The 57671-nt window shown below is 41.5% G+C and carries 25 protein-coding genes and 3 pseudogenes (2 of these 28 cut by a window edge); 8 read left to right on the forward strand and 20 right to left on the reverse strand.

Annotation, left to right across the window (positions count from 1 at the left end):
- The 4 genes in view from DXA54_RS07550 to murQ are tightly spaced (at most 40 nt apart) and all read left to right on the forward strand, a layout consistent with a single transcriptional unit that may run on beyond the window.
- Positions 1–647, forward strand: partial view of a SpoIID/LytB domain-containing protein gene (locus DXA54_RS07550; protein WP_008649523.1) — the end only. The gene continues 703 nt to the left of window position 1, outside the view; only the last 647 of its 1350 coding nucleotides appear in the window; the start codon falls outside the window, past its left edge; its stop codon occupies positions 645–647.
- Between the two features lie 14 nt (positions 648–661).
- Complete coding sequence (locus tag DXA54_RS07555) at positions 662–1945, forward strand: AmpG family muropeptide MFS transporter (RefSeq protein ID WP_165863231.1); 1284 nt, start codon at positions 662–664, stop codon at positions 1943–1945.
- Between the two features lie 13 nt (positions 1946–1958).
- Positions 1959–2795 carry an ATPase gene (locus tag DXA54_RS07560; protein ID WP_120079148.1) on the forward strand — a complete coding sequence of 279 codons (837 nt, stop codon included), beginning with the start codon at positions 1959–1961 and terminating at the stop codon, positions 2793–2795.
- 40 nt (positions 2796–2835) lie between these two features.
- Positions 2836–3642 (forward strand): N-acetylmuramic acid 6-phosphate etherase, encoded by an 807-nt coding sequence (murQ, locus tag DXA54_RS07565; protein WP_120079149.1) that lies wholly within the window; start codon positions 2836–2838, stop codon positions 3640–3642.
- 101 nt (positions 3643–3743) lie between these two features.
- On the opposite strand, the gene DXA54_RS07570 is transcribed toward murQ, so the two are convergent.
- From DXA54_RS07570 to DXA54_RS07595, 6 genes are all read right to left on the reverse strand, one after another.
- Entirely contained in the window at positions 3744–5084 is a 1341-nt protein-coding gene (locus DXA54_RS07570; RefSeq protein ID WP_120079150.1) for a hypothetical protein, read from the reverse strand.
- A gap of 34 nt (positions 5085–5118) precedes the next feature.
- Positions 5119–7113: a hypothetical protein gene (locus tag DXA54_RS07575; RefSeq protein WP_120079151.1), complete on the reverse strand. Its 1995-nt coding sequence runs from the start codon at positions 7111–7113 to the stop codon at positions 5119–5121.
- A gap of 10 nt (positions 7114–7123) precedes the next feature.
- Positions 7124–8416, reverse strand: coding sequence for a glycan-binding surface protein (locus DXA54_RS07580; protein WP_120079152.1), 1293 nt, complete (start codon positions 8414–8416; stop codon positions 7124–7126).
- Positions 8417–8434: 18 nt separating this feature from the next.
- Complete coding sequence (locus tag DXA54_RS07585; protein WP_008649506.1) at positions 8435–10057, reverse strand: RagB/SusD family nutrient uptake outer membrane protein; 1623 nt, start codon at positions 10055–10057, stop codon at positions 8435–8437.
- Positions 10058–10069: 12 nt separating this feature from the next.
- Positions 10070–13348: a SusC/RagA family TonB-linked outer membrane protein gene (locus DXA54_RS07590; protein WP_083792345.1), complete on the reverse strand. Its 3279-nt coding sequence runs from the start codon at positions 13346–13348 to the stop codon at positions 10070–10072.
- A 213-nt stretch (positions 13349–13561) separates the two neighbouring features.
- On the reverse strand, positions 13562–17536 hold the full coding sequence (locus DXA54_RS07595) for a two-component regulator propeller domain-containing protein (RefSeq protein WP_008649504.1): 3975 nt from the start codon (positions 17534–17536) through the stop codon (positions 13562–13564).
- Positions 17537–17816: 280 nt separating this feature from the next.
- Between DXA54_RS07595 and DXA54_RS07600 the strand changes: the two genes are divergently transcribed.
- From DXA54_RS07600 to DXA54_RS07615, 4 genes are all read left to right on the forward strand, one after another.
- Positions 17817–20168 (forward strand): glycoside hydrolase family 2 TIM barrel-domain containing protein, encoded by a 2352-nt coding sequence (locus DXA54_RS07600; RefSeq protein WP_008649503.1) that lies wholly within the window; start codon positions 17817–17819, stop codon positions 20166–20168.
- A 52-nt stretch (positions 20169–20220) separates the two neighbouring features.
- The gene (locus tag DXA54_RS07605) at positions 20221–22761 is read left to right on the forward strand and encodes a glycosyl hydrolase 115 family protein (RefSeq protein ID WP_008649502.1); all 2541 of its coding nucleotides are present in this window, start codon (positions 20221–20223) and stop codon (positions 22759–22761) included.
- Between the two features lie 710 nt (positions 22762–23471).
- Positions 23472–25907 carry a glycosyl hydrolase family 95 catalytic domain-containing protein gene (locus tag DXA54_RS07610; RefSeq protein WP_055235222.1) on the forward strand — a complete coding sequence of 812 codons (2436 nt, stop codon included), beginning with the start codon at positions 23472–23474 and terminating at the stop codon, positions 25905–25907.
- A 158-nt stretch (positions 25908–26065) separates the two neighbouring features.
- Positions 26066–30085 (forward strand): two-component regulator propeller domain-containing protein, encoded by a 4020-nt coding sequence (locus DXA54_RS07615; RefSeq protein ID WP_120079154.1) that lies wholly within the window; start codon positions 26066–26068, stop codon positions 30083–30085.
- Between the two features lie 21 nt (positions 30086–30106).
- On the opposite strand, the gene DXA54_RS07620 is transcribed toward DXA54_RS07615, so the two are convergent.
- From DXA54_RS07620 to DXA54_RS07685, 14 genes and pseudogenes are all read right to left on the reverse strand, one after another.
- A complete protein-coding gene (locus DXA54_RS07620) occupies positions 30107–31495 on the reverse strand; it encodes a glycoside hydrolase family 43 protein (protein ID WP_004299674.1) in 1389 nt (462 codons plus the stop codon).
- Between the two features lie 7 nt (positions 31496–31502).
- Positions 31503–33419, reverse strand: a complete 1917-nt coding sequence (locus tag DXA54_RS07625; protein WP_120079155.1) for a sialate O-acetylesterase — start codon at positions 33417–33419, stop codon at positions 31503–31505.
- Positions 33420–33452: 33 nt separating this feature from the next.
- A pseudogene (locus DXA54_RS07630) lies at positions 33453–34766 on the reverse strand (glycoside hydrolase family 5 protein); the annotation flags it as partial.
- A gap of 127 nt (positions 34767–34893) precedes the next feature.
- Positions 34894–37092: an endo-1,4-beta-xylanase gene (locus DXA54_RS07635; RefSeq protein ID WP_004324537.1), complete on the reverse strand. Its 2199-nt coding sequence runs from the start codon at positions 37090–37092 to the stop codon at positions 34894–34896.
- Between the two features lie 19 nt (positions 37093–37111).
- Positions 37112–38170 (reverse strand): DUF5627 domain-containing protein, encoded by a 1059-nt coding sequence (locus DXA54_RS07640; protein ID WP_008024360.1) that lies wholly within the window; start codon positions 38168–38170, stop codon positions 37112–37114.
- A 26-nt stretch (positions 38171–38196) separates the two neighbouring features.
- A complete protein-coding gene (locus tag DXA54_RS07645) occupies positions 38197–39984 on the reverse strand; it encodes a RagB/SusD family nutrient uptake outer membrane protein (protein ID WP_004305123.1) in 1788 nt (595 codons plus the stop codon).
- A gap of 33 nt (positions 39985–40017) precedes the next feature.
- Positions 40018–42852, reverse strand: a complete 2835-nt coding sequence (locus tag DXA54_RS07650; RefSeq protein WP_004305124.1) for a SusC/RagA family TonB-linked outer membrane protein — start codon at positions 42850–42852, stop codon at positions 40018–40020.
- 42 nt (positions 42853–42894) lie between these two features.
- Positions 42895–44895: a RagB/SusD family nutrient uptake outer membrane protein gene (locus DXA54_RS07655; protein WP_032846732.1), complete on the reverse strand. Its 2001-nt coding sequence runs from the start codon at positions 44893–44895 to the stop codon at positions 42895–42897.
- Positions 44896–44905: 10 nt separating this feature from the next.
- Complete coding sequence (locus DXA54_RS07660; protein WP_008649495.1) at positions 44906–48055, reverse strand: SusC/RagA family TonB-linked outer membrane protein; 3150 nt, start codon at positions 48053–48055, stop codon at positions 44906–44908.
- A 120-nt stretch (positions 48056–48175) separates the two neighbouring features.
- Positions 48176–49909 carry a glycoside hydrolase family 43 protein gene (locus DXA54_RS07665; protein WP_032852769.1) on the reverse strand — a complete coding sequence of 578 codons (1734 nt, stop codon included), beginning with the start codon at positions 49907–49909 and terminating at the stop codon, positions 48176–48178.
- Between the two features lie 217 nt (positions 49910–50126).
- A pseudogene (locus tag DXA54_RS07670) lies at positions 50127–51456 on the reverse strand (glycoside hydrolase family 43 protein).
- A gap of 36 nt (positions 51457–51492) precedes the next feature.
- Positions 51493–53964: a TIM-barrel domain-containing protein gene (locus DXA54_RS07675; RefSeq protein WP_008649493.1), complete on the reverse strand. Its 2472-nt coding sequence runs from the start codon at positions 53962–53964 to the stop codon at positions 51493–51495.
- A gap of 134 nt (positions 53965–54098) precedes the next feature.
- Positions 54099–56075 carry a glycoside hydrolase family 97 protein gene (locus DXA54_RS07680; protein ID WP_032852768.1) on the reverse strand — a complete coding sequence of 659 codons (1977 nt, stop codon included), beginning with the start codon at positions 56073–56075 and terminating at the stop codon, positions 54099–54101.
- A gap of 20 nt (positions 56076–56095) precedes the next feature.
- Positions 56096–57671 (reverse strand): annotated as a pseudogene (locus DXA54_RS07685) (TIM-barrel domain-containing protein); it runs 868 nt beyond the window's last position.

Consider the following 57671-nt stretch of genomic DNA (forward strand, 5'->3'; position numbering starts at 1 on the left):
GCGGAGCTTTTGAAGAGTTCCAAAATTGTTGGGAAAACGTAAAGCATCCTTATCTAATCAGACAACGGGATAGCAAGACTGAAAAACAACTTCCCGATTTGGCCATAGAGGCGGAAGCTGATAAATGGATACGTACCTCACCTGTTGCTTTTTGTAATACGCAGGATAAGAAAATTCTAAGCCAAGTACTAAACAACTACGATCAGGAAACAGCAGACTTCTATCGTTGGAAAGTCAGTTATACCCAACAGGAACTTTCAACACTGATTCATCAACGTTCGGGAATTGACTTCGGACAAATTCTGGATTTAATTCCTATAGAACGTGGAACGTCGGGACGTCTTGTCCGATTGAAAATTATAGGAACCTTGCGAACGCTTATTATCGGGAAAGAACTGGAAATACGCCGTACCTTATCTACTTCCCATCTGTATAGTTCCGCTTTTGTAGTAGACAAGGAATATGAGGAAAAAGGACATAAAGAGGATAAAATCCCTTCACGATTCATCCTTACCGGAGCCGGATGGGGGCATGGAGTAGGACTTTGCCAGATTGGTGCTGCCGTAATGGGAGAGCAAGGTTACAAATATGAAGAAATACTGTCTCACTATTACCCCGGCAGTACGCTCGAGAAACAATATCAATAAAAAAGAATAATACCATGACAACATCCACTACAAAAAGAAATCCCTGGAGCTGGATACCCACCCTCTACTTCGCAGAAGGGCTGCCATACGTAGCGGTAATGACGATTGCTGTTATCATGTACAAGCGTTTGGGATTATCCAATACGGAAATAGCCTTATACACTTCCTGGCTCTACCTTCCCTGGACTATCAAACCGCTATGGAGTCCTTTCGTCGACTTGGTGAAAACGAAACGCGCCTGGATTATTGCCATGCAAGGTTTCATCGCTGCCGGATTTGCGGGGATAGCCTTCTTTATTCCGACTGCTCATTATGTACAGTTGACTCTCGCCTTTTTCTGGCTGTTGGCGTTCAGTTCCGCTACGCATGACATCGCAGCAGACGGTTTCTATATGCTCGGACTCAATAATAAGGAACAATCTTTCTTTGTCGGTATCCGGAATACTTTCTATCGGCTTGCCAATATTTTCGGGCAGGGAATTCTAGTCATGCTGGCAGGATGGCTGGAAACATCACAGAACAATATTTCCTTGGCATGGAGTATTACATTCTACCTCCTTGCCGGATTATTTCTGGCTCTTACTATCTATCATCGACTTATCCTCCCCCATCCTGATTCGGACATTAAACGTCCCGGCCTCACACCGGGTAAGTTGTTAGGAGATTTCCTTTTGACCTTTGTCACATTCTTTCAGAAAAAGAACCTCGGTCTCATGTTCTTTTTCCTCCTCACCTATCGGTTGGGAGAATCACAGTTAGCCAAAATAGCTTCTCCTTTCCTGCTCGACACCACCGATAAAGGTGGGCTAGGCTTATCCACAGCAACTGTCGGAATGATCTACGGTACGATAGGTGTCATAGCTTTATTGCTCGGTGGAATCATTAGTGGTTTCCTCGTTTCCCGTGACGGATTCAAGAAATGGATATTACCCATGGCATTAGCCATCAACATTCCCGATCTATTATATGTATGGATGGCTGCCGCCACCCCGGACAATCCTATATTTATAGCCATTTGTGTAGCGATCGAACAGTTGGGGTATGGTTTCGGCTTTACCGCTTATATGCTATATCTGATTTATATAGCAGAAGGTGAACATAAAACGGCACACTATGCTATCGGAACCGGATTTATGGCACTGGGCATGATGATTCCCGGTATGCCTGCCGGATGGATACAGGAACATCTCGGATACACAAACTTCTTTATCTGGGTTTGTATTTGTACCCTGCCCGGTATCGTCGCCTCATTAATGATTCGCAACCGACTGGAAGATTCTTTCGGAAAGAAACAATAAAAAGCTCAAAGATATGATACTCATTGCAGATAGTGGTTCTACCAAAACCGACTGGTGCATCGTTTTCAACGGCACCCCAATCAAACGAATGGGAACGAAGGGAATTAATCCCTTCTTCCAATCAGAAGAAGAAATTCAACAAGAGCTGACACATTCCCTCCTGCCACAACTACCGGAAGGAACGATCAACTCCATCTTTTTTTATGGTGCAGGATGCACTCCCGAAAAAGCTCCCGTCCTCCGGCGGGCTATTGCCGACAGCCTGCCCGTCATCGGGAACATCAAAGCCTACTCGGATATGCTTGCCGCTGCCCGCGGACTATGCGGACATGAAGCAGGGATTGCCTGCATCCTCGGCACAGGTTCCAATTCCTGTTTCTACAACGGTGAAGAGATTGTCAACAACATCTCCCCTCTTGGATTCATCCTGGGAGATGAAGGAAGCGGCGCAGTCCTAGGAAAACTATTGGTAGGCGATGTACTGAAAAACCAGCTTCCACCCACCATCAAAGAAGCTTTCTTAAAACAGTTCGACCTGACGGCCCCCGAAATCATCGACCGTGTTTATCGCCAGCCTTTCCCGAACCGTTTTCTGGCTAGTCTCTCTCCCTTCCTTGCACAGCACTTGGAAGAACCGGCTATCCGTTCACTAGTACTCAACAGCTTTATCGCTTTTCTCCGCAGAAACGTGATGCAATATGATTATAAGCAATATCCGGTACATTTTATTGGTTCCGTAGCTCACTGTTACAAGGAGATTTTGCAGGAGGCTGCGCAAACAACAGGTATTCAGATCGGTAAGATTCTTCAAAGTCCGATGGAAGGACTGATTCAATACCATCAACAATAATTCTTTTACCTATTGTAATTTATAACCAGTAATTATAAAAATGCAGATAACCGAACAACCGTCACTTTACGATCATCTGGAAAAGAAATCTGTGCGAGAGATATTAGAAGATATCAACCAGGAAGATCAGAAAGTAGCATTAGCCGTACAAAAGGCTATTCCACAAATTGAAGAACTTGTCAATCAGATTGTACCCCGCATGAGGCAAGGCGGACGCATCTTTTATATGGGGGCCGGCACAAGCGGTCGCCTGGGAGTATTGGATGCTTCCGAAATTCCTCCTACTTTCGGTATGTCTCCCAACTGGATTATCGGACTGATTGCAGGAGGCGATACAGCCCTGCGCAATCCGGTAGAAGGAGCCGAAGATGATGAAAATCGCGGCTGGGAAGAACTCGTCGAACACCAGATCAACGAAAAAGACACCGTTATCGGCATTGCCGCTTCCGGCACTACCCCGTACGTAATCGGTGCTTTGCGGGAAGCCCGTAAACACGGTGTCCTGACAGGTTGTATCACCAGTAATCCCGATTCTCCAATGGCAGCAGAAGCGGATGTAGCCATCGAAATGATTGTAGGACCGGAATATGTGACAGGCAGTTCCCGGATGAAATCAGGCACCGGACAGAAAATGATTCTGAATATGATTAGCACCTCCGTCATGATTCAACTCGGACGGGTGAAAGGGAATAGGATGGTGAATATGCAGTTGACCAATCATAAACTTATAGAAAGAGGGACGCAGATGATTATGGATGAATTAGGATTGGACCATGACCGTGCGCAAAAACTCCTTTTACTTCATGGTTCTGTAAAAAAGGCTATTGATGCATATCAGAAACAATAACAAGTGTCTTTGATTCAAGCTAGAAGAAACCTACAGGTCCCCAATTAAGACAGGATTCTTTTTCTGCTTTAATTGGGGGCCTTATAAATAAAACAGTACAGCTATCTCTTTATATTCACAGTCACAATACTATATGCCTTTATATCCAGCCCATTCTCTAAAGAAGAAATAGCAGATTCTACTAACATACCTTTATTTGTTTCAGGAAAAGATTCTGTAGGTACTGTCGACACAGTCATTTTTACTTCCGCAGGAATGAAAGGAAGAGCCAGATTCAAACCTTTTATATCCGAAGAAGTCCTATTGACAAACATCAAAGTAAGATTTCCCTGACTATCTTTATATGCCGTACAATCTACAGAGGCAGATACATTTTTGGAAGCAACGACCTTGACACGCGTTTTTCCCGTCAGATTTTTTGCAAACTGTGCATACATATACCCTCGGGGAGTAATAGCACTCATAGTAGAGTTAGCCAGACCATCACCCAACATTCCATAATAGCGACGACCATACCAATAAATATAAGCATTGAATCCCGAAGCCATTGCAGTATTAATCTCCGCTGCCAACTGTAATGTTTCCGCACGGACATCACCAATCAACAGGTAAGGAGCTTTCTTTTCCCATGCTTCATTCAGCAAATGTTCAGTCATCCAATATTCTTTACCTTTAGCTTTTGCCAGATCATACGGAGTATTTCCACCTCCATAGATGTGTCCTCCCACAACATCAATTACAGCGCAGGCTTGTTCATCTTCAAGAATGGGATCTGTACTCTCATGCCTGTACTGGAATGACTCTCCAGTCATTAGTTTCACATCGGGATGAGCAGCTTTAATACTCGCACCATACTGTTTAAAGAACTTAGCCTGCTGCAAACCTGTCCATCTACAACTTTCATAAGTCACTTCAAAATCCGGTTCATTCTGAATAGATACTACATCAACCGCAGCGCTCTGTTGTTTCATATAAGTAAGGAACTCTTTCAAATATTCAGCATATCCAGCATAATCAGCCAGTTCACCATCCACAATATTATCAATTGTTTTCAAAGACACAGGTGGCGTCCAAGGAGTTGCCAGAATCGTGGTTCCCAGATCCTTTGCCACTTTCGCAACCCGAGCAACAGTTCCCCATCGACTATCCGCAGTCTGATTCTTATCTTTAGGGGCAATGCGGATCCGCAAAATATTACATCCTAGCTGATCAGCTCCCGTACCAAACAAGGTATTCATCTCCTCCTCTGTCAGTGCAGTTTGCTGCCAAGATGTTTCCATCACTCCAAAACCCTGCACTTTCTGATATTCGATATCCGGTTGAATAGTCAATGTAGCCGGAATCTGTTCGGGTACAGTATAGCCTGTTGTATCTTCATCACTGCATGAGGCTAACAAGAGTAATAGAGAGTATAAAGTATACATATATTTAATCGTATTCATAATTCTTCTTTAAGTCTAAATTATTATTCCAAGATTACTGCTTCTCCGGCTTAGTATAAGGCACCAGGCGGAAGTTTCCAAAACCTAGTTGATAACCAATCATGTCGGTTCCCTTTGAATACTTGCCATCTGTTCCCATATAGCTACCCGCTTTCAAAGACAGATAAGTATTCAGAGAAGCCGGAAAGCTCGTCTTTGCATCGTTTACTGTCAAGCCACTAAAACAGGACAACTGTGACAAAGGAATGACCATCGTACGCCATCCGCCATAAAACTCAAAAGGTACAATCTTACCATTTTGGTTCCAGGAGATCAACGTGATTCTGCCATCTCCGTCAGAGGAATTCTTCCCTGTCTCCCAACGCCAAGCTCCTAAAGTCCAATTACAAGTCATATAGAAGTCAAACTCTATAGCTAAGTCGGAACACAAGGTAGCATCCGTAATTAAACCACCCGAGTTTGCAACGACTACTGACCATACTTTTCCGTAATCAAATCTAAATTTCAGTAAATCGTCTCCATTCGAACTGATCTTATCCACAGTCACATCAATCGGATTTCCAGTGGGGATAATGCGATACAGATCGGGAGCTGTCGGAGCTTTATCCGGATTAAGAATAGGGAACGGATTGGCTGATGCTGTATTATTGGATGACATAGCGAGATTAATTCCATCAAACCTAGCCTGATTACTACCAGCATAGGCATCCCCTCCATTCGCAAAACGGTTAATGAATAAACATCCCTTACAATTTATATCTTTATAAGAATATCCCTCACCTGAAGCAGATACTACTGTAATATATCCGGGCGTCTGATCACCTCCGGTTGGAACGACCACTTTTATGTTCTTATTATCAACCGTTTCAAAATCCGTTGCTTCCACATCTCCCGGGAATATGATCTTCTGAATGCTCTCGAAGTTCATACCATAAATGTAAATAAACTCCCCAGCCTTAGCCATCGTATGAGATACACTAGTAATAAATGGAGCGCCCGCATTACCTGCAAACTTGATTTCAATCAGCTTCTCCGAGTAATCAGAAACCAGTTTAATGGTATTCATATCCTCCACATTCGTCACATTGCCCTCTCCGACAGGAAGATCTGACGGAACAGAAATTGTAAGAGCCGTTTCCGTGGCAACAAAACTAGTAACCAAAGTTCCGTTACAGTAAACCTCTTTCACCAGATTCAAATTTGTTCCGTTCAATACAACATCACTTCCCAAAATAATTAGAGTGACAGGTTGTCCGTCCGTGCCAACCACTGTCTCATCAACGGTTATCGTAGGCCCTGATATTGTAAATGAATAGTTATAGGTTTCCCCTAACTCTGTTTCAAGTTTAATCACATTCTCATCGTTTACATTCTGAATCTGTTCCCCCAAAGGCGTTTCTTCAGGAATGACAATGCGAAGAGCAGTAGAAGCAAGATGATTTTCAGAAGTCATATTTACAGCATAACCGTTAAAATACACTTTACTCACATAATTCAAACCGGCACCTTCCAATTGAATCTCTTCACCAATTGATGCAGTTGTTGTCAATGTACCTACCAGATCATTCACATCTGCAAAAACCCGTACTCCATTCACTGCCAATTTCCAACTGATAATACTCAGAGAAAAGATAAATTCATTTCTATCACTTTTCACCTTCACCGTATTCTTTAATGACTCTTCGACAACCTGATAACCCAATGGGGTATTTTGAGGAATGACTACCTCAATATATGTATTTCCTTGTTTCAGAAAATCCTTAGCAGCCACTTCCAATCCATTAAAATATGCCGCAGAAACAGCGGATAAGTTGTTACCCTCCATACGTATTTTCGTTCCCACCTTCACTTGAGTCGCCTCTTTCCAATCATTCCCACTCTGTACATTCACACTTTGAATGACAGCATTTGTCAAGCTTCCGCTTCCAAGATCCTGGTCGTCATCATCACAAGACAAGAAGCCCACCATCACAGCCGTCAACAACATAATAGTTATGCTTTTATTCAAATATTTATATAGTTTCATCATTCATTCCTGTTTAATCATTCTTATAAGAACTTTTCACATAAGGCACAATACGGAAATTACCAAAAGACATTTGTGCATTCTCCATAGGATTACCAGAGAACCAGTTGCCTGATTTATCTTGGAAACTTCCACATATCCAGAATATAGCCCCACTCATATTATTCAAAAGGGAACGTAAATCTCCAAGCGTCAGTGTTGCATAATTTGTTATCTCTGCAATAGGCCATGTCATGGTCTTCCAGCCGTTTGTAAAAGTAACCGGAACGACAGCACCATTATTGATCCATGGTACCGGAGTACAGCGTTCACTCGCAAGCGTCAGTCGAAGAGCTCCGGATTGCCAAGGGACATTCACATAGTAATCACATTGGAAGGCCAATTCATTGCATGGTGTATCTTCTGTGATCACCTTACTTTCAGCACACGCATCCAACACTATTTGAATTGCTTTATCCGGATAGAAATTGAAACCTCCGATTTCCCCTTGTGTCGGAGTATCCGCCGGTTCTCCAGGAACAGAGCGATACACTTCCGGACTTTTCGGTCCCTCAACTCCAGACGGAATCACAGCAGTTGTATTAGTGGAAATACTTCCTCTCCCATAGTTATACGCTTTCTTATCTGCAGGATCTTCACTGAACTTCACAATAAACAAGCCCGGTTTGAAATTGAAGTTATTATAAGTATAAGCTCCTCCATTAGCCCCTTCAATAATCAATCTACCGTAGTTGTATTCCACACCGTCCGGCACCTGTACTGAAAGCACCGTATAATTGTTATTTACCTTAAGATTAGTAGAAGCTATACCACCCGGAAACGTTACTTTTTCAATATCCTTCAGATTTGTACCATAAATGTCAATCCACTCACCTACTCTTGGCATCGTATGGGAAACATCCGTCACAGACGGAGCAGCTGCCAGAATTGAGAACGGGAATACAAAATCATCGTGTTTCGTAACAATACGTATTGTATTACGCACCGTTTCATCTGTAACTTCCGTCCCGGTAGGAATTGTAGTTGGGATAGTGAAAATAATCGCATTATCAGTGATATAATTTGAATTAACGCCTGCAACTTCCACGCCATTACAATAGATGGCTTTGGTTGTAGTAAAACCACTGCCTTCAATACGGATTTTTTCACCCAGACGTACTTTCGTCAATACAGTCTCTGTGTCAGTAACTTTCTGGGCACACACACGAGTGACGGACACACTTTCGTCATCTGAACACGAGAAAGAAAGAACAGGCAATGCTACCAGCAGTCCGAACAACCAATTATTAATTATATATTTTTTCATCTTGGATAGTCTTTTATCTTATTTCACATCAAAATGTACAGGTTCTTCGCTCAACAAAGGATTTAGAGTTTCTTCATTCAACGGATAAACCAATTTTAAGCAACTAGCATCGGGAGTCTTCATTTCACGTCCGTCTGACGCTCCCCAGGAAAATGTAGGAGGAGCACCATAATCATAGCGAACACCACGTTTCTGATTCTTCATAAACTCGACGACCCAGTCTGTATCCCAATAACCACGACGAACAATATCATACCAGAACTGACCTTCCATTGCCAATTCACAACGTCGTTCATTCCAAATATCCTGCAAAGTGATTTCATCCATTCCATCCAACCCAGCACGTTTACGAACCAGATTAAAATAGTACAACGCATCCTCATCACTTGTATTAGATCCAGTCCCTAAAATAGCTTCCGCATAGAGTAGATATACCTCTGCCAAACGCAACATGGGAGTTGCCATCCCCGAATTCTGGCTTACACTCTGTATGCCTGTATCCTTACTGCTGCCTACAATATGTTTTTTCACCGGACAAAGCTTCACGTTAGGTACCACGAAGTATCCTTCTTTCGTATGTGTTCCAATATAATCATACTTTGCCCCGGTAAAAAACATCGTTCCCCGTTTTCTCGAACTTTCTCCACGATCTATCATCAATTCAACCAATTCTCCGGAAAGATATTCGTTCCCCCCCCAAGCCTGGTCGCCGTCCATCAACGCGGAATATTTATTCAAACGTGCCTGTATAGCATTACCTACTCCATAAGTAGTGCTGCCTCCAACCCACTGCAAAGCAAATAATGATTCACTATTATTGTTATTCTGCACACGGAACAGTTCTTCATAATTGTCCATCAATTTATTCGGACTCTGTTTACATACGATTCCAGCCGCTTCTTCAGCTTTCTCATAATATTGTGCGGCAGTCATCGGATACCTGTCTGCCGAGAACTTACCACCACGTGCATAACAGGCAGCCGTGATGTAGAAACGAGATAACATCCCCAACGCGCTGTAACGTGTCAACCGTCCGATTTCATCCGAAAGAGGAAGATTTTCTGCAGCAAACTCCATATCTTTTATTGCATATTGCAATACGTCTTCCTGGAAATTGGCATGTACCATATAATTCTGTGCCAATATCTCCGGATCTTCCACAATAGGAACATCCCCCCAGACGCTCATTAAATACCAGTAAGCAAGGCCTCTCATAAAACGGGCTTCTCCCTTGCAACCATTTACCACTGTCACATCCACTCCTTTCTCTACAGCACGATCTATATTTTTCAGAATAATATCCGCCTGTCCGATGACTGAATAGAAGCTATCCCATCCATCCTCCACTCCCAACGTACTGGAGTTGTCTACCAAGCGGTTCAAAATGGCTCCAGGATTAGTAACCTGATCCACATATTGATTATTCGCGCGGGCATCGCCTACAATAAAGTAAAAACGACTGTTAAAAGGATACCAAGGGCGGTTGTACAATGCACCAGTAGCGGCACGACATTCTTCTGCGGATTTATAGAAATCATCCAGCAACATTTGGTTCTCTGAAGTTACGTCCAGAAAGTCTTCACAAGAAACGACTGACAACCCCATGAGTCCTATAGCTAATATACCTAAAATTTTTCTCATTGTTTCATTAGATTAAAAACCAATATTAATACCGAAAGTAAACGTACGGGGAGAAGGATAGCGCCCTGCATCAAAGCCGTTCAATAGGGCACTTTGAGCATAATTGCTATATTGATCGCGTGCCATACCCACTTCTGGATCATAACCTGAATATCCACTGATTGTAAACAGGTTGGATACATTGCAATAAAGTTTCAGCATTTCCAATCCCAGCTTAGAAGTTAGTTTTCTCGGGAAAGTGTATGACAAATTAACTGTTTGCAAACGAATATAAGAACCGTCTTCTATCAGATTGGAAGATACACGGTTATTCTCATTCAAATCATTCGAACTGATACGGGAGATATTTTTCTTGCCACTGATCACTCTTACATTGTAGATATTATTGGCAGAGCCTTCCGGATCAATCACTCCATATTTCGCATAGTGCAGTGCCGCATCCTTTAGCAAGTTATTCGTATAATCACGTGGATTATTAATTGTCATATTCAACCAGTTCATTACATCATTGCCATAGCAGAATGTGAAATAAAGGTTCAAGTCAAATCCTTTATAACTGAAGGTATTACCGAAACCACCCGTAAATTTGGGCAAGGGATTACCAATCACCTGTTGGTCCTTTGCATTAATAAGCCCATCTTTATTGACGTCTTCAAACAGAAGGTCGCCTACCCAAATACCGTTCTTCTCATCAATCTTCTTCGGTTGTCCGGTCGCGCCCTCTTCCGGAAGAGCCACCTTCAATTTGCCACTCTCATCAAACAAATCTGCCGCAGAGTTTATACGTCCGATCACTTTGTACCCATAAAATTGACCTATTGCATATCCAGGTTGAGTCAAGGTGACTTGTTTGTCATTCCCCCCAAACTGATAGGTTTTGAAAACCTGCGCTGTAGCCGTATTCAAATCCAGCACTTTATTCCGGTTCAAAGAAAAAACCAGACTACTTCTCCACTGGAATTCCTTGCGCGATACATTCACCGTATTCAAGGTAAACTCAAATCCACGGTTTCTCAAGGACCCGACATTGCCCCATGGTGCCGACATTGCTCCAGTCCCATTCGTTCCGGTTATACCGGGCAAAGTAAGCACAATCAGCAAATCATCAGTACGCTTGTTATACCAATCAGCTATAAATTCAACACGATTATTGAAGAAAGAAAGATCTAAACCGATATTAAATGATTTTGTCGTTTCCCAAGTTAATCCTTCATTAGGAAGTCTTGAGAGAGCCTGCCCACTTCCCCAAATCGTTTCCGTATTATTTAAAATAGAAGTATAAGCAAAAGAAGCCACATTCGAATTACCTACCACACCATAACCAGCACGCAGTTTCAAGTTTGACAACCATTCTACTTCTTTCAGAAAATTCTCCTTATTTATGCGCCATGCCAATGCAGCCGACGGGAAAGCCCCCCAACGATTTCCTCTTGCAAAGTTGGAAGAACCATCATAACGCATAGTGGCGGTCAACATATAGCGATCCAACAATGAATAATGTGCCCGTCCGAAGAAAGATAAGAATGAACTTCTTCCCGTATATCCATCATTCTCGGCTGTACTTGCATCGCCGGCACCCAAATCTGTCAACGAGTTACTTCCCAAACGACGGCTCCCTTTCAGATAATTACTTCTGGTTTCAGTCATTTCATGCCCCAACATCAAGGTAAGATTCTGATTCTTTCCCGGCTTCAGGTTAAAATTCAACAGATTCCTCCATGCCCAATAATAATTGACCCGGATTGATTCTTGCCGATCCGCATAATCATTCTTCTGCCAAGAAGTGAAATAATAGCTCGGAGTAAAACTATGTACTTCTTCCGTTCCTACATTGCTCGAAAATTCAGTTTTGAAATTCATCCACTTAAATGGAGTGACAGTAGCATAAAGATTAGAACGCACCGACAACTTACGATTATTCTTATCAACCAGTTGCGCGATAGCCAGTGCATTCACCGGGCTACTATTATCATCGCTTTCAGAAGGACTACCATAACTCCCATCCAAATTATACACCGGTACATTCGGTTTCTGTTTCACTGCACTGTTGATAATATTCCAGTCGGCAATAGAGGTAGTCTGGGTAGTACGCGACAAATTAGCAGATCCTCCGATTTTAAGCCATTTGTTCACTTCCGAATCAATGGCCGCGCTCAATGTGATACGGTCGAAATCCGATCCTTCGGCAATACCATCCTGTCGCAGATAGCCAGCTCCCACTTTATAACTGGTTCCTTTCACACCTCCCGACATATTCAAGTTATAATTTTGCATGGAAGCCGGACGAAAGATAGCCGTCTGCCAGTTTGTACCCTCACCTAGCAAAGAAGGATTTGCAAACTCTGCAGTTTTACTACGCCCCATCATTTCAACAACCTCATTATTATGCTGGGCATATTCCCGCAAATTAGCCATATCCAGTTGCTTTGCCAAGTACTGAATACCATATTGAGCTTCCAGATTGACCCTGGGTTTTCCTTCCCTTCCACGCTTGGTTGTAATAATAATAACGCCATTCGCACCGTTGGCACCATAAATAGCTGTAGCCGAAGCATCTTTCAACACTTCCATTGATTCAATATCCGAAGGATTGATAGAGGACAAAGCATTATCTGTGTCTGTACCTGTATTACCACTGATTGTAACTCCATCAATAATATAAATAGGTTCATTTGTACCGTTGATGGAGTTCAGCCCACGAATCTGTACAGAAGCTCCACCACCCGGCATACCATTATTCTGTATCATCAATACACCGGCTGCACGTCCTTGAAGAACCTGATCGATAGAAGTAGGATTCATTTGTGAAATCATCTCCGAACTAACAGAAGTAACAGCTCCGGTCAAATCCGAACGCTTCATAGAAGCGTATCCGATAGCTACCACTTCATCAAGAGCCACTGCATTATCCTGCAAAGTTATATTCACCACTTTCTTATCAGCAATCTTTACCGCTATAGGCTTCATTCCTATAAAAGAGAATTCCAACGTTTGTCCTTTTGCGACAGTAATGGAATAATTGCCTTCAAGATTGGTTACAGTACCGGTAGAAGTGCCTTTCACCACCACACTTGCTCCAATGACCGGTTCTCCATTTTCATCGGTCACTTTTCCCGTTATACGCACAGCTTGCTGTTGCTGTTCTTCAATAGAGACTACCGCATCCGAAGCATACACCGGAAGCGGATAAGAAGAAGTTCCCCAGACACAGAACCCAATCAGAAGTCCGGCACAGCATCGGGTTAACACCGATTGTGTTTGTTGCTTCTTACAATCAAACTCATTTTTCATACTATAAAATTTAATGTTAGTAAAATACATCAAAGTCCTGATAAAGAAGCTGACATTTCTATCTCATTTATCAGTTGATGCAAATTTACAGCACTCCACTCTTAAGGACATTCTTATACGTTACAAAAGCTAAAGTACCCGTTTCCACGACTATTCAATCCGTTTCATTCAGGTTTCTCAAAGTAACGTTCTTCCTTCTATACATATACAGAATTAGGATTCATTCTCTAATCTGCCAATATAATCCGTAGGAGAAACTCCATAAAACTTTTTGAAAGCAGTAGAGAAATGAGTATGATTAGTGAAGCCGACAGCATAAGCAACTTGAGATATATTCATTTTTTTATCCTTCAACAATAAAGCAGCTTGTTTAAGACGGATATTGCGTATAAACTCACTGGCAGGAATTCCCGTCAGTTCTTTCAACTTCCGGTGAAGTTGCACACGACTCAATCCAACCTGTTCTGCCAACATCTCCACATTCAGTTCCGAGTTATCCAAATAGTCATTAACCACCTTCATTACACGCTCCATCAATATCTCGTCATTTGACTTCATTTCTACTGTTCTCACTTTATCTTCCTGATCCTGTGCACCGGAGAATTTTCCTTTCAACAACAAACGATTGGCTATCAGACTTGCAATCATAGTCGAAAGTTCTTCCACAATAAAAGGTTTCGTCAGATAAGCGTCCGCTCCCTTATCCAATCCTTGGATACGGTCCGGATGTTCGGCTTTTGATGTCAGCAGAATGACTGGAATATGGCTGGTATTTCCGTTTCCCTTCAACTTTTTCACTAGTGTAAAACCATCCATTTCGGGCATCACAACATCAGATACAATCAAATCGGGCAATTGCGCTAATGCCAGCCTCAACCCCTCGTTTCCATTTTTGGCTGTCATTACCCGGTAAATTCCGCCTAATTCCATCTGCAGAAACTCCCGGACTTCATCATCGTCATCCACCACCAACACTCTATAATTAGTTTTACTACGTCCAATTTTCTTTTTCTCCGGTTTCTCCAATTCATAAGGATGGCTCTGTAAAACCATCCTGTTTTCCAAGGAGTGTTCCACCATTTCTTCTTTTTTCAGATGATTATTGCCGAGTGGAATACGAATTGTAAAACAACTCCCTTTTACATCTTTCCGATTAGATGCAACCACTGTACCATGGTGTAAACCAACCAACAAGCGGCAAAGATTCAACCCGATTCCAAACCCTATAGGAGTAGAAGACAACTCGGCGGATGCCTGGTAAAAACGTTCGAATATTTTCTCCAGCTTACTTTCATCAATACCCGGTCCGGTATCCATAATCATTATCTCTGCATAATTACGAAGAACACCCGACTCTTTTTTATTTACTCCCGCAGATAAACATACGGTAATCTCCCCTCCATCCGGAGTATACTTAAAAGCATTTGAGAACAAATTAACTAGCACCTTATCAAAATTATTCCGGTCAATCCATACAGGAAGTTCTTTCAGAGTATGTTCGAAAGTAAACTGTATTCCCCGTTTTTCCGCCTGATAATCAAAAGCCTGGAACAAGTCATCAATAAAGCCCACAATATCTGTTTCCGAACAATGAATTTTCATCTGCCCCTTGTCGATTCTACGAATATCAAGCAACTGATTAATCAGTCCGACAATCCGATTCGCATTTTTATATATCGAGCGTAAAGCTTTCGTTGTAGGTTCATCATATTCACGCCTCAACAATGTCTCCAGAGGACTAATAATCAACGTCATTGGCGATCTTATCTCATGAGATATATTGATGAAGAATTTCAATTTCTCTTCGTTGATTTCTTCCCTCTGTTTACGCTTCAATAGATAATAAAACTGCATCCCAAAAACTACCAGAAGCAAGAGATAACAGATATATGCCACGGTAGTCTGATACCAAGGAGGAGAGATATGGATACCCACCTGCTTCACTGGGGTATAAGTCCCATTTTCACAGGCACGCACTTCCAGCGTATAGTTTCCGGGAGACAAATGGCTGTACGTAATACGATTCACCCCGGACAAAGTAATATTCCAAACAGTGCTCAATTCTTTCAGACGATATTCATAATGAATATTCTCCGGCTCGCGAAAATCCATCGTAGAGAATTCAAAAGTAAATGTATTGTCTTCATGCGAGAGCCGGAAGTTTTTCGCATCCATCAATATCCCTTCAATCACTTTTTTCCCTCCGGAAAAGGTTTCAGAAGTAATAGGCTGATTACCTAAATACATATTCATAATCATCACCTCCTGCAAAAACTTCTCCGGCATTATCAGTGCCGGAGAAAAACGGGTGATTCCATTACTTCCTCCAAAATAGATATTATCTTCCTTATCATAAAAATACACTCCACGGGAATACTCTTTATCAATCAGTCCATTACCCGTATAATAATTGATAATTCTCGATTCGGCAATTTTAATCTGGTTAATGCCTTTGAATGTACTACACCAGATATTTCCTTCCTTGTCTTCCGCCAATCCGCATATCACATTATTAGAAAGTCCATCATCGGTCGAATAAAGCATAAAGGAACGACTGCTACGGTTCCACATATACAAACCGTTATTCGTTCCGATCCAAATATTACCATTATGATCTTCCAACAAAGAATAGCAGACACGAGTATTCAAAATGGAATCCCCTTCAATCTCTACGAAACGATCGCTTCGGGCATCATAGCAACTGATACCTTTATAGTGTCCTATCCATATAATATCTTTTGAATCACATAAAAGCACATTGACCCATCGGTTTTTCATCATTTTTCTAGTTTCTGGTGCTTTCTCGCCCGGGTTCCATGTAGTTCCGGTAGGAAGATGATAACCTTTTAGCCCTTCACCGAATACTGAAATATACAAATTTTTCCGTGAATCTTCCGTGAGACTTTTTATGCGACATTTTCCGATCTGAGGGAGAAAATGACACTGTCCCGTACGAGTATCCAACTGTGCCAAACCATTATAATAAGTACCGATCCAGAAAGTATGATTACTATCTTCAAAAATAGAAATCACAGTTTGTGAGGTGGCAATATGATCTATAATCTCACCCTCGGCATTAAACTTAAAAAGCCCCCCATTTTCCAGTCCTGCCCAAACGAACCCCTGACTATCCTGATATATGGAAGTGATAATATCCCCCATATCATATCCCTTCTCCGAGAGATTCCAAAATCCGAATACCACCGGACGGTTAGGAATCATCACTATTCCTTTCTGAAAGCATCCCAACCAAAGATTCTGATTACGGTCTTCTGTTATCGCAACGACTTTGGCCGTATTCATATTCAAAAATGGAGTATGTATATTTTCTACAGGAGTCAATAACCGTTTTTCCTTATTAATAGAATAGACTCCCTTACCGTATGTACCTAAATAGATAACTCCATCTTTTGTTAAGGTCATTTCACGTATATCTATCCCTTGTCTGTCTTTAACTCTGAATGGAATAAAAGTACTGGATACTTCATCAAACATCAGGACCGTTCCGGCAACTGTTACAAACAAGGCTCCCTCCTTATCTTCAAGAACTATACCTGCCAAATTTCCCGGCAAATCCGGTGTCTTATAAACAGCTTTTTTCCTACCAGAAGCATCCAGGCATACCAGTCCTTGTCTATCTGTACTAATCCAGATACGATTAAAACGGTCTTCATAAATGTGATTGATTGATTGTGTACCACATATTTTATTAATTTCCCCCAAAGCAACGACTTTATTATTCTCCCGATCAACCTTGAAAAGCCCGCGTCCAGTAGCAACTAACCATATTTCACCATTCTGCAACTGAACAATTTCCGCCACACTGGGAGTCAGGTTTTCTTCAAAAGGGACTGTGCAGAATACATCTTTCTCCGGAAGATAATATTGTAATCCATTGCTACATCCCACCCACAATCGTTGATCCCTATCTACAAACAATTCACGTACAATGTTTCCCAACAAAGAAGTAGCATCGTTCTCCTTATTCAAATATTGGGTAAACTGTACCCCATCAAATTTGTTCAAACCATATTCGGTTCCTATCCATACAAATCCGCGCGCATCCTGACAAATCGTAGTCATCAGGTTACAGGTTAACTGACCCGAGTCATAAAAACGACTATTCTCCGAATAACCATATCGGCAAAAAAATAAAAGAAAGATAAAAAGAAAAAATAACTTTCTCATAGCATTTCCAATTAGATTCAATGCTGCAAAATAGGAAAGTTTCTCCGGATTATACAAATAGAAAAGGAAGTTTTTTCCAGGTTTCACAGGCCTTCCGGAAAGTATGTAACGAAAAGAATACAATATGAAACATGTAGAATAGTGTTGTAACACCAATCAATGGAATAGAAGCATATTCCCAAACGTTTCTCCCCCGGATCTCCTATCTTTGCCAATAAGAAAACACACTATCAGTGTTCCTTGTAAACTATAGAATTGAACCTTTAATAAATGCTCAACCATGAAACAAAAAATTTTAGTCACTCTTGTATTAATCATTTGTGTTACGAACCTATCAGCACAAAATAATATACGAATCAAAGAGAATTTCGATTTTGACTGGAGATTTACACTTAGTGACCGGCCCGAATATGCCACAGTAGATTATAATGACAAAACATGGGATACGGTTCAGTTGCCACACGACTGGAATATCCAACAAGAGTTTGACATCAAGTGCGGAGGGTCTGCAGCCTATTTGCCCGAAGGGATCGGCTGGTATCGTAAAACATTTAAAATTCCCTCACATTACAATGGGAAGAAAATTTCTATTCTTTTCGATGGTATCTTCCAACAAAGTGACGTATACGTCAATGGGAAGCACCTTGGGTTCCGTCCGTATGGGTTTTGTAGCATCGAATACGATTTGACTCCTTATCTAAATGCAGATAAAGAGAATGTGATTGCCGTCCGTGTAAATACTACTGGAGGACGTCCGCGCTGGTATGCTGGTGCGGGTATCTACCGACATGTTTGGTTGCAAGCGTTCAATCCGGTACATATTACCACTTATGGTACCTATATTACAACTCCTTCCGTCAGTACGGATAAAGCAGAAGTGCACATTGTAACCACTATGAAAAACAGTACTGACAAAACACAGACTCTCACTATCTCCCAACAAGTACTCGACGCCAGAGGAAAGGCAGTTACCCAAAATGACAGCAAGAAACTCACACTGCCAAGCCAAGATACTTCCGATCTGAAACAGATACTTTCATTGAATCATCCACAATTATGGAACTTGGAGAATCCTCAGATGTACCAGATGGAGACCATCATCAGAGCCGGTTCTAAAATAATAGACATCTATCGGACACCTTTTGGAGTACGAACATTCAAGTTCGATCCGAAGCAGGGATTCTCCCTCAATGGGAAACAGATCAAGTTAAAAGGTATGTGTCTGCATCAAGATGCAGGAAGTATGGGAGTAGCAGTTCCCGATCGGTCATACGAACGGCGGCTGGAAATACTGAAAGAGTATGGATGCAACGCTATCCGCTGTGCCCACAACCAACCTTCTCCCGAATTTCTGGATATGTGTGACCGTATGGGATTCATTGTTATTGATGAAGCATTTGATAAATGGAAATCAGGATACTATGAGAAATACTTTGATGAATGGTGGCAGAAGGATCTGGAAAACATGTTGCTTAGAGATCGCAATCATCCGAGTATCGTACTTTGGAGTATCGGAAACGAAGTACAAGAAGCATGGGACAACAGCACTACGGGAGTTGAAAGAGCTACAATGCTGCAAGCATTTGTACATCAATACGAACCCAGCCGCCCGGTAACCCTCGCTGCACAAAACGGTCATCAAGCCAAATTTTCCGGTGTAACCGACGTAATCGGCTACAACTATCTGGAAGCCCGTATGCTTAATGACCATCAAAAGTATCCCGAACGTTGCTTCCTCGTATCGGAAGAACTACCCTATTTCAGTGGTGAGGAAGGAAATATACGTAGCTACACTCCCTATAATCCTTGGAATATAGTAGCTTCCCATGACTTTATTGCAGGAGGTTTCATTTGGTCAGGAGTAGATTACTTGGGTGAAGCCGGATGGCCCAGTAAAGGATGGCCGAATGGTTTGTTCGATATATGTATGTTTGAGAAGCCACGGGCCGCCTATCACCGGGCTATGTGGAATCCGGAACCAATGGTGCGCATTGCAATCATAGATCCCTCACTGGATATAGATCACGGACGTGACTTATGGCAATGGCCTAATATGGCCGCACATTGGAATTTTCCCGAACATTATCGAGGACTGGTCATGGAAGTACGCACCACTACCAATTGTGAGAAAGTGGAAATGCTAATGAACGACAAATCAATGGGAATACATAAAACCGAGAATTTCCCCAATAATACTATTATCTGGTATTTGCCATATACTCCCGGGAAACTAGTGGCCAAAGGTTTCAACGGAGATACAGAAGTAGCCAACTATCAACTGGTAACCTCCAAAGAAACGACCAATGCGCTTATTACGCCAGACAGAACCGAAATTAAGGCTGATGGTCAGGACTTGTCACACATTGCCATTCAACTGATTGACTCTGACGGCAACCGAGTGCAGACAGATGATAGAAAAATAACGGTAAGTGTAGAGGGAGAAGGGAAATTCCGAGGTATTGACAATGGAGACTTGCGTCGCAAAAGAACATTTGCCGGCAACCAATTAAGAACCTATTTTGGAACAGCTCTAATTACCGTACAATCTACCCGGAAAGTGGGAACAATGCAGGTAAAAATAGAAATGGAAGGAAACAGCGTCCCTTATATTGTAGAAATCCGAAGTAAATAAGCTGTAGGAGATTTTAATAAATCCCAATGATTAACAATTTATTTATAATGACATGAAAAGAGTAACCGCTTTATTAAATTTTCTGTTCTTTATCAACATCGCTTTCGCTGCCGACCGTTTTGTTGTGTTCCAACAAAGTCCGGATTATTTTCCAGTTATCTCAAATGGAGTTCCTTGTTCTATCCTTACTGACAGTAATGAAGAGAAAGGAATCCAGATGGCTATCAAAAATCTTCAAAAAGATATAGCCCAAGTTTCCGGCAATCGACCGGAAATTCTGAATATTTCTAATGGAGATAGACAAACGATCATTATCGGCAGTAACGAATCCCCTTTTATCAAAGCTCTATTTAAAACCGGCAAGTTGGAAAAGGAAGAGTTGAATGGGAAAAAAGAAAAATATATAATCCGGACTATCGACAAACCACTAGAAGGAATTGACCGTGCACTAGTCATTGCCGGAAGCGACAAGCGGGGCACGATTTACGGTATTTACGAACTTTCCGAACAAATAGGTGTATCCCCCTGGTATTGGTGGGCCGATGTCCCTGTCGTAAAACAAAAGAATGTATATGTTATTCCGGGTAGTTATACCGACGGCGAACCTGCAGTCACTTATCGAGGTATCTTTCTAAACGACGAAGCTCCCTGTCTGACCGGCTGGGTAAAACAAACTTATGGAACAAACTATGGTGACCACCGCTTTTATGCACGCATTTTTGAACTGATACTTCGCCTGAAAGGTAATCTTGTATGGCCTGCCATGTGGGCATGGGCTTTTTATGCGGATGATCCTCTAAACAGTAAGACAGCTGATGAAATGGGAATTATTATTGGCACTTCCCATCACGAACCCATGGCACGCAATCATCAAGAGTGGGCGAACAAGCGTAAAGAATACGGAGCATGGGATTACACGACCAACCAGAAAATGCTCGACCGCTTCTTCCGTGAAGGTATTGAACGAAGACAAGGTACAGAGGATATTGTGACTATCGGTATGCGTGGTGACGGTGATGCCGCCATGAGCGAGGATATAAACGTGAAATTGTTGGAAAGGATTGTAAAGAATCAACGCAAGATTATCGAGAAAGTGACCGGACGACCGGCTAAAGAGATTCCCCAAATCTGGGCTTTATATAAAGAAGTGATGGATTACTATGACAAAGGAATGCGTGTTCCCGATGACGTAATCATGCTATTGTGCGATGACAACTGGGGAAATGTACGCCGCTTGCCCAACGAAAAGGAGCGTAAACATCCTGGTGGTTGGGGAATGTACTACCATGTAGATTATGTAGGAGCCCCCCGAAATTCAAAATGGATCAATGTTACTCCGATACAAAATATGTGGGAGCAACTCCAACTGACGTATAACTACGGGGTAGATAAATTATGGGTATTGAATGTAGGCGACCTCAAACCCATGGAGTATCCCATCACTCTCTTTCTGGATATGGCATGGAATCCAAGGCAATATAATGCCGGCAATCTGTTAGAACATCCCCGCCGTTTCTGCGCACAGCAGTTTGGCAAAGATCAAGCGGATGAAGCTATGCGAATCTTAAACCTGTACAGCAAATATAACGGTCGCGTAACGGGAGAAATGCTCGACCGGAATACTTATAACCTGGAGACCGGCGAATGGAAACAAGTATCTGATGAATATCTGAAACTGGAAGCGGAAGCTTTGAGACAATACATATCATTGAAACCAGAATATAAAGATGCCTACAAGCAATTAATCCTCTTCCCTGTTCAAGCCATGGCAAACCTGTACGAGATGTATTATGCACAAGTCATGAACCATAAATTGTACAAAGAAAACAATCCGCAAGCTAACGAATGGGCAGATAAAGTGGAACAGGCTTTTGCACGGGATAAAGCGTTGAGTGACGATTATAACAATGTTATGTCCGGCGGTAAATGGAAGAACATGATGATTCAGAAACATATCGGTTATACCTCATGGAATGATAATTTCCCCGCTGATACACTACCACAAACCTACCGAATCGAAAATCCGGAAAAGGCTGTCGGTGGATACGTCTTCACCGGGAAAGACGGATATGTAGCTATGGAGGCCGAACACTATTACAGCACTAAAGCAGCACCAGGTACGGAATGGACAGTGATCCCCTACATGGGACGAACCCTTAGCGGCATGGCTCTGATGCCTTATACCCAGCCGACCGACGGAGCTTCTATCTCCTACAAAATAAAATTGCCTAAAGGAGTCGACAAAGTGACTGTTCACGTGATAGTGAAATCGACTCTTGCTTTCCACGACCGGAAAGGGCATGAGTACAGTATCGGATTCGAAGGAACGAAGGAACAGACTATCAATTTCAATCATAACTTAAATGAGCTTCCTGAAAATGTATACAGCATATACTATCCGACAGTTGCAAGACGTATCGTTGAGAAAAAGGTCAAACTGAATGTGCCGAATACATCAGACGGCATGCAGACACTAATTTTCAAACCTCTTGATCCGGGCATCGTGCTGGAAAAGTTGGTTGTAGACTACGGAGGCTACAAGAAATCTTATCTGTTTATGAATGAATCGAAAAGCAAGAGAGATAATAGATAAAAAGATCCATGTAGAGACAAGTCAATTACTACACACTGATTGTATTTACATATAAATTTTGCAGTTCTTATTGTCAGCCGTCATTCCTATTCATTAGACGAATGATTTCCAGCACATTAGACGCTGACAATAAGCCCTGACAATAGGCTGACAATAACATTTTATAAGTTTTATTGTCAGCCTATTATTTTATGATTTTACTCTCCCATATCTCCTATCCATCCAGCTTTACTTACCTTTCAAGAAAAGCCTCCATTAAACATCCGTCATACAACTGGTATACTTCTATCATTCAATAACTATTGTTCGGTCAGGATACCGGTATACTTAATTCTTCACGGCCGTGGTAGCTTCTTCCCACAGCCGTGACGAGTTCCTACCACGGCCGTGGGAAGATCTTGTCACGGCCGTGGGGAATTAATGATACCGGTACTTTCATAGAACAATACCGGTATCCCAACGCAACTATACCAGCTTCCCTTCTTATACCTCCCTACTTAATCAGCTTGCAAACAAGCTACTTGACAAGAGGGCAAGGCTGATAATAAATCAAAAAGAAGCCAGCAGTTATTATTTTACCCTGTGGAACATACACCATATATATTAGTAACATAAATATGGAAAGAAGTTACTTCCAAGGTAGATTTCAGAAACAGTTTTTTGCCTTTTGTATTGGGAAATGAGCTACCTTTGCTACAAATCCATACAATATGAACAGAAACACTTTTTTTGTATTATTCCTATTAATAAGCAACCTTGTTTCAGGACAGGACCTGAAACTGTGGTATAGTCAACCTGCACAAAATTGGTCGGAAGCTCTCCCTATTGGTAACTCCCGTCTTGGAGCCATGGTATATGGCGGAATCGAACGCGAAGAATTACAACTCAACGAAGAAACATTTTGGGCAGGTTCTCCATACAATAATAATAACCCGAATGCCGTACATGTGCTACCGGTTGTACGCAAACTGATTTTTGAAGGGAGAAACAAGGAAGCGCAAAGACTCATTGACGCCAACTTCTTAACCCAGCAACACGGAATGAGCTATCTGACATTAGGTAGTCTTTACCTGGAATTTCCAGAACACCAAAACGCATCCGGCTTTTACCGCGATCTGAATCTGGAGAATGCAACGACAACTACCCGTTATCAAGTAGATGACGTCACTTATACCCGCACCACTTTTGCTTCATTTACTGATAATGTCATTATTATGCATATCAAAGCAAGTAAAGCAAACGCACTGAACTTTACTATTGCATATAACTGCCCTCTAGTACATAAGGTGAATGTTCAGAACGATCAGCTGACCGTCACCTGTCAAGGGAAAGAGCAGGAAGGTTTGAAAGCCGCACTACGGGCAGAATGTCAAATCCAGGTAAAAACGAATGGCACTCTCCGCCCGGCAGGAAATACTCTCCAAATAAATGAAGGAACAGAAGCCACCCTTTATATATCGGCAGCAACCAACTACGTAAACTACCAGGATGTCAGCGCCGATGAATCCCACCGAACCAGCGAATATCTGAAAAGAGCAATGCAAATACCTTACGAAAAAGCTCTCAAAAACCATATCGCTTATTATAAAAAACAATTTGACCGTGTACGCCTTACATTACCGGCAGGCAAAGCTTCCCAACTGGAGACTCCCAAACGAATTGAAAACTTCGGAAATGGGGAAGACATGGCAATGGCAGCTCTACTTTTCCATTATGGACGTTATCTGCTGATTTCTTCTTCGCAACCGGGTGGGCAACCGGCTAATCTGCAAGGTATATGGAATAACAGTACTCATGCACCCTGGGATAGCAAATACACCATCAATATCAATACAGAAATGAACTATTGGCCGGCAGAAGTCACTAATTTAAGTGAAACACATAGTCCGTTATTCTCAATGTTGAAAGATTTATCCGTCACAGGGACCAAAACCGCCCGAAACATGTATAACTCACGCGGATGGGTGGCACATCATAACACCGACTTATGGAGAATCTGTGGTGTAGTCGATTTTGCAGCAGCCGGCATGTGGCCTAGCGGCGGCGCCTGGTTGGCCCAACATATCTGGCAACATTATCTTTTCACCGGAGATCAAGAATTTCTAAAAGAATATTATCCGATACTGAAAGGAACCGCACAATTCTATATGGACTTTCTGGTAGAACATCCTACCTATAAATGGCTGGTGGTAGCTCCCTCCGTATCGCCTGAACATGGTCCGGTCACTGCCGGATGCACCATGGATAACCAGATTGCTTTTGATGCACTGCATAATACCTTATTGGCTTCATACATCGCAGGTGAAGCCCCCTCTTTCCAAGACTCCCTCAAACAAACACTAGAGAAGTTGCCACCTATGCAAATAGGAAAACATAACCAACTACAAGAATGGCTTGAAGATATTGACAATCCCAAGGACGAGCACCGTCATATTTCACATTTGTACGGGCTATATCCGAGTAATCAAATTTCTCCATACTCAAATCCCGAGTTATTCCAGGCAGCAAGAAACACATTGCTTCAACGCGGTGATAAAGCTACCGGTTGGAGTATCGGCTGGAAAGTCAATTTCTGGGCACGTATGCTGGATGGAAACCATGCCTTCCAAATCATTAAAAATATGATTCAACTATTGCCCAACGATAACTTGGCTAAAGAATATCCGAACGGGCGTACCTATCCCAATATGCTGGATGCCCATCCGCCTTTCCAGATTGACGGTAATTTCGGTTATACAGCCGGAGTAGCGGAAATGTTGCTCCAAAGTCATGACGGTGCCGTACATTTATTGCCGGCATTGCCTGATGCATGGGAAGAAGGAAGTGTGAAGGGGCTGGTGGCACGTGGAAACTTTACTGTCGATATGGACTGGAAAAACAATGTGTTAAATAAAGCGATCATCCGGTCGAATATAGGTGGTACGCTCCGCATCCGGTCTTATGTTCCCCTGAAAGGGAAAGGCTTAAAACAAGTAAACGGGAAAGAGTGCTCAAACAGATTATTCGCCACCACTCCTATCAAGCAACCTCTTGTAGCCAAAGGGGTAAGTGCGCAATCTCCCAAGCTGCAGAAGGTTTACGAATATGACATCGAAACAAAAGCCGGTAAAAGCTATATTGTAAATACAATGAAAGGAAAACAATAATACATAAGGAGAGGTTAATCTTTTCTCATGTTACATTTTTCACAAACGATGTTACAACATCTGATTGTACTCCCGGAGCCTAATGAAAATATTCATCTTTTATTAGGTTATATTTAGGTTTTTATTTTTCTTTGTACAACAAACAACGATCTATAACTATGAAAAATGTATTCACTTTTCTATTATTATTGTTTTCTTTGTTATGCAACGGGCAATCTCCTAAGTTATTCACTACTGACAAAGAGCTCTCCAGTAGTCTGATTAATCAAATATATCAAGACCGGAACGGTTTCATTTGGATTGCAACAGAAGATGGTCTGAACCGTTATGACGGTGCTAAATTTACCATATACAAACATGAGCCCAATAATGAACATTCGTTAGCCCACAATTTTGTTCGTACTGTTTTTGAGGACAGCAAAGGTCATTTGTTTATCGGTACATATATGGGAATTCAAATGTATGATCCGGCCACAGACAATTTTACCCCACTTGCAATAAGGGAAGACAATGGAGAAATATTTGAAAGCAATATTGTTTCCTTTATCGAAAGGAGAAATGGAGAAATATGGGTATCCGGAAATATGTTGTGCAGGTTGAATATCAAAGATTACCTGTTGACTGTTCAAAAAATTGATATCCCCATGACATCAACAGGATTTATGATTGAAGACAAGAAACAGAATGTCTGGATAGCAAAAGGCGAAGAAGGAGTATATCGCCTTGATTCTAATAACCAACTTACTTTGTATTTATCTAAAGACAACGGATATGTCAAAAGTATATGTGAAGATTCACGTGGGAATATTTATGTAGGAAGTATGAGAAAAGGACTATTCGTCTATAACAAAAGACAAGACTCCTTTATACCTATTGATTTTAAAGAAAAGAGAGAACTTCCTATCTGTTTCCTCTATTCCGGACCGCAAAATGAATTATATATCGGAACTGACGGTAAAGGTATGAGTGTCTACAATAACCAAACTCATGAAATCTCCGAATACAATTTTGACAACAACTATTTTGATTCAAAAAATTCAAAAATACATTCTATCCTAAAAGACAATTCCGGTAACTTATGGTTGGCTGCTTATCAGAAAGGAGTCATGCAGATACCTGCCCGAACAAACAGTTTCAAGTATATAGGACATAAATCCATGGATAAAAACATAATCGGTTCCAGTTGTATAACCTCATTCTGCAAAGACAACAACGGTATGTTATGGGTTGGAACAGACAATGACGGAATTTATGCCCTGACAGAAAAGTTAGAACCGGCTAAACATTTCTCGCATACTAATCACCCTAATTCTGTGCCTTCAACAGTTATAAAACTATATGAAGATTCCGAGTACAACATTTGGGTCGGCTCCTTTATCAACGGTATGGGAAAGCTGAACAAACAGACAGGATTATGCGATTACCAGTACAAACTGGTAGATAAGAACAACAACTATATACAACGTGTATATGATTTCGCAGAAGATAAAAACAAGCGACTTTGGATTGCGACAATGGGATTCGGTTTGTTCTACTATGACCTGAAAACGAAAGAATTTACATCCGTACAATCTCAGACATCTCTAATCAACGAATGGATAGGTTGCCTCCACTATTCCGATGATAATAAGCTGTATGTCGGAACTTATGACGGCGTCAACTGTATAGACCTTGACAGTCCTGATTTTCAAAGTCATAAGATACTCTCACAAAATGTTATTTATTCAATCTTTGAAGATGCCGACGGAGTTGTCTGGTTGGGCAGTTCCGAAGGATTATCCGGTTGGAATAAAAAAACGAAAGAACTAACCACTTATACTACTGCAGACGGATTGCCCAGTAATACAATATATGCCATACAAGGAGACGGAAAAGATTTTCTTTGGATAAGCACCAATGCCGGAATTTCCCAATTCCAAAAGAAAAACAACAAATTTATCAATTATTATGTCAGCGACGGATTACAGGGAAATGAGTTCTACAAGAATGCCTCCTTCAAAGATAAACAAGGTATCATCTGGTTTGGCGGAATGAATGGTATCACCTATTTCAATCCGCAAGACATTATCAATCCGGCAAAAACATGGAATATCCGGATTACCGACTTTTTCCTGCATAACAATCCGGTTAGAAAAGGAATGAAATCCGGTATTCACAATATTATCAACTGCCCTGTATTCAACGCAAAAGAGTTTTATCTATCCCATAAAGACAATGTGTTCAGTATCGAGTTTGCCACTCTGGAATTAAATGCCCCCGAACACATCAACTACCTTTATTCTATCAACGATGAAAAATGGATTAGTTTGCCCAAAGGTGTAAACCGTATCTCATTCAGCAATCTGAAACCCGGTACCTATAACTTTAAAATCAGAGCAAAAGACAACACCGTGTATTCAAATATAAAAGAAATTACCATCTTTATATCTCCTGCATGGTATGCTTCATGGTGGGCTAAAGTTATCTACTCCTTATTATTACTGACCATTATATTTATCATTATTCTTCAGATCAGACATCGGTACAGAATGCATCAGGAAATGCTGCAACATATCCATGCCGAACAAATCAATGAAGCAAAATTGCAGTTCTTTATCAACATCTCTCATGAGATACGCACTCCGATGTCTCTAATCATCAGCCCTCTACAGAAACTGATTAAGAATGAGGAGAACAATGAACGCCTGAAAATATATCATATTATCTACAGAAATGCGGAACGTATTCTGAATCTTGTCAATCAACTAATGGATATTCGGAAAATTGATAAAGGACAAATGTTCCTGATGTTCCGGGAGACCAATATTATTCCTTTTATTGAGGATTTATGTACAACTTTCGGTCAACAGGCAAATACAAAAAATATCCAGCTACAACTTCACAGTACGCTCCGGGAACTGAATGTATGGGTAGACACAGGTAATTTTGATAAGATTATCCTGAATATTCTGTCTAATGCCTTCAAGTTTACTCCTGAAAAAGGAAACATAGATATTACCATCCGTACTGGAGAAGATAATACACTGCCCGATCCCTTGAAACAATATGCCGAAATAATTATCGCGGATACCGGAACAGGCATCGATGAACAGGAAAAAGAACATATCTTCGAACGTTTCTATCAGATCCGTAACAGCCAACAGAATCCGAAAGGCGGAACAGGAATAGGATTACATCTTACTCGTTCATTAGTGGAATTACATCATGGAATTATCTATGTAGAAAATAATAAAGAACAACCGGGTTGCCGTTTTATTATCCGATTACCGTTGGGTAACAAGCATCTACGACCTGAAGAAGTTGACAACAATGAGCAAAAGGTAACAGTAGCCGTACCAACTGTTCCTGTCATCTCTCCCATTATAGAAAATAAGGAAGAAAAGAAAGTCAGGGTAAAAACTAAATATCGCGTATTAATTGTAGAAGACGACGAAGAAATCCGAAATTATATAGCGAAGGAGTTTGGGGACAAATTTCATATCATGGAAAGCCGTAATGGTAAAGAAGCATTAGAGCAAATATTTAAAAAGGCTCCGGACTTAGTCATTAGTGACATCATGATGCCCGAAATGGACGGACTCACCTTATGCCGGAAGATCAAGCAGAATGTAAACCTCAACCATATCCCAGTCATTTTGCTTACTGCAAAAACGAGGGAAGAAGACAACCTTGAAGGTCTGAATACAGGAGCCGACGCCTATATCATGAAGCCATTCAATATCGAAATTCTGCAAAAGACGGTAGAAAATCTGATTAATACACGGCAGCAGTTACGCAAAGTATTTACAGGCCAGCAAAATCTGGAAAACAAGGTTCAGAAACTGGAAGTGAAATCACCCGATGAGAAATTGATGGAACGTATTATGAAAGTGATCAATGAAAACATCAGTAACCCTAACTTGACAATAGAGACAATCACCACCGAGGTAGGTATTAGCCGCGTACATCTTCACAGGAAACTCAAAGAGCTCACCAACCAGACAACCCGTGACTTTATACGTAATATACGTTTAAAAGAAGCCGCTCGTTTATTGTCCGAAAAACAGCATACCATATCCGAGATAGCCATGTTAACAGGATTCACTGATCCTAATAATTTCTCGACAACATTCAAAGAATTGTATGGAATGCCGCCTTCAATGTATATGAAAGAGCAGTTGAGTAAAAAAGAAGAGTAACCCAACTGCTCTCTAGCATGTTTATCTGTTAAACTTGTACCAATCAAAGTTAAACAGTTTGCAGCCTTTACGTCCTTTGAATACAAAATAAATATCTTGTATTCCTGTGACCGGTTTTACAATATCAGTCTGCAATGTTTTCCAGCATTCCCAACCTCCCGTTGAAGGAATAGTCAGTTCCGCAATTAATGGTCCGCTTATACTGTCTGTACGTACTTCAAGTGTTCCGCCACGAAGGGCACTGGCAACGGTAGCAGTGAACCGTTTGGGGGATTTATTGCCGAAATCCACTTCACGTACCTTTATATAATCTCCATTATGAATTTCAGATATATATATACCGGTTTTCACATTTGGTTCGGACTTCACACCTTCAGAAAAAGCGATTGTTTCAGCTTCCACCCTTTCGTAAGGATTGAGCGTACCTACCGGTGACACCCCTTCCCGGGTAGCATTAATAATCGGGAAAGTGCCGTCAGCGTTATACTTAAATTGCTCCACCGCCGCACTTCGCCCGAAGCCTCCACCACCCGGCAGCTTACCCGTATGATAGAAGAAATAAGAATTGCCTTTATAGTCTATCACTCCACAATGGTTAGTAAACGAGCCCGTATCTTGTAAAGGCATGATTTCTCCCATATACTTCCACGGCCCAAGAGGTCCGTCACTCATGGAATAGGCAATATGTTCGGGTACACCTCCGGCAGCATAAAGAAGATAATATTTTCCTTCCCGTTTATGAAGCCATGGACCTTCTGTATAAGTATCTTTATACTTAACATCTTTGACACGTTTTTCCGGATTGGGTGCACCAAAGCTCTCAACAGTCTGTTCCAGTTTGCCCACTTCACCTTTCAAGGAAATCATGTCGTCATTCAGTTCTGCATAATAGATATTCGGATTTCCCCAATACAGATAAGCACGACCGTCATCATCAATGAAGACCGTAGGATCAATATAGTCCCAGCTTCCGTCATGAAGCGGTTTGCCGATGGCATCTTTAAAAGGACCGACAGGCGTATCACCGACTGCCACACCGATTGCCATCGTATTGGAAAGTTTGGAATGCAGGCAGACATACCAATAAAACTTACCATTACGCTCTACACATTGTGCTGCCCAGGCACGGTCGTCCGCCCAGTCGAATGATTCGATGGCAAGAGGAGAGCCGTGATCGGTCCAGTTCACCATATCTTTGGTAGAATATACACGCCATTCCTGCATCCAGAAAAAATCCGCTTTGTCTTCATCGTGTCCCGTATACACATACAAGGTGCCGTCGTGTACCATAGGAGCCGGGTCTGTAGTAAAGCAAGTTTGCACAATCGGGTTTTGCGCTGACAGTCCTCCTTCGGTCATAACCGAAACGAGCAACAATGTAGCTGCGATAAATGTAGATTTCATTTTCATGCTATTTTCAGTGTTTAAATAAATGTGGTACAAATTCTTTCAGGCAACGTCTCCACGTGAGCCATTCATGCGCTGTGCCTTGCGATTCATAATAATCAACCTCGATACCCAGTTTCCGGAGTGAATCCACCATCTTCTTTGTTCCCATTTGTTCCTCCGTGCCACAGCCGAGAAAGAAATAATTCACTTTCTTATTGAACTTGTCCGCATCCGCAAACACTCCGTTAAAACAAGTCTTCATATCCAGACCAAAAATCGCCCCGCTGAAACTTCCGATATAAGAAAACTTATCGAGATGAGGCAGAACCGTATTGAAAGTCTGATGTCCTCCCCACGAGAGTCCTGCCATAGCACGGTGTTCGCGGTCGGTTTTCGTACGGAATGTCCGGTCTATCATAGGAATCAGGTCTTTCAGAATAACGTCATAAAAGGTGGCGCCATACAAAGCCCGCTCCTCGTTCACATCTTTTCCCGGACGCGGCCGGAACGGAGCTTCCACATCACCGCTATCCATCACCACGAGCATCGGCACACACTGACCGGATGCAATCAGGTTGTCCATAATATGATTCATCTTTCCCTGCGTGCTCCAGCCGGTTTCATCTTCACCCATGCCATGTTGCAGATACAATACCGGATAGCGCTTCTTCGGATGAGTTTCATACTCTGCCGGCGTATATACCATACACCGACGGAACTCTTTCTGCGTTTCGGAGTAATACGTACAGGAACGAACCTGCCCGTGAGGTACCTGTTGAGGACGATAATAATCCCCCTCCTCACCTTCAGGGATTTCGATGCCACTTGCCATACGGCAACAACCGAAGAACGTATAACTGGAAGGATCTGTTACCGACACCCCGTCTGCAATCAGGAAATAATAATGGAATCCTACAGGCAGAGGGTTGGTCGTTGCCGTCCAGAGTCCTCCGGCATCTTTCCACATATCATACTTCTTTCCGCAACAATCCACTTGTAGCCTGTTAGCCTGCGGAGCATAGAAACGAAAATGAGCACGCCCCTCTTTATCCACCCGGGGATAGTCATATCCCGGAATATTAGTGGATGCCGGTTCGGTAGTAATCCCGGAGTTTGGTTCCTTCTCCAACAAAAGGAGTCGTTTCCCGGCATACCGAACTCCCAATTTCCTGTATCCCTCTGCCGTGAAATGCAAATTATCTTCTGCGGCAGGACAGCCCGAAGAAGGAATCACGTATGCGGTCGGAATCACTTGCGGCAGCGTATTGATTATCTCATTCATGCTTGCACATCTGCCATTCTGGTCGGCATGCACTACTTCTCCCGCCAACAAGGGAACATCTTTTGCCTGAAGATTCAAATCCCTCAACAAATTCTCATAGAATCTCTTTACCTTTTGAGGCCACTCTTTATCACCGGTATTAGACTCGCCCTGATGCAAGAGGATACCTTTAATCACTCCCGCTTTTTGTGCTTCTACAGCCAATTCCTTTAGTCTACGGTAAGGATTATTACCATACGCTTTCGCGGTATTTTTCAGCCATTCCGGTTGAGAGGCAATATGCTCTTCGCAATTCTCCTCATCAAACAGTTCAATCCTGCAACCACCTACAGCTACATTGATGACACCTACCTTAATATTATCAGGCAGCCTTTCCACTAACGTACGTCCGAAATAATCGGCCGGTGTTAACCCTGTATGGCAACGTACCAACGGAGGAATAGCCTTATACCACTGTCCTTTGACACGTCCCAAAAACGGACAATCAACAGCCGCCATCATCAGAAAGCGTTCATTGACATTGCACGTATCCTGGGCCTCGATCTTTGCATTCCCTTCCATATTGGATTGTCCCAGACAAAGATAAATATGGAAATTCGGGTCTTGTGCAAAGGCAAATATGCCTGCACATAATAAACAACTTAATAATATAATCTTCTTCATCTTGTAACAAAACTGATATTATTATTCATCCATTTCGGCATACTCTTTAAACCAGTGATAAATAGCCCACGGGCACGCTTCCGGATCATTCAAAAAAGTATAGTTTCCCGGTTCACCCGCTACATCCTTAAAAGCAGCCAGTTCATGAGACTTTGTAGTAAAGAACAGCCAGGAAACATTGCCGGATTGATCGGCTATGTATTTGAAATTAGCTCCAAAACCTTCGCCTTTCGCCACTCCCGTAATACTTTTCCCCCATGTTGCATCATATTTCTTCGGTGCCCAGTCTATCTCAGTCACCATGACAGGAGCAAAACTAGCTACCGGACCTACTTGCTTGTCCCAACCACGTTGGAAAGGTTCATATCCCCCTCCTGTAGAGGAGCCATTTCCTTCACCACTGTCCTGTTCGGCATCACTTCCATACCAGCCCGGATAACAGTGTACGGCAAAACCAATATTTTCTCCTTCGATACGATGGTCTTTATAGCCACTATACTGAGATTGCCAGCCCAATCCGGGTACCCAAATGATATTGTTACAAGCATTTCCACGTATTTTATCAACAATCGCCTGAAAATACTTTTGCATATTGATGAAGCAAGCATCACCGTCACCACCATATTTACCGTCTGTACCTTTTATATGAACGGGTTCATTAGCCAACTCGAACATAATCCCGGGATTATTCTTCACAACAGCATTCTGCGATACAATGTCCCATACTTTCAGCAGAAACTCCTGATAAGAATCTCCCAACTCTATACCTAGATACCTGTTATCTTCAGTATCACCTGCATGTGGACAAACTCCCGGCGGGCGCATCACCACATACATCCCTTTAGAAATAAAATATTCCGCCATCGGGACAAATAACTCTTTCAGGTACTTCTTGAAACGTGTTTCCGAGAAACGTTCATGTCCTTCATAACGCACATAAGGCAACGTAGTATCATCACTCCAATAAGGATCCATGTGCAGACGTACAAAGTTAAATTTCCATCCGGCAGCCAGTATTTTATCCACCATACTTTTGTTATAGCTAAGACAACTGCTTACATCATAATTACTCCATGCGTTGTTATTAAAATAAGGACTATAAGTCTGCGTAAATCCATGCAAGTTGACAATTTTCCCTTGTTCATTTTTCAGATAACGTCCCTCTACATGTAAAGGAACAACCAGCTTCGGAGAATCAGGATCATCATCCGATTCATCACCACCGGTATCATCACCGGGTGTTGTTTCTTCTGTTTTTTTTTCGTTTTCCTCTTGCGGAATTTCATCCTTGCCACAAGCAGAAAACAACAGACAAGACAAAGTTAATATACCTATTATTCTTTTCATAATTTCATCAATCTATTTAATTACATCTATTTAAAATAATAGCGGAGCTCTATCGAGAGACTCCGCTATCCGGACGAGCGTGCCTAATCTAAATCAGCATAAACTACATGATAGTTTTCTATCTCATTTATTTACTGGCAGTACCATTTCTCAAACCTTCAAGGAAACCGACATAGACAGGTTTGCGGTTGTAATTCAAATCCCACAGACCAATTGGCTGGCCTTTTCTCCAGAAGGAGTTTTCAGAAGGGCTGTCTGTCGGGCTCCAATGAGTGATGCCATATTGCTGTGCCACCGGAATAATCTCAAAATATTTCTCAATAATGAACTGATAGAAATCAGACATATTCTGCTGCATTTCGTCTGTCAGATTCTCTGTCAGTATCGTTTCACCAGCTGCATCGACAATACCCATATCCAATTCTGTGATCTTTATGAGCTTACCGGTAGAAGCTAACAGGGTAAACATATTGATAATGGCGTTTTCCTTACTAGCCTGAGTAGCAGGATTCATATAGTAAGACACATGCATTTGAGTACCGATACCGTCCACCTTTGTTTCCCCGTCAGACTCCCAACGTTCGATCCAATGTATCAAGCTCTTTAACTTCTTATTCTGATCCCAGTCGGATTCCAGATTATAGTCGTTAATAAAAAGCTTCAACTCATCAGGGTTACCACCGGACTCCGCAAAATACTTACGCGCAAACTTAATCGGAATACGGGCGTAATCATCACCCAAATAATCCTGCCAATAGAAGTTTTCACCGGAAACACCATTATCATCTGTTTGAGAAGCTGACTGAAGATCGTAATAGCCATCCCCATCCGAATCTTTTCCGGAAATAGGTTCATTCACGACATCCCATGCCTTAACATAACCACCGCAAGATTCCAACATACCTTTAATCCAACGTTCCAGTTCGTTCGTGAGGATTTCTTCTTTCTCTTCAGGAGTCAGAGGAATCGTATTACCTGACTTCTGCCAATATATAGACAAATCATCAATATAGATGGTACCGGCATACTTCCCATAATTAAAAAGAATACGAGTAGCCGCATCTCCCGTGCAGTTGGTAAATACAGTAACCTCTTCCCATTCTGTTGTAATTGGTATGGAAGGGAAGTCACCACGCCCGGCAAATCCGTCCGGTTTTTGAAAGACCGCCCCAATACTACCTGCTACACTGCCTTTAATCTTCATCTTTAAAAAATAGGTAGTCCCTTCTGTCAAAGGAGCTGAAAAATCATAGCCAGCCTGTGCTTCCCAAGAATTTACTTCCGACGGATTTGTCATTTGATGTACTCCGTCAATCACCTGCCGAGTCGAGTTATTTCCCCAACCCATCATAGCTGTTCCGCTTGAAAAGTCATCCTCTAATATATATACATTAGTTAACACGGATCCACTTTCCTGGACCTCCTCTATCCCATAAGCAAAATCAATCCAACTCGCTTTACTCCATCGGGACAGATCTTTGCTTTCTTCGAAAGTAGAGTTCATAATCAAATTTCTATCAGAGCCCGAGGCAGTCAATGTTAAATCATCAAAATACAAATCACCGCCAAACAAACCGAAACAGAACCGTAACCTATCGATATCAGCAGAAGGTGTAAACGTGAATGTGTTAGTTGACCATTGCTCACCCGCTGAAAAGGTCCCTGCACCATATTGAGTGTCAGTCCCATCTTTCTTCCCCGGCCAGAACGGAAAGGTTATAGCCGAAGAAGCCTTCATCCGCACACTTATAGTATATTCTTGATTTGCTATTAATGCTTCATCCAAATCATAATACAATTCCCAATCCCATACATTCGCTTGAGGCTTCGAGGTTTTTATATGAAGTGCGATTTCTGAACTACCAGGAACCGGTTCCGGTTCTTTATCCGCAATCAGCCCATTCAAATAAGCATTTTGCTGCTGTGAATGCCAACAGAGCGTATGCCCGTAAATACTAATTCCTGTTTCTTTTGCAGTTTTCACAAACTTCTTGACTGTGCCGAAATCCATATTTCCTTTGGCATCTACACAGGAGCTATATTTCATGGCATTACCAGCCGTCACGTCGTCATAGTTGTTGACAGTCAAAGTATAAACCAAATCTTGCTTCAAGAAATCACTCACCGTGACCCCCGTTCCCAACTTGAAGTCGGGATGGGAGATACGGTCAATATATGTTTTCAAATCACCATATTCGTTCAAGTACTCATACTTTTTCAGACTCTCCGGTTTCTCTGTCTTGTAGTCCGCAAAAAGCGCATCCGCACAAGATACAGTTATTCCGGCAACCATAGCAAGCAGTAAAATTCTATTATAGTATTTCATATTCTTCTAGATTTAACGATTAATTCTTCACATAGATCGGCGTAAAATCTTCTCTTGCCACGCCACGACTATGCGCAACCAGTGTATCTTCTGTTTCAAGCTTTAATCCATTACTGAAATCCACAGTATACTTCAAATAAATGGCATCACGGTCTTTATTACCCCAACTATTCTTCTCACCGTCTTGAACAAACTTACCAGTACCAGTAGCCGTAACGCCGTCCAACCCGGAAACCACACATTCATCGCCATTAAAAACCAGCAGCAACTTATAACTGATATTACGCGGATTGTCTGTTGTCCCTAAATTGGTAGTAACTGTAAGAATGGTTTCAGTCAAAGATTTTGTTACAGTCTGACATATTTCATCATCTTCTACATACTCGTTATGGCGATCATTCTCGGTAGTTGTCCCGTTTTCTGTCACTTTGTCCACGCCATGACGCAGATACTTACCAGTCCATTTATTGATGTATTTCACACAATAAAGTACATAATCCTGTGGTTGCACCAACCACACTGACGAATTACATCTGACGGCTTCTGCCCCTTCGGACAAAGTACCATTCAAAATACGGTCAGCATTAGTCACGCCTGTCATTACCAAAGGTATAACATAGGTAGCGGTCAATGCTTCGGGATCAGCAAAAAAAGCATCAGTAAATGAGACTTCCACACCATCCATCAATACATTCTTCAGAGTGATCTTATCATCAGATAATGTATAGTAGTTGGAAGGCATAGCTTTTACTGGCACATTTTCAGATGCAGAAGTATACGAATAATAAAGGTTATCACACAATGTATTGTCTACTTCAATATCTATCGTGATATCCTTCTTATTAGCATAAACACCGCCCATAGTAGCATTAATCTTACATTTATGAGCATTGTCCAGCGTCGTATCATACTCATCTTCACCCATAACCAACGTTCTCACCGGATACTGGGTTGCAAAATAGACTGAAGTGCCGCCCTCATAATCAGGAAATTCATTATCTTGATTTTCACAGGATGTCATCGTCCATGAAACAAAGACTCCAACTGACATGGCAAATATTAATTTAATTAATTTCATATGCTTCATTATTTATTATTTTACAATTATTTCCAACCGACATTCTGTTCCAGATTGCTCCACTTCATTACTTCAGCAAAAGGTATTGGCCCGTAAATCATATACTCCTCATACTTTCTTTTCTCTACCGTAAGCGGAGAGTAGTTCATTACAGAACCATTCTTGCTTATTTCCACCCCAAGAGCAGTTTCATTCAGTTTGGTCAAATCAACATTCCAGCGACGTAAATCCCAAAAACGGAAATTCTCAAAACAAAGTTCGATACGGCGTTCATTACGGATTAGTTCACGCATCTTGTCTTTATTATCCTTTATGCTCTCCAAATAAGCATCTCCATTATCGAGACCTAAACCGGCACGCGTACGAATGGCTTTGATTACATCATAAGCACTAAAAAGATGTCCATGATTATTCTGTGGTCCCCAAGCCTCATTAGCCGCCTCCGCATAAATCAGAAACATCTCTGTATAACGGATACGTGCGGTATAATGCTTCTTCTTTGTATTATACTGTGAATTAGGGTTACACTCTTTACGCAATAGTTTCCGCAAGTAATAACCTGTACGAGTAGACCTTCCGCTTTCCTTATTCACAACGTCTGTATTCGTTCCGTAAGTCCCTGTAATAATTTCCGTATCACTAGGACCTTGCTTGCTACCATTGTAAACGATGTATTTTGCCAAACGCGGATCACGGTTATCATACGGGTTTTCTGCATCGTAATTGCCTGATGTTTCAGAAATAGGGTAACCGTTCGCCATAGGAAAGGCATCCACCAGATTCTGGGTAGGATTGACACGACCGTTTCCGTAAAGTGATGGAGGGAAGTTAGCTGTTTCCAATGTATTATTATCATCTGTACTACTACGCCAAATAACCTCAGCGGGACTGCCGCCCGTTCCATAATCTTTATCCGCAAGTGTATACCACTCCAATCCATCTGCATCCAGCCCGCAGCCGCCGCCACCGTTAGCTTTCTCTATAATTTCAGCAGCATAATCGGCAGCTTGTTCCCAAGTCATTCCCGACCCGCTTTGAAATGCCGGACTGGCAGCTAACAGAGCCGTTTGTGCACGGACTGCCAATGCAATCCGTCCGCTCATCAACCCTCTATATTCTTCACCACAAACACGCCGATAATCACTCGCATTCGTCACACCGATGTTTTTATATTTTTCCGGTATCTCACTATCTGCAAATTTCTTATAATCGAGCGGCAATAATTCGATAGCCTTATCAGCATCTTCCATTATTTGCTTCACGCAATCGGAATAAGTGGCACGAGCATGATTAAAATCCGCATCCGGTCCTTCCGATTTCAAAATAATAGGTACTCCCATCAATGTGCCGTCCGCAATCTTGCCACCATGTGCACGTAACAAATAATACATATGCAGTGCACGCAACCCATAAGCCTCTCCTTTCAAACGATCAAGAAACATGGTAGAGATACGTTCATCTTTTGCCCATTCTACCTTATCTACATTCTCCAAAAAAAGATTGATATACTGGATAGCATTGAAACGATTCTGCCACTGGGAAACCGGATTATTATTGGCAGTCCAGGAACCTGTAGCCATTCGCAGATAGTTACTGGAAATCTCATTAGTCACAGCATCATCCGTAGCCAAGTCACTTGTAGGTGAAGTTTCGTAAGGAAGTATAATATAAGCGTTCGCAAGTATACCCTGCGCATAGCTCGGTTCTTTATACATAGCCTCAAGATCTCTGTTGTTCTCCAGTGCCGGTTCAAACAAATCGTCACAAGCAGTCAGCAGAGGTAAGAAAGCCAATAATTTGAATATATTTTTCATAATTTCGTTCTTTAATTATTGAAATAATCTGTATTAGAAAGTTGCAGTCACACCTAAATTATAGAAGCGGCATTGCGGGCTGGAGCCAACATTCAATTCCAGCGCCTTGCGTTCCTTGGATATTGTGAGCAAATCAGAACCGCTGATATATGCGGATACTCCATGAACAAAACTATTCTTAAACCACTTGGAAGGCAGGTCATACGTGACCTGTACTTTTGCCAAACGGAAAGCATCCGTCTTATACATCCAGAAGTCGGAAGAATAAAAGTTATTAGTTCCACTTTCTGTAGTCAGACGCGGATAAGTAGCTGTTGCTGCCGTTTCCGGAGTCCAACGCCCCCGGACTACTGCCGAGTATTTATCTTCACCGGATATCCAATAATAAGACTCGTTGTTTTTCATGGCATGTCCGCCAAACTCACCTGTACCCAATACAAAGAAAGTTAATCCTTTCCATTTAGCAGTCAAGTTTATACCCAACGCCAAGGGAGCTCCATACCAACCTCCACGAGCCAGATAAACCTGATCTTTATCATCAATTATACCGTCATTATTCTGATCTACATACTTCAAATCACCCGGTCTTATTGTACCGCCAAGACGCTGTTCTGGAGAATCGATGATGTCCTGCTCATCCTTGAAGAATCCGATGCACTGTAATCCCCAAATACCGTCAACAGCATATCCTTTACGGTATTGGTATTTATCCTGATACAATTCATCCCGCTTGGTAGCTTTTGTTGTATAGTAAGTTCCGGTAACGCCCGCTGTAAAATCAACCTTGCCGAAACGTTTGTTGTAGTTTACGTTGAAATCAAATCCCATGCGACGGTCATTATCGTAGTTGATGTACGGACGAAACGAAGCAGTCGGATAATAAGTGAAGAAATACTCCGGATACTGAGTAGTAGAAGTCACGATTTTACCTTCGATTGAATTAACAAAGAAAGATGCATCCGCTGTTATCATCCGGTTCCATAAAGAAGTTTTCAAATTAACTGAAAGCTCTTTACGCTTGATAAAGCTCAAGTCTTCATTCGCCCCTTGTTTGGAGTTAGTAGAGTGTAGGGATACACTCTCGCGCCATCCCCACCATGCACCGTCCGACTGGTTGTAATAACCATCATACATATAATAGTTGTCAATTCCCAAATCCGTATTCAAGATACTGCCGGACACACTCAACATCAGTTCGTCCACTACCGGAGAATTTTCCAGAAAGCTCTCGTTTGATAATTTCCAGCCCAATGTCAAAGAAGGTGAGAAAGCATTACGATGTCCCGGAGCCAACTTTGCAGAATGTATAACAGCCCCACCAAAATCGGCATAATATTTATTGCGGAAGTTATATCCCAACTGCATGCCCAAATTTACATTGCTTGTCTTATGATACTCTCCTGAATAACTTTGTTGATAACCAGAGGCTATTAACATGGCAGCCAAATGATGATCATCATTAAAAGTGTTTTCGTAATCGAACTGGCCGGAGAATAAAACAGTCTGGTTATCCGAACTGCCGCTGATATTCTGCACACCGGACTTCTTGTCCTCATTGTATTTTGTCAAACCGACAATAATATCTTTCCCGCCATTATTAGACCAAGTAGGCGCATATGTGGCATAGCTGTTATTATAAGAAGTAATATAAGCAGTAGAGTAATCTACAGAAAACCGAGTATGAAAAGAGAGTCCTTTCAACACCTTGTCCAAACCAATGTTCACTCCCGCATCAAACTGGAACGAACGATCTGTTGCTTTGCTATAACCTGAAGCATAATAATCGCCAAATACATTTGTCATATCAGATTGTGTTCCTGCCAAAAAGTATTTTCCATCAACTATATTATTGCTATTCGCCACCAAATCCCATGCACTGGCTGCATTTGCATCAATATAGCTCAACGGAATCAACGGAGAAATACGATTGGGACGCAATGTAGATGCCGCACTCCAATAATAAGACCCATTGGCACTACGACGTGAATAGAAAGATACTTTAGCATTCACATAAGCTGTAATAAAGTCATTCAATGTCAAATCTACGTTACCGCGAATATTTAAACCATTGGTCCCATTATGCTTCGCTTCACCGATTTTGAAAACGTCATTGGAACGAAGATAATTTATATTCGTATAAAAATGGGCACGATGATTGCCACCCGAAATTTCGGCTGTAACATCCGAACGATTATATGCCTTCTTGATATAGTCCGACGAATACATATTCACATTAGCATAACGATAAGGATTCTCACCGGATCCATAATGGTAAATATCCTCCGCGCTATAGAGAGCACCGAGCCCGTCATTGGCACGTGCTTCATTATAAAGAGTCATGTATTCGGCCGAACCTAAATATTCGGGGTAACTCTTTGCGACATAAAACCCTGTATTGGCGCGTACATCTACTTGAAGATCCGTACTCTTACCTCTTTTAGTTGTAATCATAATTACTCCTTTAGCCGCACGACTTCCATAGAGCACCACAGCTTGCGCACCTTTCAAAAAGGTTATTTGGCTGATTTCCGTAGGAGAAATATAATCAATATTGCGAGGTACCCCGTCCACCAATATCAGCTTTTCATCCATTCCCCACAATGAGTTACCATTATAACCACCGACATATCCCTGCATATCGGTCAAGCTCCATGTATTGTAATTTTTCTTCGTCAATTCCTCTACATTTACTACTGAGGCACCTCCTAATAAATTGTTCTGAGAAACCTTTCGGAAAGCTACCTGCACCAACGAATCGTTTTGCAGCGAACTTGCATTATCCCCTGCCAACTCTTGTGCACCGGCAGAAATAACAACCGGAAAAACAAGCACTGCACTGAGAATGAATCTTCTATATATATGTTTCATTGTTTATTCATTTATAATTATACATTCAGTAACCATAAGGGATTACCATCCCGGATTCTGCGGGAATTCAGCATACAGATACACGTCATTATCCAATAAGGGGAACCAGTAATGCTTCGTTCCAAATACCCGTTTCAAAATAGTCTCCTCACGGAAGTTTCTCACTTCTGCCTCTGCCGGATCATTATTCTTATAAAAGTCTTCATTCTCTACACGTTCGAATTCTTGTGAAGTCTTAATAGTATAGGGCTCTTCGGTCAGCAGCAACCAACGCTGCAAATCGTTAAAGCGGAAACCTTCGAAAGACAACTCGACAGCACGTTCACGACGAACTTCATCCATAAATTTCTGGGAATTGGAAATATATTCCGGACAAAGAGTACCTTTTTCATCACCCGGTTCCCCTCCACCAACAGGGCCTACTCCCGCACGTTTACGCAAAGTATTGATCGCATCTTCAGCCGTTTTACCAAAATTCGTAGATTTACCTGCAGCACCGTCTACTGCCGCACAAGCCTCAGCATACATCAGATAAATATCCGCCAAACGCATGTAAGGTAAATATGTATGCAGGTTACCCGACCAATTATAGAGTCCGTCATATTTATTAGCCTGATGCGGTACTAATTTCTGGATGAAATAGCCGGTACGGCTAGCATTGGCCACGGCTCTCATAGCTCCGCCCGTATACAGAGTGCAATAGCGCAAGAATTCCTTGTCTGCTTCAGGAATAGCTGCATTGACATAATGGAATCCGTCAAAAACTATGTCATGATAAAAACGGGCATCACGATTTCTAAATGGAAAATTCTTTCTAAAACCGGATTTTGTTTCATCTTCACTCAATGGCAAACCGTTCTCCATACCATATAAATTCACATAGTTAGCAGTAGGTTGGTGGATGATATTATCATGTTCAACCAAACCATAAATTTTAGGTCCCCACAACTTGGTCATATTCCAGTTACTACCGTTGAAGTCTTCGGACGGACCACGGAAAATAGCTTCTGTAGTACCCGGCATTTTCCAGTTCTGACCAGTAGTATAGAATATTTCAGAATAACTATTAGAAGCAGATGCCGATTTGGTATGATTATAAATATCACTATAATCAAACTGCGCCAATGCATATTGCGTCTGCCCGCTTTCGACAAGTGTCAGTAACTCTCCAAATGCCTCTGCTGCTTTTTTTGCATATTCTGTATTGTAATTGTAAGTATTGCTTCCACCTAGCTGCGCACCATGTTCCATCAGAGGGCTGGCAGCCCAAAGATAATTCTTGCCCAGATAGCCTAATGCCATAATCTTGTTGATACGCAAATCATTCTTACCCGCGGTTTGTTTGCCAACAGTTGTGTTATCCCAATTAATAGGAAGCAAATCCGCTGCCATACGGAAATCGACTGCTGCTTTATCTGCACATTCCTGATAACTCAGACGTGGCAAAGACATTTTCTCTGTAGCAGATAAGACTGTATCAATATAAGGCAAGCCACCAAAATATTGCATCATTTCAAAGTGCCACCATGCGCGGAAAAAATAAAGCTGACCGGCAATCAGTTTTTTCTCCTCATCCGTAGCTTCCGTTAACCTTTCTAGATTAGCGATACCGATGTTAGCCTTACGTATACAATACCATGCATGTGGCCACAGTGAATGTTTAAACTTAGCATTGCCGTCACTGTTCGGATGATAAGTAGCCGTAGGATCACTGCCGGTACGATAGAGCCAGCATTGATTATTGGTAGACCATGCACGGAAGTTACCCAAATCGACCTGATGCGTCATGTGGCTGTCACCTTCCGGGTTGAATATTTCATCATCTCCCCAGTTCCAGGAAGTAGTATAATTGTTCTTCTCCTTATCAGGAATACAGTTGTATATTTCCTCGATAAACCCCTGAAAATTCCTAAAGTTCTTAAATGCTTCGTCTTCAGATACAGTAGAGTCAGCTTCCTTGTCTAGATAGTCCTCACAAGATGAAAATCCCAACGAGAAGAGCAATAAGCTACCGCATAAAAGAGTTCTATATATTTTTCTCATAGTACTTTGATTATAATGTAAATTTAACACCTAAGTTGAAACGTTTCACCGTAGGATACGCCCCTTGATTACCCGAACCTGCAAAATTCGATTCACGGTCGTCCGGCATCTTAGACCATACCCATAAGTTGTTTCCATTTAAGTAAATCTTCAAATTTTTCACCCCGAGTTTTCGCACCCATCCATCTGTAAAGGTATAGGCTATCTCCGCATTTTTCAGACGAATATAAGAACCGTCATAATAGTATTGCGTACCATTACTGTAACCGCTCACCTTTGACAACCAGCGCGGAGTTACAACATCGGCCGCATCGCCAGCCTCAGACCACCAGCTACCCTGGTCATACACCGTATTCATCTGACTGCCAAAACTGGTCAACTGAACGACACGAGTCACATTGTTTACACCATAGAACTGAACAAAAGCACTAAATCCCTTCCACTCAAAGCCAAGAGTAGCATTATATGTGTTCTGTGGAGTATCAGAGTAACCGTAAGGAGCTTGGTCCTTGCTGTCGACGACACCATCCCCATTGAAATCGACAATATAATAGTCTCCGGGAAGACGTTGTGAATTGTTTGTATCATGCTGCGGGCTACCAATCACATCGTCATAAGAATTCAAATATCCATTATCAATATATGCCTTATTCTGACCAATGGCATAACCAGCCACCTTTTGATACCCAGCCAACAATGGAGCATCGTCTTTTTCAAGTATCTTATTTTCCGCATGGGTCATGCTCATATTAGCCCAAACGCGCATCTTATTGGAAAATGTCTTGTTGATACGAAGTTCCAACTCATAACCTTTGGTTCTAACCTTACCTAAGTTAGCAGTAACTGCTGTAGTACCAAAATAAGAAGGAATAGCCCGATCGCTTCCACCCACCAGAATATCAGTACGTTTATCACGAAAGACTTCCACGCTACCTGCAAACAAACCATCCAAAAAAGAGTAATCAACACCAAAATTCAATTTCTTTACTTTCTCCCAATGCACATCAGAATTACCTACTGCTGATTCACGATACCAAGTATATGGACTTTCACCACGATCTACATCCAAAGACGAGGTTCCGCCGTAAGCCCATTGGTTCATATACAACCAACGTGTTTTTACATTATCATCACCGATTTCACCATAAGAAGCACGAATTTTCAACATATCCAAAATTCTGCGTTCTTTCAAGAATTTCATAAACGGTTCTTCACTAACCATCCATCCGATAGCACCGGAATTAAAGAATGCAAAACGATTTTCTTTGCTGAACTTCTCGGAACCATTATAAGCACCATTATATTCAATAAAATACCGATCCGCCCAATTATAAGTAGTACGGAATGCCCAGTCTTCACGATAGTGAGGAATTTCACTTCCTGTAGCCGTTTCTTGACGACTGAACAATCCCATAAGGGTAACATTATGCTTTCCAAAACTACGGGCCCAATTTAACTGTGCCTGATAATTAAGGTTACGCTGTGTCGCCCAATTCTTGACTTCACCACCTTCCGTATTCCACATTACACCCTGCATAAAATCAAAACCTGTATTGTTGTCATACGACTTTTTATAACTGACCTCCCCTGTATCCGGATTAATCCATTTATGTTGTGCGTCGTTATATAGGTCATTGATACCGCGCTTCCATTCTACAAAAGTATTATCCCAAGAAACCATAGCCCTTGCACTCAATCCTTTCGTTATAAAGCTCAAATCCTGTTCCAATGCAAAGTCAGTTGTTATCTGTGTAGTAGTGGTAGTCATCGTACCTCCCAATGAAACATTTTCTGCAGAATTGGTAACATTCGAAATATTCGGATAATATCCCCATGAACCATCCGAATATTTTGGAAGAAATACATCCGGAGCAATATTATACGCCCCCGCCCACTGCTGGGCAATCGACCAGTCGGCCGAGCTATCATAATTGGAATTATTATAAGGAGTTTTCTTGTATCCATTAGAGCCCGCTACATTAACCTTAAAAACAGTACTCTTGGTTATCTGAAAATCCAGATTACTACGTACATTAATTCTGTCATATCCATAACCGGAATTATAATCACGCCCATTATCAAATACATCGAACAAGTCCCCCTCATGCACATAATCGACAGAAGCGAAATATTTTACAAACCGAGTTCCACCGCTGACATTCACATTTGCATTGTAGGACATCGCATAGTCTTTGAACAATACATCCTGCCAGTCCACATTCGGATAGCGTTCCGCTTCTTCCAAATTTGCCGGATTACGATACTTATTAATTATTGCCTGCGGCTTTATGTACGACCATGAATCCGGATACAAGCTCAACTCATGCTCAATAGCCATATTGCGCGCCATCAAAGCATCATAAGAATCCAACTTATTAGGAAGCTTGGAAGGTATCTTCATCGTGGCATTGGCTGCTATATTTATTTGGGCAGCTCCCTCAGTTCCGCGTTTAGTCGTTACCAAAATGACACCATTTGCACCTTTCACACCATAAACAGCAGTTGCAGAAGCATCCTTCAAGACAGAAATAGATTGTACAGAAGCAATATCCACACTGCTCATCGGACGTTCTATGCCATCCACCAGTACCAACGGGTCACTATTATTCCATGAACTAGTCCCACGTATTGTGATTTTCGGTTCTTCTTCACCTGGCATACCGGAACTTTGAGTCGTTATAACCCCCGGCAGGTTACCGGTTAACGCCGCACCAATATCAGAAATACCAGCCGCCCGTTCCAATACTTTTCCAGTGGTCTGCGTGATAGCACCTACCACACTCGCTTTCTTCTGTTGTCCGTAACCTACAACTACTACTTCTTCCAGTTGTTTAGTATCATCTTCCAACACCACTTTAAAAAGACCTTTGGAAACCACTTTTACCTCCTGTGGTTTCATTCCTACATACGAAACAATAAGGGTAGACTTCTCATTGGGTACAGTCAATACAAAATTTCCATCTATATCTGAAATCGTACCTATTGAATTATTACCCTTTAAAACTACTGAGGCTCCAATGATTGTCTCACCATTACTGTCAAGAACCGTTCCCCTCACCGTTATCCCTTTCTGTGCTGATGCTGTTACAAAACTAAACAACATAAGGAGAAACAAGTAAGGAATCTTTTGAATTTTCTTCGTTACATTTTTCATTACCATTAGTTTAAGATGTTAATTAACTACATTGTTTTCTAATCATCATTCTTTTTTTAAGTGCGTTAGCCATCATTATAAATATCACTCATAATTACTAGCATTATATTTATATAAAAAAAATAATTATTTGCAAGTAGCGTATAATCCAATTGTAGTACCGGTAAATCCACCAGCCGTTGTAGTAGAGAGATAACTAGGGGCTACATCTTTACAAAGCAGTTTCCAGCTTTTTTCACCATCAATAGAATAATAGAAATCGTAACCAATTCCTTGAGATACTAATTTCAAATATACTTCATTTGTATCTGCGTCTATTTCATCTGAAGCCAATGTCTGTTCCTTTTCACCGATTTGTTTCAGAGAAATATTTTTATTCTCACCCACTTTATTCAAGCAGAAGAAATATTGACGCGTCTCATCTTTAAACAACAGCATTCCGGCTGTTTCCTTATCGTTAGAAGGATTGAACAACATACGGGTAGCACATTCAAATTTATGATGTTGTAACCGACGGCAAACAAATGCCGGAGTTTTCTTTTCCGTAGCGCTAATATCTGCACACTTCAAGGTCAGATATCCGGGCGTTTCCGTCAATGAATATAAATCGGAAGCAGAAGCTCTTAAAGTCATCCATGGCATATCAAGTACAGGAGAATCAAAGTTCTCTATTAACTCGAAATTACCATAAGTAACTGTCGTATCGCGTTTCGCACCTTCACGTTTTACAATCATAGGTACTAAATCATCTCCTTGTGTCATGTACGGGAATCCGTCTTCACTCCATTTCACCGGCATCATAAATGTTTCACGTCCCAAATTCTCAAACTGATTATTAATAGGGCGACAAGCCAGAAAAACAGCCCACCAATCTCCCTCCTTTGTTTGAATCAAGTCTGCATGACCAGCACAGGTTACCGAATTAGGACGGTCAGAATTCAAATGTCTTTGCGTCAAAATCGGATTGTTTTTCCATGGAAGAAACTTACCCATCGGAGAATCACCACGGAAAATCACTTCCGAATGCCAGTTTCCCGTTCCACCTTCGGCGGACATCAAGAAGTACTTTCCATTTATTTTATATAAATGAGGTCCTTCTATCCAAATTGGTTTGTCTGCCGGTTGAGCTCCTTTGTTTACAAGAATTTTACGGGGACCGATCGTCTTATCTGTTTTCACATCAAACTCTTGTATGCGTATGGTACGGTGTCCGCTATATTCAGGCTTATTATCCGGAGCCTCATCGTTATTCACGATATACGCCTTACCATCTTCATCAAAAAAGAAAGAAGGATCAATACCACCAACTTCCGGCAACATGACAGGCTCTGACCATTCACCAAACGGATTTTGTGTCTTAACAAAGAAATTTCCGGCCCCTACATTGGTAGTCACCATATAATAGGTCTTATTATGCGGATTATAGGAAATAGCCGGAGCAAAAATACCGCCACTCACTTTCTGCCCTTCCATATTCACTAATTGCGAAGCACGATTCAACACATGCCCTATCTGTTTCCAATTCACCAAGTCCTTGCTGTGAAAAATAGGAACACCGGGGAAATAAGTGAATGTAGATGTTACTAGAAAATAATCACCTTTTCCATTTGTACAAACACTAGGATCAGAATACCATCCCGGCAAAATAGGATTATAGAAATAGTCTTCACCTGACAGAGGATTGGAAATATAGAAATCATCATTTCCCTTATAAGAAAAATAATCAAAGAGAGCCACAGATTTTCCAATAGCCGATAATTGTTGTTCTTTCTTTGAGTTACATGACATCATTGTTATCCCCAACATAAATATGGAGAACCGGACGATTGACATTAATTGTATTACCTGTGTATTCTTCATAATACCTCTTATTTTCTTTATAATCAAATATGAATTACTGATCTTTTTCTGCAAAGATATGCCAGCTTATAAAACTACAAACATAATTATGTTACGGGCTTCTTTTCCTAAATAACATCTTCATTTTCAATGTTACATCTATCTTTCCCCTTGTAGCACGCCCTAATAATTACACTGATTATAAGCACATTACAATCTTATTTTTTTTGAATAAAAGCTATTCAAATTCCCAATAATCCAGATTGAAAAGTTTGTTTCCTTTCTCTCCTTTAAAGCAGAAATAAAGATCATGTACACCCTTTGCATTCTTTATCCGGCATGACATCTGTTTATATATCCAGTCCTCCTGTCGGTGATATACTGACACTGCCTATTACCGGACCTTCAGTGCTGTCCAGACGAATTTCTATCATTCCGCCTTTTTCAACACAAGCTGCGCTTACACTGAATTTCTTTGCTCCCTTCTTGCCAAAGTCGACACCACGCACACACAGATATTCATTATCATCAATATCGGTTATATACAAACCACCATTCTTATGATTTTCAGCTTTAAGACCATATCCCCAAGCCATCGTTTCAGCTTCCACTCTACGGTAAGGATTAAAGTTTTCAATCTGTTCCAGTTTCGTCTCCTGCCAATAAGGAACTTCCTTAATAGTTCCATCCGGATTATAATGCATTTTTGCAACAGAGACCGAACGGCGTTCCTTATGATCCAAAGTCTCCAAATGAAGCAAATCATAATTTAGGCCAAATACATAAGAACTACCTTTATAATCGATAATTCCAGGATGATTTCCTCTACTCCGCTCTGTTGGACGCATAATATATCCTTTTGTACTCCATGGTCCGGTAGCTTTGTCGCTCATGGCATAGCCAATCCCTTCCGGACAACAAGTAGAAGCGAAAGCCATATAATAATGACCGTTACGTTTATATACCCACGGTCCTTCCTGATAATGTTCCGGCCTATCAGCCAGTTTTACTATTTCTCCTGAATATGAAATCATATCCTCATTCAGTTTCACATAATAAACATTCGGATTGCCCCAATACATATACGCTTGTCCGTCATCATCAATAAATACAGTAGGGTCAATATCATCCCAATGCTCTTTTTGCCAAACTAACGGTTTGTTCAAAGGGTCTTTAAAAGGGCCGTAAGGAGAGTCGGAGACCAATACGCCAATACCATTACCGTGAATCGGACAATACATATAAAATTTGCCATTACGTTCGATGACTTGTTCTGCCCAGGCACCGTTATCACGTTTCACCCAATCAAAACTCTTCAGAGAAGCGACAGCTCCATGATCGGTCCAATTCACCATATCGGTGGAAGTATAAAGTAACCAGTCCAACATTTTGAATCCTTCGGCATCATCCTCATCATGAGTTGTATAAAGGAAAACGGTATCATTATATACCATCGGAGCCGGATCAGCGGTATATTTTGTCTGGATAATAGGATTTTGTGCCACTCCTGAAGTAGCGGCAGTCATTGCCAACAAAAACGACATGCCTAAAAATTTTAAGTTTCTCATATTCTTTTATTTTAAATGGTTTTAGATTCTACTACTTTACATTTTTATTTTCAGCTGTTTTCCTCTATACTCTATGGTCTTTCCATTGATACTTTCTGTCACATCTATTCCCGACTTTCTATCAACTTTTACCAACTTCAGTTTGCGAGATACAGTCATACCGGAATATCCACCTTTCCGGTCAGAGATTATCAATGTGTTATTTTTATCATTCCAAATTATTTCAAAACTTGAAGACTCCCCCTTCTCATAATTGTAATTGTCGCCTGCATCTTCATAGACCGTAAATGAAGAATCGGCTCCCGGATAAACCCGTATCTCCCACTCTGCATCTGTTTTTTCCGAGGTATATTGCATAACCGGCCCCATTGGAATGATAGATCCTTGACGCACCAATAGAGGAATTTCATTTATCGTTGCTTCAGCGACAATCCATTGTCCGCCCTTATATTTTTTTCCGGTCCAAAAGTCAATCCAATCGGCTCCATCCGGTAAATATACACGACGCGTCTTATCTACATTTCCCAAAGGGTTAGAATCCACCGAATAATACATAGGATTGGTGACAGGAGCAACCAATAAAGCTGGTCCGAACATAAATTCATCTTTTAAATCAGCGACCTGCATATCCTTGGCAAAGTCAAACGCAAGTGTTCTGGTCATTGTATAATTTTCACGGTGAACCTTTCCTGCTAAAGAATAGATATAAGGAAGTAAGCGATACCTTAAATGAATCACTTTAATCAAACTATCATAAAAAGGCTCACCTGGTTTACCAAAACGCCATACTTCACGAGGAGTATCGGAACCATGACTTCGAAACACCGGTAAGAAGGCTCCATATTGAAACATACGAGTGTATAATTCCCGATAAGCCATATCAGCCACTCCTTTATCATAGTCGCCTTTCCAAAACCATTGAGGTCCATTTTTTGTAAAAAAGGCCCCAATATCTACTGTCCAATAAGGGCAGCCTGTAGCCATAAAATTTAATCCGGCAGGAATCATTTGGGCAAAAGATTGCCAAGTTGCATAAGTATCACCGTTCCACGTTATTGTAGAATAACGTTGTTGACCTGCGTAACTAGAACGGGTAAGATTTACAACACGCTTATCTTCATTTGTAGAACGTTGGTTCTCATAAATTCCCTTCGCATGATATAATGAATACAACTGGCTTCGCTCTGCCCCCAATACACTATTCAGCAAATTCGTGTTTAACTCCCAACGTTGCCGATGATTATCCGCTCCATAACCATCCTTCATAAAAGTCCAATCAGCATCTAATGGTTCTGAAGCGTCACACCACCAGGCATCAAAACCATTACCAAAAAACTCATTATTCGCATAGTTCCAGTATAATTTTCTAGCCAACGGATTAAAAGCATCATAGACAGAGGTGCCGCTTAACAACCATCCCTTTCGTCTAAATTCCTCATGTTGAGGACAGTTCATGGCATTCGGCCATATTGATATCATTAATTTAGCATGTAGAGAATGAATTTCATCTGCCAGTTTTCTTTTATCCGGATAGAATTTAGGATTCATACTCATATTCCCCCATTGACCTTCAGGCCAATAGTTCCAGTCCTGTACAATCATATCGATCGGTATTTGCCTTTGGCGATACTCTTTTAAGGTATTAATTAAATCATCGGAACTGACATAGCGTTCTTTAGATTGAATATATCCAAAAAGATAGAGAGGCATCATTGGAGAATTGCCTGTCAACAAACGATAATTAGCAACCACAGCATCCATCGTCTTACCTTTCATAAAGTAATAATCAATCTGTTTAGCTGCCTCAAGTTCGACAAAACTTCCTTCCGAGTTATCCTTAAAAATCATGGCACATCCCGCGTCAAACAATAATCCATATCCGGCTGTTGAATTTAGCACCGGTACCATAGCTTTCAAATTATGCTGGCACAGATAAAGTTCCTTACCACGTAAATTCATATAGTCTTCCATGTGAGCTCCCCACCCATATAAAGCCTCCAACGGTTGCCATTTAAAATTGATCCTATATTTCCAGGTGTGCCCTATGGTATCATAACGCAAAACATTTTTTATTTCTTTATCACCATCCGCAGTTTTCTCTATATGTTTTGAATGTTCATCATATATGACTTGCTTCGTCACTCTCTTTTCACTGATTCGAGGTATATTTTGATCTTCCTGCAATAATAATCCCCCCTCTTTATCCAAATAAGTGATAGAAGCAGTACTTAAATCAACTCTGACTATCAAGCTATCCGATTTTAATAAATAACAATCCGGATTTGGGGTATATACCCAACGAACAGGATTATCAACTGCACGTGGCAAACAAACATCCGTTCCGTTTCCTATAAACGTATTTTCCCCCGTATATTGAACTCTTACCACATCCGGAGTCACAAACTCTACTTTTAATATGCCTTGTTCCAAATCACAAGAAATACCATTTACAAGAACAGTAGCCTGCTTAACCTGTGCAAAAGCTGTGAAAGTATTCGCTAAAGCCATCAACAATATTATTAACCATACCACACCAAAACTTTCTGACCCATGCTCTTTTTTCATAAACAACACTGTTATAAATCTATCTTTTGCGAAACATAAATATCAAAGATATGCTTCCATATCCTCTTCACAGCAAACTATTTAACAATCAAAATTCCGCCATTGCAAGGAATAGATAGTTGCAATTCTTGTTTCTTTCCTATTCCTATTTGTTTCACACCGCCCTGCAATACCTTATCATCACTAAATAGTCTCACCTTTTCCCCATTGGAGAACATCGGCAAATTAACTTTAAGTTTCAGTGTTTCCTTCTGCGCATTTACTCCGGCAATATACCATTTGTCGCCATGACGACGGGCAAGAATAACGTATTTACCAGGATAACCGTCAATGAAACGTACCTCATCCCAAGTCGTTGGAACCTCTTTCATAAAATCAATAGCCCACGACGGAGCATCGGTCAGGTTATTCGGTGCCAAAGCGAAATGCTGTACCGGACTCTGAAATAGCACCGCCGTAGCTAGTGCGTAGACATCTGATGTCACCCGCCGGCTTCCCCGTGGAGCATTATCCGCATTATAATATTTGTTCAATGCACTACCTCCAAGATCCATGCTACCCACAGTGTTACGGATAAACGGATGCAGGGTGGCATTAAAAGCCTCATTATCACAGCTGCCTTGAGAGAAATGAAGATTTTCACTAGCCAATACAGCCTCACTCGATGCGAAGTTAGGATACATACGTTCCCAGCCACGAGGCAAAGTACATCCATGGAAAATAACTAAAAGACCGTACTCGTTTGCATCCGACAAGATATCCTCATACAACTGCATAGTCATTTGCTTGTCACCTCCGAAAAAGTCAACTTTTATTCCACGGATACCAATGCTTTGCATCCATTTCATCTCCTTACGTCTGGCTATCGCATTATCCATAATGCCTCTCGGAGTTTGTGGTGCATCATTCCAATACCCATTCGAATTATACCACAAATAAAGAGCTACCCCTTTGTCCTTCCCATATTTAGCCAATTCTTCAATTTTATCACGCCCTATTTGCTTATCCCACAAAGCATCCACCAACACGGACTGATAGCCCATTGCTGCCGAAAAATCAATATACCGGAGTTGCTCTTTATAATTAGTACTTCCATCCATACCGATAATCCAGCTCCATGAACCCCGGCCATACGTATACTCTCCTTTTGCCTGATAAAGCGGTTTTACAACATCAAAAGGAACCGTTGTCTCCACTATTGGAGCCAAAGTCTTGCCCACAGTAATAGTACGCCAAGGCGTCTCGCCCGGCAACGCTATCCCCGGAGAAACCGTACCATTCCCATTTGCTTCACCTTCTTGCGGAAATCCAATGGTATACACTCCTCCTTTGTGTCCCAACAGACGGCTCGCACAATATCCACCATTTACTCCCGTTTCGGAAACAAGCACCCAACCATTATCTCCATTACGGAATAGGCAGGGAAATGTATACCCTTCTCCCCAGCCATTTTTGCCTGCGACATCATCTGCCGTATAAGACGTCTCATAACTTGGAGAAGTACGGGCAAATCCTCCCATCGGTTTACTTTGCGGACAAAGGAAAGTGGTGGTTCCGTCAGGAAACACAAATCCTGTGACTTCTTGCTTAACCACGCAACTTAGTGTCTCACCTTGCGGATACATCTTATATTTAAAAGCAACATCGTTATTACTTATGCGGAATATAACATCATAAATTGTTTTCCCTTGTTGTGTAAACGAAAATACAGCTTCATTTGCCACATAATGTACCTTACTCTTTTTAATAGAAGCCAACTCGTATGTTTCATCTATTTTATTTGTTGAAACATTCTTCTCCAGCGACATCCCCGATGAGAAATCTCCTATATTTGCAATCATCCCCAATGGAGATGGTTTCAAAAAGAGAACATTGTCATAACTAACAGAATAAGAGGGTCTTCCATCCATATCTGCGACTGTTACTACCAGCTTTCCATCAGGACTTGTCATCTGTTTATTTTCTGCACTTGCAACACTACTACCCAATAACATAGCCATTACTATAAAAAACTTCACCATATTTCTACTTTTTAGATTCTTCTCTATTGGCATAATCACACATTCTATTACAATCAAAACTTTACAGAAATAGCCTTTCCATTATAATCGACGTTTTTTTGAGTCCCGTCCTGGAGAGTTACAGTAAACTTACGGTTCTTCAACATTCCCTCATACGCACCTTTTCTTGCTCCTATCGTCAATTTACAAGATGTATTATTCCACGAGATTGGAATTTCCGTATAAACGCCTTTTTCGTAGTTGTAATTATCAAATTCATCTTCATATAAAATGAAGTTTCCATTCGCACCCGCATACACCTTCAGTTCAAGATGATCCCACGGTTTTTCAGTTGCATACTGAACTTGTGGACCGACAGGAATAATACTACCCGCTTTTACATACAATGGAATAACATCAAGTGTAGTCTCTTTGGTAATTTCCTTTCCGCCTTCGTGTTTCTCGTTCGTCCAGAAGTCATACCATAGCGTTCCTGCCGGTAAGTATATTTTAGTAGATTTCGTTTCCATGAAATCCACAGCAGCGTCAGTTTTTGCTTTTTTCACTCCATCTCTGTTCCATCCTTCTTCTTCGGAGACTTTTACCACAGCTTCCGGTGTATATTGTGCATGAGCAATCGGAGCTACAAGGATTGATTTTCCAAACATATATTCGTCATTGATATCCCACACCTTTCTGTCATCTACAAAATCCATCATCAAAGCGCGCATAAAACTCGATTGGCGATTGCTCACCTCCCAAGAAGTAGAATAAATATAAGGCAACAGAGAGTAACGCAAACCTATCATCTTCTCGATAGCATCATATACAGGCTCACCCTTCTTTCCGAACTTATAGATTTCCCTATAAACATCCGTCCCGTGCGAACGCATCATCGGATTGAACGTTCCAAACTGCAACCAACGCACATAAAGCTCCTGATACAATGGATTTTTTGAAGCACTATCATCATTCCAGCTTTTATTATAGTGTCCTGCAAAAAAGCCACCAATATCACTATTCCAGTGAGGCATACCACACAAAGAAAAGTTTAATCCGGCAGGAATCTGATTTCTAAAACTCTCCCATGTGGAAGCGACATCACCACTCCATACATTTGCACCATAACGTTGTTGCCCCAAAAATCCCGAACGGGTTAAAATAAACACACGTTTGTCCGAAGTCACTTCACGCTGATGGTCGTAAACCCCTCCGACAGTCATCAACGGATAAGCATTGCGCACCTTACGGAACGAGCCCAGATAGGTTTTGGTATCCATATCCTCCGGCTTCCAGTCCAAATGGTCGGGTTCGGTAGAGTCCATCCACCAGGCATCCATTCCCAGCTTGAAAATTCCGCCATTCAGATATTTCCAATAAATATCACGCGCTTCGGGATTGTAAGCATCATACACTCTTACACCGGAAGGATATTCCATGTTGGGGGCCATGACTCCAATCCCGATTGCGGCCAGGTAGTGAAGTTAAACAACATCCCTTTTTTATCCAATTCTCTATAAGGCTTGGTCATCGGTCCGAATGACGACCAGATAGATATAGCCATGTGTGCGTTCATCGCATGGACATCCTCAATCATCTTTTGAGGATTATTGAAAGTCGGATTCTGAAAATCCATCGCATTCCACAAAT

It is taken from the genome of Bacteroides sp. OF03-11BH, assembly GCF_003604005.1.
Lineage (GTDB): Bacteria > Bacteroidota > Bacteroidia > Bacteroidales > Bacteroidaceae > Bacteroides > Bacteroides ovatus.

Excerpts from the sequence above, each read along its gene's own strand:
- DXA54_RS07555 (WP_165863231.1), top strand. The coding sequence starts at position 662 with ATGACAACATCCACTACAAAAAGAAATCCCTGGAGCTGGATACCCACC.
- DXA54_RS07560 (WP_120079148.1), top strand. The coding sequence starts at position 1,959 with ATGATACTCATTGCAGATAGTGGTTCTACCAAAACCGACTGGTGCATC.
- murQ (WP_120079149.1), top strand. The coding sequence starts at position 2,836 with ATGCAGATAACCGAACAACCGTCACTTTACGATCATCTGGAAAAGAAA.
- DXA54_RS07570 (WP_120079150.1), bottom strand. The coding sequence starts at position 5,084 with ATGAATACGATTAAATATATGTATACTTTATACTCTCTATTACTCTTG.
- DXA54_RS07575 (WP_120079151.1), bottom strand. The coding sequence starts at position 7,113 with ATGATGAAACTATATAAATATTTGAATAAAAGCATAACTATTATGTTG.
- DXA54_RS07580 (WP_120079152.1), bottom strand. The coding sequence starts at position 8,416 with ATGAAAAAATATATAATTAATAATTGGTTGTTCGGACTGCTGGTAGCA.
- DXA54_RS07585 (WP_008649506.1), bottom strand. The coding sequence starts at position 10,057 with ATGAGAAAAATTTTAGGTATATTAGCTATAGGACTCATGGGGTTGTCA.
- DXA54_RS07590 (WP_083792345.1), bottom strand. The coding sequence starts at position 13,348 with ATGAAAAATGAGTTTGATTGTAAGAAGCAACAAACACAATCGGTGTTA.
- DXA54_RS07595 (WP_008649504.1), bottom strand. The coding sequence starts at position 17,536 with ATGAGAAAGTTATTTTTTCTTTTTATCTTTCTTTTATTTTTTTGCCGA.
- DXA54_RS07600 (WP_008649503.1), top strand. The coding sequence starts at position 17,817 with ATGAAACAAAAAATTTTAGTCACTCTTGTATTAATCATTTGTGTTACG.
- DXA54_RS07605 (WP_008649502.1), top strand. The coding sequence starts at position 20,221 with ATGAAAAGAGTAACCGCTTTATTAAATTTTCTGTTCTTTATCAACATC.
- DXA54_RS07610 (WP_055235222.1), top strand. The coding sequence starts at position 23,472 with ATGAACAGAAACACTTTTTTTGTATTATTCCTATTAATAAGCAACCTT.
- DXA54_RS07615 (WP_120079154.1), top strand. The coding sequence starts at position 26,066 with ATGAAAAATGTATTCACTTTTCTATTATTATTGTTTTCTTTGTTATGC.
- DXA54_RS07620 (WP_004299674.1), bottom strand. The coding sequence starts at position 31,495 with ATGAAAATGAAATCTACATTTATCGCAGCTACATTGTTGCTCGTTTCG.
- DXA54_RS07625 (WP_120079155.1), bottom strand. The coding sequence starts at position 33,419 with ATGAAGAAGATTATATTATTAAGTTGTTTATTATGTGCAGGCATATTT.
- DXA54_RS07635 (WP_004324537.1), bottom strand. The coding sequence starts at position 37,092 with ATGAAATACTATAATAGAATTTTACTGCTTGCTATGGTTGCCGGAATA.
- DXA54_RS07640 (WP_008024360.1), bottom strand. The coding sequence starts at position 38,170 with ATGAAATTAATTAAATTAATATTTGCCATGTCAGTTGGAGTCTTTGTT.
- DXA54_RS07645 (WP_004305123.1), bottom strand. The coding sequence starts at position 39,984 with ATGAAAAATATATTCAAATTATTGGCTTTCTTACCTCTGCTGACTGCT.
- DXA54_RS07650 (WP_004305124.1), bottom strand. The coding sequence starts at position 42,852 with ATGAAACATATATATAGAAGATTCATTCTCAGTGCAGTGCTTGTTTTT.
- DXA54_RS07655 (WP_032846732.1), bottom strand. The coding sequence starts at position 44,895 with ATGAGAAAAATATATAGAACTCTTTTATGCGGTAGCTTATTGCTCTTC.
- DXA54_RS07660 (WP_008649495.1), bottom strand. The coding sequence starts at position 48,055 with ATGGTAATGAAAAATGTAACGAAGAAAATTCAAAAGATTCCTTACTTG.
- DXA54_RS07665 (WP_032852769.1), bottom strand. The coding sequence starts at position 49,909 with ATGAAGAATACACAGGTAATACAATTAATGTCAATCGTCCGGTTCTCC.
- DXA54_RS07675 (WP_008649493.1), bottom strand. The coding sequence starts at position 53,964 with ATGGCTTTAGCGAATACTTTCACAGCTTTTGCACAGGTTAAGCAGGCT.
- DXA54_RS07680 (WP_032852768.1), bottom strand. The coding sequence starts at position 56,075 with ATGCCAATAGAGAAGAATCTAAAAAGTAGAAATATGGTGAAGTTTTTT.